We start from the raw sequence: 57145 nt of genomic DNA on the forward strand, positions 1-57145 counted from the left end.
TGCCCTACTTCTGTGGCGAGGGAGCTTGCTCCCGCTGGGCTGCGAAGCGGCCCTATAACCTGCCACCACGTATCATCAGTTTCACCGCATCAGGCAGGTTGACGACTGCTGCGCAGCCGAGCGGGAGCAAGCTCCCTCACCACAACATCTTCAGGGCGTCAGCTATTGAGTTTGGCCATCTGCCAGACCCGGGCAATGTCAGCCGCGCGCTCACGCAACAAACGCGGAGCCTCGGCGCAGGCCTGTTCGAGGGTCATCGGGCCGCTGGTCACGGCGAAGGCCGCATCGATGCCGTGCTCGTAGAGTTCCTGATAACCCTCGCCCAGGGTGCCGGCGATGACAATCACCGGGACATCGTGTTGCTTGGCAATCCGCGCCACGCCGAACGGGGTCTTGCCGCGCAGGGTTTGCGCGTCGAACCGCCCTTCGCCGGTGATCACCAGATCGGCGCCGTTGACCGCTTCGGCCAGCCCGACCAACTCGGCCACCACTTCAACGCCGGCCTGAAATTGCGCACCGAGAAACGCCTTCGCCGCAAAACCCAGTCCACCCGCTGCACCGCTGCCCGGCTCATCGCGAACGTCCTTGCCCAACGCCTGCGCGCAGAGTTCGGCGAAGTGGCCCAGCGCCTGATCCAGTTGCTGCACCTGTGCCGGTGACGCGCCCTTTTGCGGGCCGAAAATCGCCGAGGCGCCGTGCGGGCCGCACAGCGGATTGTTGACGTCCGCGGCGATGTCGAAGCGCACTTGGGCCAGACGCGAATCCAGATCACTCAGATCCAGATGGGCCAATTGCGCCAAGGCAAGACCACCCGGCACCAGTGGCTGGCCTTGCGCATCGAACAATTTCAAACCGAGCGCCTGCATCGCGCCGGCGCCGCCGTCGTTGGTGGCGCTGCCGCCAATCGCCAGAATCACCCGTTGCGCACCGGCATCCAGCGCGGCGCGAATCAGTTCACCGGTGCCGAAGGTGCTGGTGATGCAGGCATCGCGCTGCCCTGTGGGTACCAATTGCAAACCACTGGCCTCGGCCATTTCGATGATCGCGGTGTGGTTGTGTGGCAGCCAGCCCCACGCGGCATCGACCGGTGTGCCCAACGGCCCGCGTACGCGGGTGCGGCGCAGCTCGCCTTCACACGCGGCAAGAATCGACTCCACCGTGCCCTCGCCACCGTCGGCCATCGGGCACTTGACCAATGTCGCCTGCGGCCAGACTTGCGCCAGCCCCAGGGCAATGGCCTCGGCAACGCCTTGGGCACTCAGGCTGTCCTTGAACGAATCGGGGGCGATGACGATCTTCATGCGAATTCTCCAGTTCCAATGCCCCTCATGCTGCCAGTCGGCATGCGCATTGACGCCTGTCCGCTGCACAAGGGCGGTAGGCGTTTATTGTTCATTTCTACAAAGACCTTGGGCTTGATGCCGAATGTTCTGGCCTCATCGCTGGCAAGCCAGCTCCCACAAGGATCTTCAGTGGCTACAAAACTTGTAATCACCTTGTAAACCTGTGGGAGCTGGCTTGCCAGCGATGGCGGCCGCAAGAACAACTCATACAGCTAGATCAGTCTGCGGCAGCAATTGCACCCCAAGGTACAACGCCAACATCCCGTCCAGCCGCAGCGGATCCACCCCGCTGATCTCGGCAATCCGCTCCATCCGGTAACGCAGGCTGTTGCGATGAATGCCCAATGCATCGGCACACGCCTGACTCTGCCCATCGTGTTCACACCAACTGCGCAGGGTCGCGAGCAACTGGCCGTTGCCATCCTTGGTGATGACCTTGCGCAACGGTTTGAGCAATTCATCCAGCGCATCATCGTTGCGATGGCGCCAGAGCATCACCGGCAAGCGATAGCGGTTGAGGGTCAGCAAACGCGAGTGCGGCAGCACATCCCGGCCATAGGCAAGCAAATCGCCGACCCGCCGATAGCAACGGCGTAACCCGGCCAGCCCATCCGCCTGCCCACCCACAGCGATGCGCAGAATGTTCCAGCCGAGGCCATCAAGCTTTTCCAGCAGACGATCATGTTCAACCGTCTGACTTGCGGGCCGGCACCACAGCAGCGATGACTTGGCCGAACTCACGCACCAACTGTCCGGGTAGCGCGAGGTCAGCCAGGCGCTCAAGGCCTCGACGGTCTGCCCCGGCCCGTGCTCCAGACCCAGCTCGAACAGATACGGCACCCGGGTCAATTGCGGCTTGAGCCCCAGTTGCTGCGCCTCATCGACCAGCCGCGGCGAGTCGCCGGCGTCGCTCAACAGCAACGCCAACAGGTCATCGCAACGCTGGCGTCGCCATTGCTGCTCGGCCTGCTGGTTGCGCTGGCCGACGAGCATTTCGGCGGTCATGCGCACCAGTTCGGCGTAGGTGCGCAGTTGCTCCGGTTCGCCGGTGATGCCAAGTACGCCGATCAACCGCTGATCGAGCAGCAGCGGCAGGTTGATCCCCGGCTGCACGCCCTTCAAATGCACGGCGGTTTGCGCGTCGATCTCCACCACCCGCCCGTTGGCCAGCACCAGTTGCGCACCTTCGTGACGGGTGTTGATGCGCTCCGGCTCGCCGCTGCCGAGGATCAGCCCCTGGCTGTCCATGACGTTGACGTTGTAGGGCAAAATGGCCATGGCCCGGTCGACGATATCCTGAGCGAGGTCGTGATCGAGTTCGAACATGATCGGCAAAATCCTTAAGCAGCGGCGGCGGACGGTTGTTCACCCGCACAGGGTCTGGCGGCAAACCCTGTGCTCAGGCACAAAGACAATCCGGCCACAGGTGGCCGAGACTCTCGGGGCGATCAACGTTAACCTGTGCATCGCAAAAAATCATAATAAAGAGAGAGCCGCTATGTCGCAGAGCGCCGCAGCTACCCAGACCATCGATGACGGTAAAAACGCCGTCTACAAACGCATCACCCTGCGTTTGATCCCCTTCATCTTCATCTGCTACCTGTTCAACTACCTCGACCGGGTCAACGTTGGCTTCGCCAAACTGCAGATGCTCGACGCACTGAAGTTCAGCGAAACCGTGTACGGCCTCGGTGCCGGGATCTTCTTCATCGGCTACGTGCTGTGCGGCGTGCCGAGCAATCTGGCCTTGACCCGATTCGGCCCGCGCCGCTGGATCGCGCTGATGATGATCACTTGGGGCACGCTGTCGACCTGTCTGTTGTTCGTCACCACCCCGACCCAGTTCTACACCCTGCGCCTGTTCACTGGCGCCGCCGAAGCCGGGTTCTTCCCCGGTGTGGTGCTGTACCTCTCGCAGTGGTTCCCGACGTTCCGCCGTGGGCGGATCATGGCACTGTTCATGTCGGCGATCCCGGTGTCCGGTTTGCTCGGCAGTCCGTTTTCCGGCTGGATTCTCAATCACTTCGCCGCAGGCCAGGGCGGTCTGGCCGGCTGGCAGTGGATGTTTCTGCTGCAAGGCATTCCAACGGTCATCCTCGGCGCCCTCGCCTATTTCCTGCTGAGCGACAGCTTTGCCAACGCCAAGTGGCTGAGCCCGCATGAGCGCGCGGTGCTCGAGGCGGATCAGGCCGAAGACCTGGCGAACAAGCCGAAAACCACTTCCGACTCGCTGCTCGCGGTGTTCAAGAACCCGGCGATCTGGGCATTCGGCCTGATCTACTTCTGCATCCAGAGCGGCGTGTACGCGATCAACTTCTGGCTGCCGTCGATCATCAAGAACCTCGGCTTCAGTGACAACCTGGTGATCGGCTGGCTGAGCGCGATCCCCTATCTGCTGGCGGCGGTGTTCATGTTGCTGGTCGGGCGTTCGGCAGACTTGCGCAAAGAACGGCGCTGGCACTTGGTGGTGCCGATGTTGATGGGCGCGCTCGGTCTGCTGATTGCGGTGAACTTCGCCGCCAACCCGGCCATCGCCATTCTCGGCCTGACCATCGCGACCATGGGCGCGCTGACCGGACTGCCGATGTTCTGGCCGGTGCCGACCGCCCTGTTGAGCGCGGGCGCGGCGGCCGGTGGTCTGGCGTTGATCAACTCGATGGGGCAAATGGCCGGTTTCCTCAGCCCGTACCTGGTGGGTTGGGTCAAGGACAGCACCGGTTCGACCGATGCGGCGTTGTATTTGCTGGCGGGTGTGATCGTTGGCGGCAGCTTGCTGGCGTTGCGCATGACGCGGACGTTGCGCGCGTAATCACGCTTCAAGAGCAAAAGATCGCAGCCTGCGGCAGCTCCTACATGGAAATACGCGTTTTCCTGTAGGAGCTGCCGCAGGCTGCGATCTTTTTACGATGCCCGAGCAAACTCAGGTACTGCAGGCAGGTCGCTCAGCCGATAATTCACTTTGCCCCGTGGGATGCTTCTGGTATTTGATTGGAGCTTTCCCACCCGATAAAAGGATTTCGGCATGAGCTATCGCACACTGGGGCACTCAGGGTTGCAGGTGTCCACCCTCACCCTCGGCACGATGATGTTTGGCGAGCAGACCAGCGCTGAAGATTCGCTGCGCATCATCGACAAGGCCTGGGATCAGGGCATCAATTTCATCGACACCGCCGACGTCTATACCAACGGCCGCTCGGAAGAAATCGTCGGCGAGGCGATTGCCCGCCATCGGCACGAATGGGTGTTGGCGACCAAGGTCGGGTTCGGCCCGGTGGATGGTGTGCCGAACCGCAGCGGCTTGAGCCGCAAGCACATCTTCAATGGTCTGGAGGCCAGCCTGACGCGCCTCGGCACCGACTATCTCGACATCTATTACCTGCACCGCGAAGACCACAACACGCCGCTGGAAGTCACTGTGTCGGCGATTGGCGATCTGATTCGCCAGGGCAAGATTCGTTACTGGGGCTTGTCGAATTATCGAGGCTGGCGCATTGCCGAGGTGATCCGTATCGCCGACAACCTCGGCGTTGATCGCCCGGTCATCAGCCAGCCGCTGTACAACATCGTCAACCGTCAGGCCGAGACCGAACAGATCACCGCCGCGCAGACCTATGGCCTCGGCGTGGTGCCTTACAGTCCGCTGGCTCGCGGCGTGCTCAGCGGCAAATACGCGCCCGACGTAACCCCGGACGCCAACAGCCGCGCCGGGCGTCAGGACAAGCGCATTCTGGAAACCGAATGGCGGGTGGAATCGCTGCGCATCGCCCAGCAGATTCAGCAGTACACGCAAGGCCGTGGGGTCGGGATTGTCGAATTCGCGATTGCCTGGGTGCTGAACAACAGCGCGGTGACTTCGGCGATTGTCGGACCGCGCACCGAACAGCAGTGGGATGCCTACACCAAGGCGCAGGCGGTGCAGATCACGGCAGAGGATGAAGCGTTTATCGACTCGCTGGTAACACCGGGGCACGCGTCGACGCCGGGGTTCAACGATGTGAGCCATTTTGTGTCGGGCCGTAGACCGCGTTCGGCGTGAGATCGCTGCCCTCACCCTAGCCCTCTCCCGGGGGAGAGGGAACCGATCGGGGAATATTGAAGCTACGCTTTTGCCTGAAGCTGTTGTGTTGAATCCATAATCGACTCGGACTTTCACATCGCTGAATGTCGCGAGACCCTGCGGTCAGTCCCCTCTCCCTCTGGGAGAGGGTTAGGGTGAGGGGCTTTTGGGTTCATGTAGGAAATATTGGCCACCCCGACCAATATTCAGCACAAAAACCACGTATCCTGCGCGCCCTGTTTGATCACCCATCCGCGAGGACAGTTTGTCTAAAGGTATCGCTCTATCGGTTTCAGCCTCGGTGCTGTTTGCCGTCATGTATTACTACACTTCGCTGCTCACCCCATTGAGCGGCGTGGAAATCTTTGGCTGGCGGATGCTGCTGACCGTGCCGTGCATGACCGTGTTCATGCTGGTGTCGGGGGAATGGCGGCGGGTGCTGGAACTGTTGCGCAAGGTGGCGGGCTATCCAAAGCTGATCGGCGGTCTGATCGTTTCGTCGGGCTTGCTCGGCGTGCAGTTGTGGTTGTTCATGTGGGCGCCGCTCAATGGCTACAGCCTCGACGTGTCGCTGGGTTATTTCCTGTTGCCGCTGGCGATGGTACTGACCGGGCGCATCGTGTACGGCGACAGCCTGTCGTACCTGCAGAAAATCGCGGTGTTCTTTGCCATTCTCGGCGTGGCCAACGAGCTGTATCAGGTCGGCGGATTCTCCTGGGCGACGCTGGTGGTCGTGGTCGGGTATCCGCTGTATTTCGTCCTGCGCAAACGCCTGAAGACCGACCACCTCGGTGGTCTGTGGGTCGACATGACCTTGATGCTGCCGGTGGCGTATTGGTTCGTGCGCGGCGGTGAGCAAGGCTTTGCCGTGTTCGATCAGTACCCGGGCCTGCTCTGGCTGATTCCGCTGCTCGGGCTGATCAGTGCTTCGGCGCTGGTGGTGTACATCATTGCCAGCCGCTTGTTGCCGTTCAGTCTGTTTGGCTTGCTCAGTTATGTGGAGCCGGTGTTGCTGCTCGGCGTGGCGTTGTTGCTGGGGGAAAGTATCAAGGCGGGTGAGTGGCTGACGTATATTCCGATCTGGCTGGCGGTGGTGGTGCTGGTGTTTGAAGGATTCAAGCACTTGATGCGGCAACGCCGCTCTTGAAAGCAAAAGATCGCAGCCTGCGGCAGCTCCTACAGGGAATGCATTCCAAGGTAGGAGCTGCCGGAGGCTCGGGCCGCGATCGGACGATCTTTTGATCTTGAAAAAGCCTGGCACAAGCCAGGCTTTTTCATGGCTTACTCGGTGGTCAGCACACCACGACGCACCTGGTCACGCTCGATCGATTCGAACAGTGCCTTGAAGTTACCCTCGCCGAAACCATCATCGCCCTTACGCTGGATGAATTCGAAGAACACCGGGCCCATCAGGGTTTCCGAGAAGATCTGCAGCAGCAGGCGCTTGTCGTCCGGGTTCGACGAGCCGTCGAGCAGGATGCCGCGCGATTGCAGTTGATCCACCGGCTCGCCGTGGTTCGGCAGGCGGCCTTCGAGCATTTCGTAGTAGGTGTCCGGCGGTGCGGTCATGAAGCGCATGCCGATCTTCTTCAACTGATCCCAGGTCTTGACCAGGTCGTCAGTGAGGAACGCCACGTGCTGGATGCCCTCGCCGTTGAACTGCATCAGGAACTCTTCGATCTGCCCGGCGCCCTTGGACGACTCTTCGTTCAGCGGGATGCGGATCATGCCGTCCGGAGCGGTCATCGCTTTCGAGGTCAGGCCGGTGTATTCGCCCTTGATGTCGAAGTAGCGGATCTCGCGGAAGTTGAACAGCTTCTCGTAGAAGTTGGCCCAGTAAGCCATGCGGCCACGGTACACGTTGTGGGTCAGGTGATCGATGATCTTCAGGCCGGCACCGACCGGGTTGCGGTCAACACCCTCGATGAACACGAAGTCGATGTCGTAGATCGAGCTGCCTTCGCCAAAGCGGTCGATCAGGTACAGCGGCGCACCGCCGATGCCTTTGATCGCTGGCAGGTTCAGCTCCATCGGACCGGTTTCGATGTGGATCGGCTGGGCGCCGAGTTCCAGGGCGCGGTTGTAGGCTTTCTGTGAATCCTTGACGCGAAACGCCATGCCGCACACCGACGGGCCATGTTCGGCGGCGAAGTACGAGGCGACGCTGTGCGGTTCGTTATTGAGGATCAGGTTGATCGCGCCCTGACGGTACAGGTGTACGTTCTTGGAGCGGTGGGTCGCGACTTTGGTGAAGCCCATGATCTCGAAGATCGGCTCCAGGGTGCCAGGAGTCGGCGATGCGAACTCGATGAATTCAAAGCCCATCAGGCCCATTGGGTTTTCGTATAGATCGGTCATGGTGACGCCTCATCATTCTTATCAATTAACCAGAGTTATTTGTCAGTAATGCTGAGACCGGCGGGAGGTGCGCAGGAGATGCCTCGCACGCTGCGGGCGAGGAAGTCACCGTAGATCAGTTGAAACCCGAATATCTTCATTGTCGACCCAAGGCTCTTGCGGGCGAGGCTTCTGCTGCCAGAAGACGATTATTATTGTATGCGTAACCCGATTCTACACAGCGTAAATAGGGTTGTCTGCCCTCTCTATAAAATCCGCCTTTTTCGCATCGGTGCAAGAGGTTTGTTGCACAGGTAAATCCCCACCAGCACCAATCCGCCGCCCAGGCACATGCTCATCGTCAGTTGCTCGCCGAGCAGCAGTGCGCCGAGCACCACCGCAGTCAGCGGATTCAGGGCAATGAACACGCCGGAGCGGGTTGCGCCGATTTTGCGGATGCCGTCGTAGTAGCCGATGTAGGCCAGCGCCGAGCCGAGTACGCCAAGGTAAATCAGGCTCAGCCATTGTGCCGCGCCGAGGTTGATCAAGGCCGCCCCGCTGACCTCGCCACGCAGCATTGCCAGCGTCCACAGCATCCCGCTGCCGATCAACACGGAAAACGTCACGGTCTGCAGCGGGCCAATGGATTGGTTCAGCCCCCGGGAAAACAGCGAGTAAACGCCCCAGCTCAACACGCAGCCAAAAATCAACAGATCACCGATCCATGTATCGGGTGTCACGACAAGTAATTGCGGGTTGCGGCTGACAATCACCAGAGCGGCGCCGGCGATGCAGGTCGCGATACCGGCGACTTTCACCCGGCCCAGGTGCTCCTTGAACAGCAGCCATGAGGCCAGACCGATCACGGCCGGGTTCAACGCGACAATCAACGAGGCCCGTGAAGCATTGATGTACTGCAGGCCATAAAAGAAGCACAGGTTGTAGAAGAAAATCCCGAAGAACCCGAGCAGAGTCAGTTGCAGCCATTGCCGGAACGTCGGTCGCGCCAGCGGGATACGCGCTATCCACAGAAACCCGAGCAGCGCCATGCTGGCGAGCAGGAAGCGCAGGCTGGCGGCGAACAGCGGGCTGAGGCTGCCCGCCAGAAAACGCCCGGCGACGAATGTTCCGCCCCAAATCATGGTTACCGCCGCCAGGGTCAGATAAACCGGGCGGTCGGAAGTTGTTGCGTGGATTTGTTCGACGTTGCGCATGACACTCCAGACCAAAGCAGGCAAAGGATGGCGTATCATTCACCTCATTTCCTCTCATCGTAAAATGAGCAAACACTCATGACCCTCACGCAACTGGAGATCTTCTCGCTGGTCGCTGAACTGCGCGGTTTCACCCTCGCCGCCCATCGTCTGGGGATTTCGCAGTCGGCGATATCCCACGCGATGAAGTCGCTGGAGCAGGAGTTGGGCGTGGAGTTGTTGCGGCGGCATCAGTCGCAGGTGGAACTTACCGATATTGGCGAGCAGTTGCTCCAGCGCGCACGGGCCATGCTCGGCCTGGCCAACACCTTGCGCCAGGAAGCCGCCGATGCGCGCGGCATGAAAAGCGGTACGCTGCGGATCGGCTCGTTCGGCCCGACATCATCAATCAAGTTGCTGCCGAAGATTCTGCAGCGCTATCGCGAAGTGCATCCGGGCATCGAAGTGCACATTGATGAGGGGCCGGACCGGCAGGTGCTGCAGTGGCTGGAGGAGCGGCGAATCGACGTCGGTTTTGTGGTGTTGCCCGAGGAACGCTTCGACACTTTTGCTCTGGTCGAAGACCAGATGGTTGCCCTGCTCCCGCTCGATCACCCACTGGCCGCACGTGCGGCGCTGAGCCTCCAGGATCTGTGTGCCGACCCATTTGTGCTGACCGAGGCCGGGTCATCGGAGCTGGTTTCACGTTTGTTCACCGCCGCGCGCCTGCAACCGAACATTCGCTATCGCTGTTCGCAATTGCTCAGTACGCTGGACGTCGTCAGCCGGGGCGATGCAATCACCGTCGTCGCTGAAGGCTCGTTGCCGGACGATCCTGCCCCGCGTTACGTGAAGAAGCCGCTGTTGCCGGCGGTGCAACGCCTGATCGGCCTGGCTGTCCTCGATCAGCGTCAGGCTTCGCCCGCCACGCGAGCGTTTATCGAACTCGCTGCACAGATCAACCCGCCGTGAGCGGCACAAGCGCCAACGGCCATCTATCATCCCTTTTGACTTCGCTGTTACTCACAGGCGCGCCGTTGCCAGGCCTGCGTTCGAGAGTTCCACTCCATCGCAACAGGATGCGTCCATGCCCTTGACCGTCAAACCCCGCCGCAAACGTAGCGTACGCATTTGTGTGAGCCTGCTTTGTGGTGTTTTACCCGTTCTGCTGGGCGGCGGGATTCTGTATCTGCAAGCCGAGCGCACCTTGCAACAGAGCACGCAAAATACCGCCGAGGAGGCGCTGCGCCAGTTTGAACTGATGCTCGACAACACCGCCCAGGCCGCCAGTGAATTGTTGCCATTGGCCGGTCAACCCTGCGACAGCGTCAAACTGGCGTTGCGTGAGCAGGTGACGCGTCGCCCCTTCGTGCGCTCGACCAATCTGGTGTGGGACAACAACCTCTATTGTAGTTCGCTGTTCGGGGAGTTCCAGGAGGCCGTAAACCCGGGCGACTACACCCAGGGCAAACTGTGGTTGATGAATGGCAACCCCGTGACGCCCAACACCGCGCTGCTGGTGTATCGGCTCAGCGAAGGTCGCGGTGGCGCGCTGACCACCCTCGATGGTTATCACCTGAGCAACATCCTGCGCCTGATCGGCCGGCAGACGCTGCTGTTGCTGCAAGTCGGCGACAATTGGCTGTCCGCCGATGGCAAAGTGCATCAGGGCGCCCTGCCGCCGTTGCCGGTGGCGCAGAGTATGCTCGCGTCTTCGCGCTATGCCTTCAGTGTCAGTGCAGGCTTCCCGCAGGGACAAACCTGGCGCTACATGGGCAGCGAATACCCGCCGCTGTTCAGTCTGCTGATATTTTTCGGGGTGATCGCGGGCGCTATCGCCCACGTCCTGCAGCGACGCGCCACCTCCCCCAGCCATGAAATGCTGCGCGCACTGGAGGCCGGCGAGTTCATCCCCTACTTCCAGCCAGTGGTGCATGGCGACAGTAAAAAATGGTCCGGTGCTGAAGTGCTGATGCGCTGGAATCACCCCAGAGAAGGTCTGGTGCGGCCGGACCTGTTCATCCCGTTTGCCGAACATTCGGGCCTGATCGTGCCCATGACCCGCACCCTGATGCAGCAGACTGCCGCCCTGCTCGGTCCGTTGTCGGCGGACTTCGACAAACCGTTCCACATCGGCATCAACATCACCGCCAGCCACTGCCAGGATCTGCAACTGGTCGAAGACTGTCGCGAATTTCTCGCTGCATTTGCCCCCGGCAGCATCAACCTGGTGCTGGAGCTGACCGAGCGCGAGCTGATCGAGCCAACCGATGTCACGCACCAGTTGTTCGAGCAGTTGCACACGCTGGGGGTGATGATCGCCATCGACGACTTCGGCACCGGCCATTCAAGCCTGGGTTATCTGCGCAAATTCAACGTCGACTTCCTGAAGATCGACCAGAGTTTCGTCGCGATGATCGGCATTGACGCGCTGTCGCGGCATATTCTGGACACAATTATCGAACTCTCGGCCAAGCTCGATCTGGGTATTGTTGCCGAAGGTGTAGAAACTCCGGCACAGGCTGACTATCTGACCGCACACCACGTCAACTTCCTGCAGGGCTATCTGTTCGGAAAACCCATGCCAGGCGCCGACTTCATCGATGCATTAAGTCACCATTAACTAAAAATAAATTAAGCCCGGTGCTGCCACCCGACGCACCAAATTGATACAAAACACCACTGTTGTTACATGACGACAAGATCAGGATTTACTCTTGGCGCATTAACTACTACAATTTTTTCAGCCTGTGAGAGATTGGCAGGTGAGCCATTATCACCGAGTCGCTTCAAGGCTCTTGGCTTATAGCTTTGTTTGCGGTTGGTATCAGCCAAACACACTATTGGAGTAAAGATATTGTCCAGACTCGCTGAATTTCGTGCAGCTGAAAAGGCCCTTCAGGAACAGCTCAAGCAGTTGGAATCGCTGAAGAACGATGCCGGGCTCAAGAAAGAAATCGAATTCGAAGAAAAGCTCCAGGGGCTGATGAAAACCTACGGCAAAGGCCTGAAAGACATCATCGCCATCCTCGATCCGAACCCGTCCAAGTCCGGCTTGCAAGTGTCCACCGCACCAAAAACCCGCCGTGCGCGCGTGGTCAAGGTTTACCACAACCCGCACACCGGTGAACTGATCGAAACCAAGGGCGGTAACCACCGTGGCCTGAAAGCCTGGAAGGAACAGTACGGTGCTGCCACCGTTGATTCCTGGTTGCGCGGTTAATCTTGCGTCAACAAACAAGCCCTGCATTATGCAGGGCTTTTTTTTCGACAATATCTAACAAAAGCAACGATTTCCCCCACGCTAGTTATCAATCCGCTTTAACACCCACAAGCCGTGAGGCTAAACATTTTGCGCCGGGATGTTGCAGCCGCAACGATCACTAAACTTTGTGCTTAATTCCTTCGGGTATCTAAACCCGTCGCGGTGCAAACAGACGCTTAAAGTTTCAAGCTGTTTCTCATTGCGACTATTTCCTCGGTGCTCGCCTTATAAACCTCGGCCTGACCCGCGTAAGAAAGTACATAGGCCTTATCCGCCGTAGCCGCAGCAACCAATGTTTGCGACAACACATGTCGACCGTTTTCGGTGATCGTGCAGGTGGTTTCCAGCGCATCCAAAGAGCCGAGCGTCGTCGGGTGCACCTTGTTGCAAACACTTTGATAGCCGCCCTGGAAGAAGTCTTTCTGAATCGACTTGCGCATCTCCAGCAAAACGCCCGGCACGTTGACCTGATGACCCGCTTCCACCTGGCTCATGGTCAGCTCCATTACCATCACTTGATTGCCGTCAGCGTCGTTTTTCACGGCGCGCTGGCGCGAAACCTGAGCGGCTTGTTCGGGCAGCGCCTCCACTTCCCAGCCTGCCGGCCAGGTGATGCTCGGCTGATCCGCCAGCGCCGAAACGGCAAGCAGCGATGAGAAAAGGCAAACGAACAGCGCTTTGAACGGTCGGATCATTACCAGAGGCACTCGCAGATTGAGCAGCAAAGTCTGAGGCCCGGCCGCCCACAGAGCAAGCCGCGCATTCGGTTTGGCGATGCCGCCCCGCATGCGTATCATTGCGCCCATTCACTCGCCCCATTGTTACGGAGGGCCTATGAGCCTGCACGAACTGAACACTTTCCCCGGCGTCACCGCCACTCCAGACAGCGCAACCCGCAACTTCGTCTTCAACCACACCATGCTGCGTGTGAAGGACATCACCAAGTCTCTGGACTTCTACACTCGCGTACTGGGCTTCTCGCTGGTTGAAAAGCGTGATTTCCCGGAAGCCGAATTCAGCCTGTACTTCCTCGCCCTGGTCGACAAGGCGCAGATCCCGGCGGACGCCGCTGCCCGCACCGAGTGGATGAAGTCGATTCCCGGCATCCTCGAGCTGACCCACAACCACGGCACTGAAAACGACGCCGATTTTGCCTATCACAACGGCAACACCGACCCACGCGGTTTCGGCCACATCTGCATCTCGGTGCCGGACATCGTTGCCGCGTGCGCACGTTTCGAAGAACTGGGTTGTGATTTCCAGAAGCGCCTGACTGATGGCCGCATGAAAAGTCTGGCGTTCATCAAGGACCCGGATGGCTACTGGGTAGAAATCATTCAGCCTGCGCCACTGTAACTGACTGCAAATTTCTCCTGTAGGAGTGAGCCTGCTCGCGATAGCGGTGTGTCAGGCCATGATGTTTTGAATGTGCAGCCGCCATCGCGAGCAGGCTCACTCCTACAATTGGATTGTGTCAGGCATAAAAAAACCCATGATCACTCATGGGTTTTTTGTTTCAGCGACTGACGTTTACGCCGGCGCCGAAGTACGGATCAAGTGATCGAACGCGCTGAGGGAAGCCTTGGCGCCCTCGCCCACCGCAATCACGATCTGCTTGTACGGCACGGTGGTCACGTCGCCGGCCGCGAAGACGCCCGGGATCGACGTCTCGCCACGGTTGTCGACGATGATTTCACCACGCGGCGACAGCTCGAGGGTGCCTTTGAGCCAGTCGGTGTTCGGCAGCAGACCGATCTGCACGAAGATCCCTTCCAGCTCGACACTGCGCAGCTCGTCAGTTTTGCGATCCTTGTAACGCAGACCGTTGACCTTCTCGCCGTTACCGGTGACTTCAGTGGTTTGCGCACTGGTGATCACGGTGACGTTCGGCAGACTGTGCAGTTTGCGTTGCAGTACCGCGTCGGCACGCAGTTGCACGTCGAACTCCAGCAGCGTCACGTGGGCAACGATACCGGCCAGGTCGATGGCCGCTTCAACGCCGGAGTTACCGCCGCCGATCACCGCCACGCGCTTGCCTTTGAACAGTGGGCCGTCGCAGTGCGGGCAGTACGCCACGCCCTTGTTGCGGTATTCCTGCTCACCCGGCACGTTCATTTCCCGCCAGCGTGCGCCGGTCGCCAGGATCACGCTCTTGGCTTTCAGGGTCGCACCGCTGGCGAAGTGGACTTCGTGCAGCTCGCCGTTCTTGCCGGGAATCAGCTTGTCGGCGCGTTGCAGGTTCATGATGTCGACGTCGTACTGCTTGACGTGTTCTTCCAGCGCCGTCGCCAGTTTCGGGCCTTCGGTTTCCTGCACGGAAATGAAGTTCTCGATGGCCATGGTGTCGAGCACCTGACCGCCGAAGCGCTCAGCCGCCACACCGGTGCGGATGCCTTTACGGGCGGCATAGATAGCGGCCGAAGCACCGGCCGGGCCACCACCAACTACCAGCACATCGAAGGCTTCTTTCGCGCTGATTTTCTCGGCCTGACGCTCGATGGCGCCGGTGTCGAGTTTGGCGAGGATTTCTTCCAGGCCCATGCGGCCCTGGCCAAAATTTTCACCGTTGAGGTAGATGCTCGGCACGGCCATGATCTTGCGATCGTTGACTTCGTCCTGGAACAACGCGCCGTCGATGGCGACGTGACGGATGTTCGGGTTCAGCACGGCCATCAGGTTCAGCGCCTGGACCACGTCCGGGCAGTTCTGGCACGACAGCGAGAAGTAGGTTTCGAAGCTGAACTCCCCCTTGAGCGAGCGGATCTGTTCGATCACGTCGGCACTGGCTTTCGATGGGTGGCCGCCGACTTGCAACAGGGCCAGCACCAGCGATGTGAATTCATGGCCCATCGGGATGCCGGCGAAACGCAGGCTGATCTCGGCACCCGGGCGATTGATCGAGAACGACGGCTTGCGGGCATCGGTGCCGCTGTCGATCAGAGTAATCTGGCTCGAAAGACTGGCAACGTCTTTCAGCAGGTCAAGCATTTCCCGGGATTTCGCACCGTCGTCGAGGGAAGCAACGATCTCGATCGGCTGGGTGACCCGTTCCAGGTACGATTTCAACTGGGCTTTAAGATTGGCGTCCAACATACGGGCGATCTCCTGTGTCTTTATTCGAGGCGAAAAAAAGCCCGAGCGAATCTCGCCCGGGCTTTTTCAATGGGCGGTGCAGCTTACTGAAGTAGGTGCGGAGTCCCGCCCTGTGTTGCGTGTCTCACAGACTCAGATCTTGCCGACCAGGTCCAGGGACGGAGCCAGAGTGGCCTCGCCTTCTTTCCATTTGGCCGGGCAAACTTCGCCTGGGTGAGCAGCAACGTACTGAGCAGCCTTGATCTTGCGCAGCAGCTCGGAAGCGTCACGGCCAACGCCGCCATCGTTCAGTTCAACGATTTTGATCTGGCCTTCAGGGTTGATCACGAAGGTGCCACGGTCAGCCAGACCAGCTTCTTCGATCAGCACGTCGAAGTTACGGGAGATGACGTGGGTCGGGTCGCCGATCATGGTGTATTCGATTTTGCCGATGGCTGGCGAAGTGTTGTGCCAGGCAGCGTGGGCAAAGTGGGTGTCGGTCGAAACGCTGTAGATTTCCACGCCCAGTTTCTGGAACGCAGCGTAGTTGTCGGCCAGGTCTTCCAGCTCGGTTGGGCAAACAAAGGTGAAGTCGGCTGGGTAGAAGAACACTACGGACCATTTGCCTTTCAGGTCAGCGTCCGAGACTTGTACGAAGTCGCCGTTTTTGAACGCGGTAGCTTTGAACGGTTTTACTTGGCTGTTGATGATAGGCATTGATGACTCTCCGTCAGGGTTGTGAATTCGATGGGTGAATCCTACCCACTCACTCGACGGATGGCTCATTGGCAAACCTGATGCTGCTGATTTGTTTTCGCTATTAGCAGACTGTATTAATAGAAGAAAACCATATCTACGACGAAGCCGGCTTATCCGTAATCCGCGCCATCCCGTGAAAGGGGCTGGCTTCAACATAGCGCATGGCTGACTTCATATCCTTCCAGCCGACGTAACTCATCAGCGATTTCAGATCCCAACCGCTTTGATGCGCCCACGTAGCGAAGCCGCGGCGCAGGGAATGACTGGTGTAACGCTCGGCCGGGATGCCGGCGCGCTCCAGCGCCTGACGCAGCAGCGGAATGATGCTGTTGGCGTGCAAGCCCTCATCGCTCAGATGACCCCAGCGGTCAACGCCGCGAAATACCGGCCCGCGTACCAGCGCCGCCTCGGTGATCCAGTCGATATAAGCCTGCACCGGGCACAGCTTGAGCAACGCCGGCGCCTGATAAGTCTGCCCGAGGTTGTCGCGGTCGCCCTTGCTGCGCGGCAGGTACAGGGTGATGCCGCTGCCGGCGTGCGCCTGCACATGCTCGATCTGCAGGCGGCACAACTCATCACTGCGAAAGCCGCGCCAGAAGCCCAGCAGAATCAGCGCCCGATCGCGACAGGCCTTGAGCAACTGCGGACGATCCTGATTCTGCCTGGCGCTACTGGCTTCCTGTTCAAGCCAGTCGACCACTTGCTGCAGATCGTGCAGTTGCAATGGTTCGGCCTGTTTTTCCTGCGCCGGATGCAGTGCGCGAATGCCCTTGAACACTTTGCGCACCACCGGGGCCTTGGTCGGATCGGCAAAACCCTGACTGTTGTGCCATTGCGCCAGCGCTGACAGCCGCAGTTTCAGCGTATTGATCGACAGCACGCCAGCATGCTCGACCAGGTACCGCGCCACGCTGTCGGCGGTCGCCGGCAGGAAGCCGCCCCATTTCACTTCGAAATGTTCGATCGCCGAGCGATAGCTGCGGCGGGTGTTGTCACGGGTGGCGGCTTGCAGATAGCGATCGATCTCGCTCATGGGCAGTGTTCTCGCAGGCGTACTGATTGCTGGATGAAAAAACCGATTCAGGGGGCTGACATTGGGTAATACCAGTATATCCCGCCTGTGATTAATCAAGCATTTAACTTTATATTGAGCATGGTACACTGCGTACTTTGGTGGCATGTACCACAGTACGTAATGGTAGGAGTTCACATGGCCCGTGGTGGCGTAAACAAAGCAGTGGTGCAGATCGCGCGCACAGCGATTCTGGCCCGGGGCGAACACCCCAGCATCGATGCAGTACGCATCGAACTGGGCAACACCGGTTCGAAAACCACGATCCATCGCTATCTAAAAGAGCTGGATGACGGCAGCCAACCGGTCGAAACGTCCGCAGAGCCGATCAATGATGAGCTGACCGCACTGGTCTCGCGTCTCGCCCAGCGCCTGAAAGAGCAGGCGCAAGAGCCGATCGAACAGGCTCGCGAGCAGTTCGAAGAGCAGCGCGAAACCCTGGAGTCGGAGCTCAAACAGGTACGCCAGGCACTCGAGCAACTGGAGCAACAGCACGACATCCAAGGCGCGGCACTGGCCCGCGAGTCCGAGGCGTTGAAAGAAACCCGCTCGATGCTGCAGACCGAGCAAACCCGCAACGCCGGACTCAATCAGGCGCTGGCTGATTTCGAATTGCGCCTGCAGGACAAGGACGAGCAGATCCGCTCGCTGGAAGAAAAGCACCTGCACGCCCGCGATGCCCTTGAGCATTACCGCAACGCCAGCAAAGAGCAGCGCGAGCAGGAACAGGCCCGTCACGAAGGCCAGCTCCAGCAGTTGCAGATGGAGCTACGCCAGGCGCAACAAAGTGCGCTGGTACGTCAGGACGAAATCACTCAGTTGCACCGCGACAACGAACGCCTGCTCACGGAAAACCGTGGCACTCAGCGCGAGCTGAGCCTGCTGCAGGATCAGCTCAAGCACAGCAACCAGCGTCAGGATCAGTTGCTGGAGCAAGCGACTCGCGTCGACAGCGAACGCACCCTCCTCCAGGAACGCCTGCGCGTGGCCCTGCTGGAAAGTCAGACGCTGAAACAGGATGCCGACGAACAGCGGCAGCTCAATCAGTCACTGGAGAAAGAACTGACCAAGACTCAGGCCAGCCTCGAAGACAGCTTGCGTCTGGCGGCTACCGTTGCGGCAGCGCCAGACACAGCCAAAGCCAAAGCCAAGGACGCTTAAGCGCCGACCGGCGTTCGCATGGTGACGAATTCCTCGGCGGCCGTCGGGTGCACCCCGATCGTGTCGTCGAAGTCACGCTTGGTCGCACCAGCCTTCAGTGCAATTGCCAGACCCTGGACGATCTCCCCCGCGTCCGGGCCGACCATGTGGCAACCGAGGACTTTGTCGGTCTTGCCGTCGACCACCAGTTTCATCAGGGTTTTCTCCTGACATTCGGTCAGCGTCAGCTTCATCGGGCGGAAGCGACTCTCGTAAATCACCACCTCATGGCCCGCGTCCCGCGCCTCTTCTTCTGTCAGGCCGACAGTGCCGATGTTCGGCAGACTGAACACGGCGGTCGGGATCATCTTGTAATCCACCGGACGGTATTGCTCAGGCTTGAACAAGCGCCGCGCCACCGCCATGCCTTCGGCCAGTGCCACCGGCGTCAATTGCACCCGCCCGATCACATCGCCCAGCGCCAGAATCGACGGCTCGCTGGTCTGGTATTGCTCGTCGACCTTGATGAAACCTTTGTCAGTGAGCTGCACATCGGTGTTTTCCAGCCCCAGGTTGTCCAGCATCGGACGCCGGCCCGTGGCGTAGAACACGCAGTCGGCTTCCAGCACGCGGCCATCCTTGAGGGTCGCCTTGAGGCTGCCGTCTGGCTGTTTGTCGATGCGCGCGATGTCGGCGTTGAATTGCAGATCCATGCCGCGCTTGGTCAGTTCTTCCTGCAGATGCTTGCGCACCGAGCCATCGAAACCGCGCAGGAACAGATCACCGCGATACAGCAGCGTGGTGTTCGCGCCGAGGCCGTGGAAAATCCCGGCGAACTCGACCGCGATGTAACCACCACCGACTACCAGCACCCGCTTCGGCAGCTCTTTGAGGAAGAACGCCTGATTGGAACTGATCGCGTGTTCGTGCCCCGGAATTTCCGGGATCTGCGGCCAGCCACCGGTGGCAATCAGAATGTTTTTCGCGGTGAAGCGCTCACCGTTGACCTCGACCTCGTGCGGGCCGACGATCTTCGCGTGGGCTTCGTGCAGGGTCACGCCGCTGTTGACCAGCAGGTTGCGATAAATGCCGTTGAGGCGATTGATCTCGCGATCCTTGTTGGCGATCAGGGTCGCCCAGTCGAAATTCGCCTCACCCAGACTCCAGCCAAATCCGGACGACTGTTCGAAGTCTTCGGCAAAATGCGCGCCGTACACCAGCAGTTTCTTCGGCACGCAGCCGACGTTGACGCAGGTGCCGCCCAGATAACGGCTCTCGGCCACCGCCACTTTCGCACCGAAACCGGCGGCGAAGCGCGCCGCACGTACACCGCCGGAACCGGCACCAATCACATAAAGGTCAAAATCGTAGGCCATTGCTATCTCCTCGGCAGGCCAACAGCATACCCGCCGCCGTCCATTGGGCAAGCGCTGTGCGCAGCTTTTCGCGCGGACCGGTGATCTCGGGAAACATCTCCAAATAATAATATTTCTCGTTTGTTACTAAATCGCCGGGCTGCACCTCGTCTCTGAACCAACGGATTTTTTCCCTCGAAGACAAGGAGTCGGCTGCGATGTTCGCGCCCATTACCCGTTCCATGACCCTGACTGTCGGCTTGTTCAGCATGGCGTTGAGTCCCGATCTGCTGGCTGAAACCGACCCTGAAACGGCGCCACAGTCCGCCCTCCAGGCGCTGGAACTGGACGCCACCAGCGTCAGCGCTGAAGGCCTCGGCCTCAACACCGAAAACACCGAGTCCTACACCACTGGCGCGATGAGCACCGCGACGCGGCTGAACCTGTCGATCAAGGAAACCCCGCAATCGGTGTCCGTGGTCACGCGCCAGCAGATGGATGATTTCAAGCTCGGTACATTGTCCGAAGCCATGCGCCAGACCACCGGCATCGTCGTGCAGCACAACGACTCGGATCGGGTCAGCTATTCGGCGCGCGGTTACCCGATCAACAATTTCCAGATCGACGGAATGCTCAACACCTTCGGGCGCATGAAGTCAGACTCTGACACCATCATCTACGACCGCATCGAAGTAGTACGCGGCGCCACCGGCCTGACCACCGGCGCTGGTGATCCTTCAGCGACGATCAACATGGTGCGCAAGCGCCCGACTGCCCAGTGGCAGGCACTGGCCGGAGTCAGCGGCGGCAGTTACGACAATTACTACAGCTATGTCGATGTCGGCGGGCCGCTGGCCTTCGATGGTCGGCTGCGCGGGCGCACCGTGCTGGCCTATCGCGACAGCCAGTCGTTCCGTGACAAATACGCGCTGCAGCGCGAGGTCGGCTACGGCATTCTCGAAGCTGATCTGACCGACTCCACGGTGCTTGCCGTCGGTTACGACTATCAGGACAAGCAGGTTCAGGGCACCTCCTGGGGCACCGTGCCGTACTGGAACGCCGACGGCAGCAAGGCTGGCCTCGGCCGGTCGACCAACATGGCGACGTCCTGGAGTTCCTGGCCGCTGAAGGACAAGACCGCGTTCGTCACCCTTGACCAGCAACTGGGTGATGGCTGGAAGTTGAAAGCTGCCTACACCCACCGCGAAAGTGATACCGATGGCAAGGTCTATTACGGCGGCTCCGGTTTCCCCGAGGCCGACCGCAGCGGCATGACTGCCTACATGGGGCACATGCTCGGCACGCAGAAAATGAGCGTGTACGACTTCAACCTGTCAGGGCCGTACCAGCTGTTCGGCCGCGAACACGAGATGATGTTCGGCTACGGCGAGGCGGAAAACCGCTCGACTTCGCCCTACGCCTTCAACAGCCCCCAAGCCGCCGACTACGGCAAGATCCGCGACTGGAAATACATGGGTGACATCGGCAAATTCGCCGACACCGTTACCGGCCTGCCGGGCGCGCGAGGCATCACTCGGCAAAAGGCCGGTTACCTCGCGACCCGCCTGAGCCTGACCGATGAGCTGCATGCCGTCATCGGCAGCCGCTATGGCAGCTGGGACGAATCCAGCACCGATTACTACTATGATGCGCAGCAAAAACTGACCAGCACCGATGCCACCCATCAACGCCAGAATGATATCTGGACGCCCTACGCCGGCCTGCTCTACGACCTGACGCCGGAGTACACGGCTTACGTCAGCTACACCGACATTTTCAAGCCGCAGAGTAAGCGCGACAGCAACCGCAATTACCTCGATCCGGTGATTGGCAGCAACTACGAAGTCGGGCTCAAAGGCAGCCTGCTCGACGAACGCCTGAACCTGGCGACGGCAGTGTTCTGGAGCAAACAGGACAACGTCGCCGAGCGTGACAACTCGGTACCCCCGGACCCGGTGAGCGGCGAGGAGTTTTTCAAGTCCGGTGGCAAGGGCAGCAAGGTCAATGGCTTTGAGGCCGAAGTGTCCGGCGAAATTCTCGACGGCTGGAACATGACCGCCGGCTACACTTATACCCACTCCGTCGACGGCGAAAAACAGCGCAGCAACACCGCTCAACCACTGAACATGCTGCGGCTGTCCACGGCCTATCGCTTGCCGGGCAACTGGCACGCATTGACCGTCGGGGGCGCGGTGAACTGGCAGAGCGACGTCTATGGCGCAGCCAACCGCCCGGTCGGGCGCGGCGCCAACGGCCGGATCATCACCGAGCGGTCGCGGATCAATCAGGAGGCCTACACCGTGGTCAAGCTGATGTCGCGCTATGAGTTCGACAAGCATCTGTCGGCGTCGCTGAACGTCGACAACCTGTTCGACAAGAAGTATTACGACAACGTCGGCTTCTACAATGGCGTGTACTGGGGCGACCCGCGGACGGTAACCCTGAGCCTGGACTGGAAACTCTGATCAATCCACGCAAACAAAACCCCTGTGGTGAGGGGATTCAACCCCGATGGGTCGCGAAGCGGCCCCACTCTCTCGGTGACGCGCAACGCGTCACCAAATCCCCTCGCCACCGCTGTTAACCCCGAGTTAATTCCCCGCCGGGACACTGTGCCCCGAGATCTGCTTCATGGACGAACGGCTCCCACGTTTTTCAGTAGGAGGCACCATGAAAACCACCACCGCCATTCTTGCCGGGCTACTCGCCCTCGGTTCCGCCAGCGCCTTTGCCGAGGGCGGCGCCGAACGCATGCGGCATTACTACGACAACTTCCCGGTCCACCACGCGCCAAGCGAACAGCCGACCGATGCAAAAACCCCGGAACTGAAGGTTCCGGACGATCAGACCGCACAAGTCACCGAGTCTTATCGCGACTGATTCACCGAGCAACCGATGGACCTCCGATGGCTCCGCTCTGGCCTCGGAGACGACAGTTGGGCGCCCTGTTTGGGGCGCCTTTTTTTATGCCTGCAGATCCTTGATCCAGAACAGCATGCGGCCATGTTCCGGGTCGAACATGCCGGGGGCGAAGCCAAATTTGCGGTAGGAATTCTGTGCCACCTCGTTGCCTTCGAGCACTTCCAGGGTGATCTTGCAGCATCCGCGCTGACGGGAAATCTCCTCGACCTTACGCAGCATTTTCTGGCTCAGGCCGAGACCGCGAAATTTGCTCACGACCGCCACGTCATGCACATTGACCAGCGGCTTGCAGGCGAACGTCGAGAACCCTTCGAAGCAGTTCACCAGCCCTGCGGGCTCACCGCCGACAAACGCCAACACGCTAAAGGCGTGCGGCCTGCGCGCCAGTTCTCCAGGCAGGCGACGCAGCAGTTCAGGGGCAAGTGAATGGCCGCCGCCCATGGGGTCTTCTGCGTAATGATTGAGCACGATGCCGATGGCTTCGGCGTGCAGTGGATTGGTGTAACTGGCTTGCAGCACAAGCATTTCTGCGGAATCCATTTCCATCCCCGATCATGGCCCCGGCGGGCAAGGTGCGCACCTGAAAGGCTGCTCGACCTTAACGCGAGGATGTTGCGGGCCACAACCGGATCTTTTGATTTCCAGGCTTCAGCGCCCCCAGATCAGCTCTTCCGTCCACCCCAGCTCGGCAAAATCCTGAGCCCGCAACCCGCTCTCACCGGCGCAAAAAAACTCATCCAGCTGCGGCGGTTTGACCGAGGTCGCGCTGAGCATCGCATGCACCTGCCCACGATGATGAATCTGATGCTCGAACAGGTGCGAAAGCATGCGCAAGCGACTGTCATGCTGTGGCGTTTCACGGGCGATGGTGACGATCCGCCCCAGATCGGCATCGCGCAATTGCTCGCAATAGGCGATCAGCCGGCGGTCCACGTGCGCCTGTTCCTCGCGCAATGCTGCGGCCTCGGTAAATGGCTCGTCGTGGGTGAAAAACACGTAGCAGTCGGGATGCGGTTCGTCACCGCGCAACTCACGCTCCAGTGCATCGACGTAGAACCAGTCGCAGGTCAGGATGTGATTGAGCGTCAGGCTGATGCTCGGAAAGAAGCTCGTTCGCGGCGCTGCCAGCGCTTTAGGGTCGAGCTGTCGCCAGGCCTTGCCCAAGCGATGATTGGCCCACGCGTTCTGGTAAGCCATGGTCAGTAAATGATGCGACAGCGGTTGGCTCATGCTCGCGCCCTCTGCGCTCAGGATTCGGCAAAACGCTGCAGCTGCATCTCCTGCAAACGGCTGAGGGTGCGCCGGAACGGGAATTCCAGATAACCCTCGGTGTACAGCGCCTCCATCGGCACCTGAGCCTCAATGTATAGCGGGACTTTACGGTCGTAACACTCGTCGACCAAGGCAATGAAGCGGCGTACCCCGTCGTCATGTACCGACAATTGCGGCAACTCACGGTCGCCGGCCACCACCTGCGCCGAGCCATCCTCGGTGCCGCGAGCGATGCGCCCTTCGCGTTTCTGCGCACTGAGGTTCGGCACCTCGCTCAACAGAATAGACCGATAGCCGTCGCACAATGCGATGAAGTCCATCGCGGCGAACGGTTGCTCGCAGAGATCGGCGTAGCGGCACCATAAAACCGTAGCGCTGGCCTGCACCACATTCAACACGCGATGGCCGACAGTCACCGGTTCTGCGCTGGCGGGTTGCCCGGCGTTGAGTGCCTGGAAAACCTTGTCCAGCGCACTGCCCTGCCCTGGTTCAGCAACAAAATAACGCTGCTCGACCGCGCCCGGATGCAGGCGATGATCCTCGGCGCCGTTCACCGCGACAACCTGCATGTGCGCCTTGATCGCGGCAATCGCCGGGACAAAGCGATCACGGTTGAAGCCGTCGGCGTACAGCTCATCCGGCGGCAGGTTGGAGGTGCAGACGATCACCACGCCTTCGTCGAACATCACCTGAAACAGACGCCCGAGGATGATCGCATCGCCAATGTCATTGACGAACAGTTCGTCGAAGCACAGTACCCGCACCTCGGCTGCCAGCTCTTTGGCCAGCGCGCGCAGCGGATCAGCGATGCCGGTCAGCTGGAACGAGCGCTGGTGCACCCAGCCCATGAAATGATGAAAGTGCTGACGCCGGGCCGGCACTCGCAGGCTCTGATAGAACTGATCCATCAACCAGGTCTTGCCACGCCCGACCGGCCCCCACAAGTACACGCCGATGACCGAACGGGCACCGGTATGCAAGGCTTCATGGCATTTTTGCAAGGCCCAGACCGCGTGCTCCTGGGCTTCATCCTGGATGAAACCCTTGTGCTCGATCGCGTGTTGCCAGGCGCTTAACGGAGAGTCGAAAGTCATGCGCGGCAGTATATATCCCTGTAGGAGCTGTCGAGTGCAACGAGGCTGCGATCTTTTGATTTTGTTTTAAAGATCAAAAGATCGCAGCCTTCGGCAGCTCCTACACAGGGGATTGTGGGGTGTCAGAGGTCGACTTTGTGCCGGGCGGCGTAGAGGCAGAGCATTTCCATCGCCAGGGTTGCCGCCGCCAGTGAGGTGACTTCTGCATGGTCATAGGCCGGCGCCACTTCCACCACGTCCATGCCCACCAGATTGATCCCGCGCAAGCCGCCGAGGATTTCCAGCGCCTGCACTGTGCTCAACCCGCCACACACCGGAGTGCCGGTGCCCGGTGCAAAGGCCGGATCCAGGCAATCGATATCAAACGTCAGGTACACCGGGTGGTCGCCGACCCGCGCGCGAATCGCTTCGACAATCGCCTCGCAGCCGCGCCGATGCACCTGACGCGCATCAAGCACTTCAAAGCCCTGATGATCGTCATTGGTGGTGCGCAAACCGATCTGCACCGAGCGCGCCGGATCCACCAGCCCTTCTCTGGCCGCATGCCAGAACATGGTGCCGTGATCGACGCGCTTGCCGTCCTCGTCCGGCCAGGTGTCGCTGTGCGCATCGAAGTGGATGAGCGACAGCGCGCCATGCTTACGTGCATGGGCCTTGAGCAACGGATAAGTAATGAAGTGATCGCCACCAAAGGTCAGCATCGCACTGCCGGCATCAAGAATGCGCTCGGCGTGGGCCTCGATGCTTTCCGGGATGGTGTGCGGCGAGCCGTAATCGAAATCGCAGTCGCCGTAATCGATCACCGCCAGATGATCGAACGGATCGAACGTCCACGGCCAGTGCCGTTCCCAGGCGATCCCGGTGGAAGCGGCGCGAATCCCCCGAGGCCCGAAACGCGCGCCCGGGCGGTTGCTGGTGGCGGTGTCGAACGGCACGCCGCTGACCGCCACGTCGACGCCGCGCAAATCACGGCTGTAGCGCCGGCGCATGAAACTGGTGATCCCGGCGTAGGTGCTTTCGGCAGAGGTGCCGTACAGGCTGTCGCGGGTCATGGCTTGGTCGTTGAGCATCGGCACGTCCATCGGTGTGCTCCTTTTATTATTGATGGCTACGGAAAGTGGTCCACAGACGCGTGCGCTGACGCATGTCCTTGAGGCTCATGCTGCGGTCGGCGTACAAGCGCTCGCGCATTTCGGCGGGCGGGTAAATGTCCGGGTCGTTGCGCACGGCCTCATCCACCAGCGGCGTCGCGGCCGTGTTGGCGGTGGCGAAAAACAGCGTGTTGGTCAGTTCGGCCACGGATTCGGGGCGCAGCATGAATTCGATGAACGCCCGCGCCGCTTGCGGGTTCGGCGCATCCTTGGGAATCGCCAGGTTGTCCTGCCAGATCAACGTGCCTTCGCGAGGGATCCGGTACGCGACCTCATAGGGTTTGTTGGCCTTGTGCGCCTGATCGGCAGCCATGCTCACATCGCCGTTGTAGGTCAGCGCCAGGCACACACTGCCATTGGCCAGATCGTTGATCTGCCGCCCGGTGGCGACATACAGCACCGACGGCTGGAGCTTCTGCAACAAGGCTTCGGCGGCGGCCAGATCATTTTTGTCGGTGCTGTAGGGATCTTTACCGAGGTAGTGCAGCGCCAGACCGATGACTTCCTGGGGCGAGTCGAGCACGGCAATCCCGCAGTCCTTGAGCTTGCTGGCGTACTCGGGCTTGAACAGCAGATCAAGGCTGTTCAGCGGCACATCCGGCAAGCGCTTTTTCACCGCCTCGACATTCAGGCCCAACCCGAGTGTGCCCCAGGTATAAGGCACGGCGTAGCGATTGCCCGGATCGACGGCCGCCAGTTTTTCCAGCAGATCAGGATCGAGGTTGGCGTAGCCCTTGAGCCCTTCGTGGGGAATTTCCTTCAAGGCGCCGGCGGCCAGACCTCGGGCCAGAACGCTGGAGGACGGCACCACCACGTCATAACCGCTGCCACCGGTCAGCAGCTTGGTTTCCAAAACCTCGGAAGTGTCGAAGGTGTCGTAGCGCACATGAATGCCCGTCTCCTGCTCGAAACGCTGCAGCGTCTGCGCCGGCACGTAATCGGCCCAGCTGTAGAGATTGAGGGTTCTGTCCTCGGCCTGGGCATTGAGGGCCACGGACAATAACAGCGCGGGAAAACACAGCTTGAACACGGGAGCCATGACGAACACCTGACCGGAGGAAGTGGCGGCAGGATGCGCCGTCGGATACATTGCAGAAATATCAAGTTAATTAACCTGACTTTACCCGGGAGTAATGTGATGCTCGGTCAGCTTCACGACGTCGATTTGCAGTTGCTGCGCCTGTTCGTACGGGTGGTGGAGTGCGGCGGCTTCAGCGCGGCGCAAGGTGAACTGGGTCTGAGCCAGTCGAGCATCAGCCAGCAAATGGCCAAGCTCGAAACCCGCCTCGGCTATCGCCTGTGCAGCCGTGGCAAGGGCGGTTTCAGCGTCACGCCCAAGGGTGAGCAACTGCTGATCGCCATTCGCACACTGTTTCAGTCCATCGAGACTTTCCGGCATCAGTCCAATGGCGTCGCCGGACGGCTGATCGGTGAGGTGCGGCTGGGCTTGTCCGAGGCGCTTGATCAGTCGGTGCTGCTGCGAGTGGCGGAGGCGATCCGGCGCTTTCGCGAGCGCGATGAGTCGGTGCGCATCGAGTTGATCAGCGCCATGCCCGGAGAGATGGAGCGCCTGCTGCTGCAACAGCGTCTGGACCTGGCCATCGGTTATTTCTCGCAGGTGCAGAGCGCGTTCGATTACCGCGAACTGTTCCGGGAAACCCAGCATTTGTATTGCGCGCAGGGGCATCCACTGTTCAGCGTCGATGAGCCGGATGATGCGGCATTGCAGGCCTGCGACCGGGTGGATCATCCATATCGGTTCATGCGCACGGGCGAGCCGTTTCCGGACAAGCGTTTTTCCGCGCGTTCGGAACAGGTCGAGGGCACCCTCGCCTTCATTCTCTCCGGCAAGCATGTCGACTATCTGCCGGATCACTATGCGCGGGTCTGGGAGGACAAAGGCATGCTGCGCGCGTTGCGGCCTGGGGAATTGAGTTTCGAAGTGGCGTTTCATCTGGCCCGGCATCGCGCTCAGGTGCCGGGGGACGCGCAGAAGGCGTTTGAGGAGGATTTGCTCAGCGCGTTTACATGACCTCTAAGCTTTTGTGGCGAGGGAGCTTGCTCCCGTGCGGCTGCGTAGCAGTCGTAAAAAACCGTTGACTGGATAATGCAGAGGGCTGCTTCGCAACCCAGCGGGAGCAAGCTCCCTCGCCACAACAATGTGTGTCAGTGCGCGCGGGTGCCGCCAACACCAATAAAACCTGACCTTTCAGGCAATTTTTGCTCGTTGCCCTCGCCGCCCTCTTCCGGCATCCTGCGCCTCCATTTTCTGACCCGGCCCCGCCTCACGGCGCGCAAAACACCATGACCGCCTCTGAAAAAGTCCCGCGCAACAACGATCTGCTCTACGGCCTCAACGACCGTCCGCACCTCACCGCCACCGTCTTCGCCGCGCTGCAACACGTGCTGGCCAGCTTCGTCGGCATCATCACCCCAACCCTGATCATGGGCGGTGCCCTCGGCCTGCAAAGTGAAATTCCGTACCTGATCAGCATGGCGCTGTTCGTCTCGGGCCTCGGCACGTTCGTTCAAGCCAAGCGTTTCGGCCCGGTCGGTTCCGGTCTGCTGTGCCTGCAAGGCACCAGTTTTTCCTTTATCAGCGTGATTCTCAGCGCCGGGTTCATGGTCAAGGCCCGGGGCGGCGGCACCGATGAAATTCTCTCGACGATATTCGGCGTGTGCTTTTTCGCCGCGTTCATCGAAGTGGTGCTGAGCCAGTTCATCGGCAAACTGCGGATGCTGATCACTCCGGTAGTCACCGGCACCATCATCACCCTGATGGGCCTGTCGCTGATCAAAGTGGCGATGACCGACATTGCCGGTGGCTTCGGCGCGCCCGATCTGGGCGCCGCCAGCCATGTGTTTCTGGCCGCGCTGGTGATCGGCACTATCGTTGTGCTGAACCGGGTCGACGTGCCGTTTCTGCGCCTGGGCGCAATCGTCATCGGCCTGACCCTCGGCTACGTAGTCGCGTGGCTGATGGGCACGGTAGATTTCGCCTCGATGCCCGAAGTGCCGCTGGTCAGCGTGCCGGTGCCGTTCAAGTACGGTTTCAATTTCGACTGGGTGGCGTTCGTGCCAGTGGCGGTGATTTTCCTGGTTTCGCCGCTGGAAGCAGCGGGTGACCTGACGGCCAACTCGATGATCTCGCGGCAACCGGTCAAGGGGCCGCTGTACATCCGCCGGATCAAATCCGGCCTGCTCGCCGATGGCCTCAACTCGGCGATGGCGGCAGTGTTCAACAGCATGCCGATGGTCACGTTCGCGCAGAACAACGGCGTGATCCAGTTGACCGGTGTGGCCAGCCGCTACGTGGCGTTCTTCATCGCCGGCCTGCTGGTGCTGCTGGGGCTGTTCCCGATGATCGGCGCGGTGCTGCAACTGATGCCCAAACCGGTGCTCGGCGGTGCCGAACTGGTGATGTTCGGCACCGTGGCCGTGGCCGGGATCAAGATCCTCGCCGAGGCCGGCCTGCATCGGCGCAACATGCTGATCGTGGCAATCTCCCTGGGCATGGGCCTGGGCATCGCCGCCGTGCCGGAAGTGCTGCGCGAGTTGCCGCAAGCGCTGCGTAACATCTTCGAATCGCCGATCACCGTCGGTGCGTTGTGCGCTATCGTGCTGAATATCTTCCTGCCGGAAGAATTCATTGAGCTGGAAGAAGACGATTTCGATCCGGAAGCGTCGATTCTGCAGGTCATGGAAAACCCCGATCTGCCGGCCAAAGCTGAACCTGCATCTGCAGCGGCGGTCGCACAGTTGAACCGTTGATCGCTGCGCCATGAAAAAAGGGCTGAGCCGGCAACGGTTCAGCCCTTTTTTGTTGAGAGACTGTTTATGCGCCGCGTCCACGCCGTCATCCTGTCCCTGCTGCTGTTGTCCCTGAGCGCCTGCGCGCTGTTTCCCAATCGAGATCCAGTGAACATCAACGTGGTCGGCCTCGAACCGTTGCCGAGCCAGGATCTGGAAGTGCGCTTCGCGATCAAGTTGCGGGTGCAGAATCCCAACGAAACCGCCATCGACTACAACGGCATCGCCCTGGATCTGGAGGTCAATGGCCGTCCCTTGGCATCGGGCGTCAGTGATCAGAGCGGCTCGATCCCGCGCTTCTCGGAAACCGTGGTCAGCGTGCCGGTCAGCGTTTCTGCATTTTCTGTCCTGCGCCAGACCCTCGGCCTGAGCCAGACACAAACCCTCGACAACCTGCCCTACGTGCTGCGCGGCAAACTCGCGGGCGGCGTGTTCGGCACCATGCGATTTGTCGACAGCGGTAAGCTGAGTTTGCCGAAAGCTACTGCTGCGACGTGGTAAATACACAATTTTGCAACCGCTCATAAATACCTGTGGGAGCTGGCTTGCCAGCGATAGGGCCGCATCAGCCAACATCGTCGTTGCTGACAGTCCGCCATCGCTGGCAAGCCAGCTCCCACAGGTTTTTCAATCAGCCCGAAGTTATGCGGTGAAACGCACGCCCGGTTTAGCCCGTTCATCAACCGACAGCTCAAACACATCCGGCCGCGCATAGTGGCCAACCACGTCATAGTCATACCGCGCCCGCACCAGCTCGTCAGTATCGATCTCAGCCGTGAGTAACCCCGCCTCCCCGCGCAACGGACCGGCCAGCACATCGCCCATAGGCCCGACAATCACGCTGCCACCGGCAATCAACGGACGGTCCGCCGGCCAATTGGCAATCTCCACGCCCAACTCGTTCGGCGAGGCCTGTACCTGACAGGCGCTGACCACAAAGCAACGGCCCTCGTGGGCGATGTGACGCATGCTGACCTGCCACATCTCGCGCTCATCCACGGTCGGCGCGCACCAGACTTCAATGCCCTTGGCGTACATCGCCGTGCGCAGCAGCGGCATCATGTTTTCCCAGCACACCACCGCACCGAGTTTACCGACCTGAGTGTCGAGTACCGGCAGCGTCGAGCCATCGCCCTTGCCCCAGATCAACCGTTCGGTGCCGGTCGGCATCAGTTTGCGATGCTTGGCCACCAGCCCCGCCTGCGGATCAAAATACAGCGCCGTGCAATACAACGTGCTGCCGGCACGCTCGATCACGCCGATCACCAGATTGGCCCCGGTGCGCGCCGACAAACCGGCCAGTGCCTCGGTTTCTGCTCCCGGCACATCGATGGCGTTGGCGAAGTAGCGGGCGTAGGCCTCGCGGCCTTCGGGCAGGCGATAACCCAACTGCGTGCCGAAGCCCTCACCTTTCGGATAACCGCCGAGCAACGCTTCAGGCATCACCACCAGTGCCGCGCCGGACTCGCTGATCGCGGCTTCCCAGCTGAGGATCTGTTCCAGGGTTTCAGCCTTGCCACCGGGCAAGGCGCCGATCTGCAGGGCGGCGACGATTGATTTGGGCATTGCGGTCACTCCATCGGGTTCAAGTGTTGCCGATTCTGCGGTGGCGCGGGATCATGAATAAAGACCGATTCACTGCTGAATGATATGAGCCAAATGAATATCGCAACCGTCGACCTTAACCTGCTGAAAGTCTTCGAAGCCCTGCATGAAGAGTCCAGCGCCAGCCGCGCCGCGCTGCGTCTGGGCGTGACGCAATCGGCGGTCAGCGCGGCGTTGCGCCGGTTACGCGAGGTGTATGGCGATCAGTTGTTCGTGCGCACCGGCCGTGGCTTGGCGCCGACGCTCAAGGCCAATCAACTGAAACCGGTGGTCAGCGAGGCGCTGAACAAATGTCGGCAGAGCCTGGCGATGGTCGATCCGGCGGCCCACCACTATGACGGCCGATCAGTCACCGTGGGCCTGTCGGATGATTTCGAAATCGCTTATGGCCGGCGCCTGATCGAAGCCATCGCTCGCAGCGCGCCAAAGCTGCGGCTGATCTTCCGCCAGACCCACAGCCAGATCGTCGCCCGCGCTTTGATGGAGCGCAGCATCGACCTGGCGATCACCGCCGGTGGTTTTGCCGAGCGCCTGCTCAGCCGTCAGGTACTGGGTGAAGGGGATTATGCGTGTCTGGTCGATCCGGGCAGTCTGGCACCCGGCCAACAGAACATCGATTTGCCGGAGTTCGTCACCCGCGAGCACATTCTGGTGTCCTCGGGCGGTTTTATCGGCATCACCGATGAGGGGCTGGCGGCGCTGGGCCTGAGCCGGCGGGTCTGCGCCTCGACCACGCACTTTGCGGCGCTGCCGCATTTGCTCAGGGGCAGCGGCGCGGTGGCAACCATCCCCCGCCATGCCGCCCAGGCCATTGCCGAGCTCAGCGGGCTGGTGCTGCTGCCCTGCCCGCTGGCGTTGCCGCGCTATCCGATCGAACTGGGCTGGCGCACCAGCACGCAGATCGATCCGGTGGTGATCAAGGTGCGTGAGGCGATTGTCGGGTGCTTCAACACCGACTGAGCCGCTATTACTTGTTGGCCGCCATCAGTCGATTGACCTCACTGCGCACCATGTTGGCGAATTCCGGCGGGGACATGCCATCCAGCTCGGCGCGCACCCACTCGGCCCATTTGCCCTTGCGCTTGGAGCGTTCGCCGAACAACCGCGCGGCCTCGCCTTTGGCTTTGCCCAGATTGTTCTGCCAGAGTTCGAACAGACGGGATTTCTCGTCTTCCAGCGCAGCGCGCTCGGCGAGGGATTTGTCGGCCAGATTGAAACTCATGGGGAAATACCTGCTGCGTAAAATGGCGACATCTTACACGCTCGAGGGAAATCTCCGGCGCAGGTTTTTCTTTCGCACCTAAAATCAGTGCAACTTTTCAGTCAGCGCCACACTCCATTGATCACTGTTCATCCATCTGCAAGGAGTCACCCAATGGCCCGCAAATCCCGCGTGCAAGCCGTCGAAGACCAAATCAAGGATCAGGCATTCAGCGAACTTCAGGCTTTGATCGAAGAGTCCGACAAACTGCTCAAGAGCAGCGCCTCACTGGTGGGCGAAGAAGCCGAGACCCTGCGCGGACAAATCGCCCTGAAACTGCAACAGGCGCTGGATTCTGTTTCGAGCGTGCGTGAGCGCACCAAACCGGCGGTCGAGGCCACCGAGAGCTACATTGGCGGCCATCCATGGCAGACCGTAGCGATTTCCGCCGGTTTCGGTCTGGTGGTGGGCTTGTTGCTCGGTCGTCGTTGATCGACGTCTGACAAAAAACCTGTGGCGAGGGAGCTTGCTCCCGCTGGACTGCGCAGCAGTCCCCCTGTTCTCAAACAGACAAAGGGGGGCCGCTTCGCGACCCGGCGGGAGCAAGCTCCCTCGCCACATTTGTTCTGTGCCGATTATTCTCCGGCCAATTCGCGCAACTGCACCAGCGTCTGCTCCTCCAGCACAATCCCCTCGGCCAGCGATCTGGCCCGCTGCAAATGCCGGCGATCACCCGGCAAGCGCTTCAACCCAACTCCATGCATCTGCCGCACCAGTTCTTCGCTGCGCTCGGCAAAGCTCTGCCCGGCAGCTTTGCTTGGGTCGATGACGATCAACAGCTGCCCGGTCCACGGGGTCTTGGCCCCGGGATGGTTCGACCAATCGAACTCGAAGGAGAAATTGCCCCCGGTCAACGCCGCCGCCAGCAGCTCGACCATCATCGACAGCGCCGATCCCTTATGCCCGCCAAACGGCAACAGCGCGCCACCCTCAAGAATGGCTTTCGGATCCTGCGTCGCCTGCCCAAGACCGTCCACACCCATTCCGGCAGGCAGACGTTCACCCTTGCGCGCGGCAATCTGCACGTCGCCGTGAGCAATGGCGCTGGTCGCCAGATCAAACACAATCGGCGCACCACCGGCGCGCGGCGCGGCAAAGGCAATCGGGTTGGTGCCGAACAGCGGCCGATCGGCGCCATGCGGCACCACGCAGGTCATGCTGTTGACCACACTGAGCGCCACCAGACCTTCCTCGGCGAACGGCTCGACGTCCGGCCACAACGCCGCAAAGTGATGGGAGTTGCGAATCGCCAACACCGCGATCCCGGCGTTGCGCGCCTTTTCCACCAGCAACGAGCGGGCTGCGGCCAACGCGGGCTGGGCGAAACCGTTGCCGGCATCGACTCGCACGAAACCCGAGGCTACGTCCTCGACTTGCGGCACAGCCTGACCATTGACCCAACCGCTATTGAGGGTCGAAACATAACCGGGGATACGGAACACGCCATGACTGTGCGCCCCGTCACGTTCGGCACCGGCGCAGTTGGCAGCCAAGGTGCGGGCGACGGACGCCGACGTACCGTGGCGCAGGAAAACCTTTTCAAGCAATTGCGTCAGCGCTTCGAGCGAGAGTGTGGACGCAACGGGGGAAGACACGGAATCGTGTGGCGCAGACATCTGAAGCTCCAGACTAATTATTGGAGGGAACAACAGCGTACGAACAGCTTACCCAGCGATTAACCACGCCCGGTATGGGTGCTGTCAACCGTTGTGGTGCCGGCATGTCGCTGCCAGCACATTGCGCTGCCGCTTGTGCGGTAACTATGTACCACCCGTGCTATCTGCCCGGTCTTTAGTCTCGTGTCTCAATTTACCGGTGCACCGGCCGGTGCCCTGAACGAGACCCGATGATGCCTGCACCCACTCCTCCCCTGCTGCTCCAGCCCATGCTCAACTCCCCCGGATCATGGCGCGAACTCGGCCACCTCCATCACATGTCCAGCGCTGACTTCCGATGGCTGAGTCACGTGCAACTGGGGACTCATGCCCTGCGCAGTCAGCAGACCCCGCCCATGCTTGCCCAGCGCATCCTGCTCAACACCGAAGGCGCACCAGCGGTGCCGTTGGCGGGCAGCTTCATCCTCAGCGCCACCCCGGATGATCGCGGCATTCTGTTGTACACGCCTTTTGCCGGGCTGAAAAAACATGCCAGCCTCGCCAGCCTGACTGCGCATCTGGAACAGCATCTGAACAGCGCCCGTGAGGACGATCGGCTGCTCGCGCTTCTCGCCCTTTCCCATCGCAAACGACTGGCAGAACGGCACGGTATCAGCGTGACCTATCAGCTTGTCGAGGGCGATATATTCGAGGATCAACGCGCCGCCATCGAGCACTGCCAGCAGCTTAACGCGCAGGCGATGCTCGATGAGCTGATGCAACTGCCCGAGCTTGGCAGCCTGCTCCAGACCATCGTCGACGAACTGCTGACGCCAACGATGCGCGACGTCGACCAGACCCGCACGCGCGTGAATCTGTACGCGACCGCAACCGCAACCGCAACCGGCCCGGCATCGACCGACCTTCCTTCACGACGCAAGCTCGAAACACTGTCGCTTGGCGACGCGTTGCTATTGCACTATCGCCACTCCGGATGGCCGGTTGGCCAGACCCATGAGTTTTCGCACCCCGGCCGAACTTTTCTGGCCAGTGATCAGCAACACTGGGAGACAGCCGTCACCACGGCTTCAGGCAAACTGCTTGTGTTGCTGTACCAGCACATGGAGCGCTACTGGAATGGCCCCGGCGCTGACGGGGCCTCGCGGCGCGACGTTTTTGCGCAGATTATTCGGCAGCAGGCGCTGGCGGACTTTTTGCTCAAGCGCGAGGCTGGCATCATCGATCAGCGTCAATTCGACAGCCTGCTGACGTCGTTGGGTTTCAATGAAAGTCTGGCACCTCGCGCGGCCGTGGAAACCGTGCGTCTATGGGAGCACCAGGCAAACTTCGTGGAACTGGCCGGTGCGCTGATGATCGGCCATTCCGACAGCTGCCTGTATACCCCGACTCACGGTTTGCAGGTGCTCAGGGACTACGCAGATCTCAAAGCCATGTTGCTCGGCAAGTTCGCCAGCCCCGGGCATGAAGACGAACTCTATGGTCTGTTGAGTCTCGACGAGCGCCAACGCTTTCTCGGTTTCGACCGGCCGCAGGTTTCCGGCCAATCGATTGCCGGAGACGTGTTCAGCGTCCTGCTCGAGTTGATCATCACCAAGCAACGACAGAACATCGACTATGCCTTGCAGTTGTACCGGCACAGCGACGGCGTCGTGGATATCCGCGCGCTGTTCGACAAGGCCCTGGACATCCGTTCGATGCTCCACGAGCGCCTTGTGCCACTGGATGCCCGCGGGCGCTGGAGCACCCGGCCGATGCTCACCGGTAACCCATTGCCTTCCAGGGTGCTGGCAGACACTGCCGCAGCCGAAGTGCGCAAGTTCGCCAGCATCATGCCGACCATCGCCGCAGACTTCGCCGCCCAGCCACTGAGCGTCACGGCGCTGCAGCGCACCTATCTGCTGGGCATCGCCGCGAAACTGGCACACGCCCTGTCTGTCGGCATCAATGGCGAAGCACGGTTGAGAGTCCTGAACGGAACGCTGAGCCGTCATCAGCAAGCCCTGGTCGACACCGTGTTCAATCCGGATTACCCGGATCGCAGCCGCCGCAAGGCACTCAACGGGTTTCGGCCGGACGCCTGGGCATTGACGTTACAGCTCGCCGGGCAAAGCGACATGCTGCCGCTGGCCAACTGCGTCCTGCTCACGGAACGCGGTGGACCCGATACGCAGCACTCGGGACGCGCGATTTTGTGGACACCCGCCCTGGGCCTGGAAGTCTTCCGCTCGATCGAGCAGGCCAGACAGGTTTTGAACCAGCGGCTGCTGGATCCGCAAAAACGCCTGGTGCTGCTGGAAAACCTTTCACCCCTGCACCAGAGGTTCCATCAACACTACACGCTGGGACGGTTACAGCTGATCAGCGGCAATGTCCTGCAGGATCGTATCGAATCAGCGATCGAACACTTTCTCCAGCGCTGTGATCAGGTGCGGGGCCGCCAATGGCCAACGCCGCGCGAAACCCGGATCCTCAACACGTTGAGTGAGCAAGTCGTCGAGACCAATCTGCAACGTGCCACCGCTCTGGCGCAGGCACTCGGCAAGCAGCATTCACTGCCTGCCTGGCTGGGAATGGCCACGCTTGAAGAGCAGCAGTTGCACCTGGAACTGCTGGAACAGTGGCGCCTCAGTGTCATTGACGACGCGGATTATCTCCACGCGCTGCCAACCTTGCGTGATTACATCAGGCAGACGCTTCAAACACTGTTGAGCACCCGCTTGCAGAGGCAGGCTCTCGACCCCGAGCAGATCATCGTCACTCCGGCGCTGAGCCTGATCGGGTCGGCGATGAGCCTGACCGATTTCGCCTTGAACCATGCGCATATTGCACAGGACACTGCATTCACCCTCAGTTCGAGCACCGACCAGGCGCTGCCGACGGGACTCGACCAGCAAGCGGTCAGAAGTCTTCTGTTGTCCTTGAACGTAGCGACAACATTTGCCGACAAAATCACCAAGGCGTTGTCTGTGGATGGCGTCGATGCCGAACAACGCAAGCAGCGTTTCCTCCGGCAACTACCCTGGCAACTGCTGCAGCATGCCCATCAGCTGCAACTGCAACAACGCTTGTCGCCGAAGGCCTTCAGCTTGATTTCACAGGTGCTCGACATGCCCGATGCCGTCGCTCGTGCGACCGTGCAAGGGGCCGATGCCATTGTCCGGCCGTTGGCGCTGATCAAGACTGCCGGAGCCTCAGCGATCAAGGCGCTGGGACTGTACTTGATCGGCCCTGCGGGACAACCCGGCCCTCAAGTGCTTTATGCGCCGTACCATGGAGAGCACGCATTCAGTGAGTTCGAGGACGAGGCGGCAGTGATCGCCGCGCTGAACACGCCGGGTTCACTGCAGGACTTGCTGCTGCGCCGCTTGCCGGAAAGTCAACGTTCGATCTTCAGCGCGTTGTTCAAGGCGAGCAGCGGCCGGACGAGCGAAATGACCCTGGCCGCCAATCCGGTCGACGGCAACTTGCTGCTGCAGTTGTTCGACGACAATCTGGCGTTGTTACCCCACTTGCTGAGCAGCCATTCGCTGCCATCGGCGCAGGCGGATTGGGACGCCGCGAAGAATCTGTTCAGTACAGGCATCCAGCAGATCCGGGGCCTGCTGCCGGGCAAACTTGCCTATGTGCAGTTTCTCTGGCAAAGCTTCAAGGATTTCATGGGCTCGGCCGAAGCGTTGCAGGATCACCACTGGAAACGTGCGCTGCAAACCTTTGTCGCTGGCGCAGCGCAGATGATCACCCTCGGGCGACTGGCACTGGAGTCACGTCTGGAATCTCGAGCTGTGGCAGCGCCGCAAGCACCGCAGCCAGCCACGCTGAGTGCTCCCGTCCTTGCGCAGACAGAGCCGACCGATCCGTTGCGCACCTCGCTGCAGACCTTTGAAGCTCCGACGATCGCGCTGAAGGATCTGACCCACAATGCAGCCGAAGGCACGTATCAGGACCTGAAAACCAAAGCGACCTACGCCCCCATTGCCGGCAAAGTCTATCCCGTGGAGCGGCCGGGAGCCGTCTGGCAAATCAAGGGCGCCGACCAGCCAGGTCCGGTGTTGCAACACACCGCTTCCCGGCAACTGGTGCTGGACCCGGATCGCCATACCGTGCATTTCGGCAAAGGCCTGTCGAAAATGTACAACCGCTTTGCGACTGATCGCGAAACCCGACACTGGCTGAATATCGAGGCGCAAGGCATGGACGAAATCCGCGCCAGACACCCGGAAAAGGCGCGCATGATCATCGAGGCGATTGATCTGGCCCGGCATTACGCGTTCAACAGCCTGCACAATCTTGCCCAGCTCAGAAACTACGCGCCCGGTACTCGCCTCGATACTTTTCTCAAAAGCTTTTTTGGCGTGCAACGCCTGGATGCCGACATTCTCGACAAATTGAAGCTGGCCATCGTGCCGATCTGTGATGCCTTGGTCGACCCCACGGAAGACCTGATGAATACCAGTCGCTTTGTCGTCGGCTCGAATAAGCACCGCAACTCGGGAGTCATTGCCTTTGTACTGGGCGAGGATTTGCTCCAACGAGTGCACTTCACCGAGAAGTTCTTCAATCAGGGGCTGGACTGGTACAAAAACGGTCTTACCCAGCCTTTCAATGTCGAAGGGCATGCACGGGCGGCAACGCTGATCCACGAGTTTTCTCACCAGTTCGGCAAGACCGTGGACATCGCGACCCTGGAAGCCCGCCGCCCGTTTACGGATCTGATTGCCACAGTCACCGGCTACGGCGCGGCCCAGAAACAGGCACAAACGCAATTCCAGCGCGAAGCCTTGTCACTGTCCACACCTCGTGAAGAACTGTTTTCGCGCTGGAGCGAAGAATTCAAGGAATGGCTCGATGTCGACGAGACGCCGGGCATGGGTCATGTGCGCAGGGAAATTCTCAGGACCACCCATACCGCGAATCTGGAAGAGGCGCGCACGGCATTTCTCAGCCCGACGAATGCGCACCCAAGGATCGACACGATATTGAGTAATGCCGATTCCATCGCTTTCCTGATTTGCGAAATGGGCCGCCAACTCGACCCGGTGGTCCAGCCTCACGGAGGGCTCAACTAAGCAAAAAAAATGCGCAGGCATTGGCCTGCGCATTGTTTATCGCGGGATGGAATCAGTCTTTCTGGTCACGCAATACATTGCCCGAGGCGCCGTCAATTCGGAATTCATACACCGAACCGTCGGCCTTGCGACCCTCACCTTTCCAGTAGCCGTCATTGTCGGCCTCGATTTCATAGACTTCAACGTAACCGGCCTTGGTTTTCACGATCTCGATTGCCTTTTCGATGGTGACCCAGCCTGCACCGGGGCGATCGGCCATGGCGGCACCGGCACTGAAAAGAGCGGCGGTGGCAATTGCAGCGGCTAAGGTTTTTTTGATCATTTTTTCACTCCATTTGTGGATGATGTTCCTCGGATGTCCTGTTTTTGGGCGTCTGACGGAAAAATAAGTTCCACTTTGATGGGCAATTGCCATGACGGATGTTCTCGGCGCAACGCCCGCAAGGTTAGAATGCAGCAAATCAGGACGAGTCAATGACCCAAGAATCCCTCTCGGAAGCCGAATACGATGCGATCACCGATGCCGCCGCGCACTGGTGCATGCGTCTGCACGCCGTAGACTGCTCCGCCGAGGAGCGACTGGCTTTCGAGCAATGGCGCGATGCGCATCCACTGCATGCATTCGAATATGAAGCGATGCTGGAAATCTGGGACGTTGCCGAACACTTGCCACGTCCGCAGACGCCGCCGAGTGTGCCGCTGAATAAACCTCTGCCTGCCTGGCGTCGCTATGCAATTGCCGCGAGTGTCTGTGCGCTGGCCTTGCCACTGGCGGCCTACAGCGGCTGGAACCTGGGCTGGTTGCCCAACAGCTATCAGCACTTCGAAGCCACCGACAATGTCCGTCAGGTCACCTTGAAGGACGGCAGTCAGGTCGAGCTCAACCTCAATACCGAGTTGACCTTCAGCAATTACAAGGACGAACGCCGAGTCACCCTGAAAAAAGGCGAGGCGTTTTTCGAAGTCAGCCATGACCTCTCCCACCCGTTCGTGGTCAGGGCTGGCGAAGGCAAGATCCGCGTGACCGGCACCCGCTTCAATGTCTGGCTCTACGAAGATCAGGTGCGGGTCAACCTGATCGAAGGCTCGGTGCTGGTAACCAGCAACGCCGCCCTGCCCGGCGACGGTCTGCGCCTGGGGCCGGCCATGCAGGCGCAGTACCGGCATGGCGACTACATGCCGCAGATCAGCCAGACCTACGCCAACGACAACGCCCTGGCCTGGCGCAACGGCAAACTGGTGCTCGACAACCTGGCACTCAACGACGCCTTGCCGCTGATCAATCGCTACCTGAGCAAACCGCTGAAACTGGCCGACGCCAACACCGGCACGATCCGCGTCGGCGGCGTCTACAACATCAAAGAACTCGGCGGCCTCGTCAACACCCTGCCCAAGGTGCTGCCGGTCTACCTGACGCGCAATACCGAGGGTGATCCGGTGATCAACTCGATGCCGCGGCAGCCACCGAAGAGTTGAGACACACAAGCAAAAAAAAGCCGCTGTCCCCGTTCAGGGAGCAGCGGCTTTTTCGTTCAGCCTGACTTACTGCGCAACCACCTCGGCGCTCTTGCCCGCCACCTCGCGAACGGTTTGCAGCTGATACTGCGGATCAGCGGCGATCTGCTGCTCAGTGAACGGCAGCACACTCCACTGTTTTTTCGAAAATGCCTCGGTCTGATCGCGAGAGTATTTCGACTCCGGGTCACTCGACAGCGAGAACGCCAGCAGCCCTTGAGCGTGCGGGCCTTTGTCGTCGAAGGTCACCACTTGCAGATAGCTGGTGCCGCTGACCACTTCGAGTTTGCCGTCTTCACGCGGCACACTCTGGATCGCGTTGTAGATCCCCAGCGTTCCCGGGCCGCCGTGAATCGCAGTTTGTCGAGCGCCGCTGCTCACCACCTGAATATCGCCCCAGCGGGTTTCAGGCTTGAGGCCCATTTTCTGTGCCGTGGCGGCCGACGCCAGCAGCGCTTCACGCAGTGCCTTGCTCACCGCCGGTTGCTCGATCGCCAGACCGCGTGGCGTGTGTTGCGGGTCTTTTGGATCGAACGGTACGCGCCAGACATCCGGCGCTTGTTGCAATGCCTGCATGATGTTCTGGAAATGCACCAGGCCAATGCCCGAATCCAGATTCGCCCGACCGTCCCAACCCTTGAGGCTGGCGCAAACCGGCTTCAGCGAGGCCGCGTCCGCACCCAGATCCCCTGCGCAAAACTTCAACAGATCGGGCAGCACCTGAGTCGCCAGATAAACGTTGTCGTCCATCACCATCTGTTGCAGATCCTTCATCGCCAGCGGGCCTTTTTTGCCCAGAGCACTCAGACGCTCCAGCGCAAAGCGCGCACGCAGGCCCAGCGGCTGGCCGTCCTGACTGATCAGCGGCGAGAATCCGGTCAGCGGTTGTGCCGGGTTTGCCAGCCACGCTGAATCGTTGGAGTGCTGGACGAAGTCCTTGCGCAACAGTTGCGGCAGCTGGCTGGCGGCATAGATGCCCTTCTGCGCAGCTTGCGGATCGATGTCCCAGGCGCACGCGCTGTTGGAACCGTCGAGCACGATCATCTGCAAGCCGATGCGCGGGTCGCTGCATTTGGCCAGTTTGTCGGCACTGACGTTCGGTACCACCGACAGGTTCATGTACAGCGTCTGTCCCTTGTCATCCACGGCCAGGGTGTTGACCCAAGGGATGCCCTGAATCTTGTGCACCGAATCCTGCAGATCCTTGAGGCTCGACGCCTGGTTCATCGCGTACCACTGCGTCAGCACGCGATCATTGTCCAGGTTGGCGTCGCGCAGGCTGTAGGCGTACTGATGATCCCAGTCGAGTTTGCCCGGCCATTGCACGATCGGGCCGAACTGCGAGCTGTAGACATCGCGCGAAACCGGCACCACTTGGCCATCCGCCTGTTTGACCTGCACAGTGACCGTCTGCTTGTTCAACGGCAGCGACTTGCCGTCGAGCAGGTAGCGGGTCGGGTCTTTCGGATCGAGTTGCAGGCGATACAGGGTGAAGTGCTTGGACGAGTCCACGGTGTGGGTCCAGGCCAGGTGCTGATTGAAACCGATGTTGATCATCGGCAACCCCGGCAAGGCTGCGCCCATGACGTCGAGTTTGCCCGGAATGGTCAGGTGCATCTGGTAAAAGCGCATGCCGCCGACCCATGGGAAATGCGGGTTGGCCAGCAACATGCCGCGCCCGTTGAACGAGCGTTCGCTGCCGACCGCCACGGCGTTGCTGCCGCGATCCAGGGCGAAGCGCTGCAGGCGTGCATCCGCCAACTGATAGGCCTGCGCATTGCTGCCGAGCTGTGCCGTGGCCTGGGGCGGCGTCGCGCCTGCCAGGGCTTCGGCGAACTGCCCGACACCGCCCTCGACCAGCAGGCGTCGAGTGAGTTTCACCAGATCCTCGGCGGCGATATCACGCACCCACTCCCCCTGGCACTGTTGCGGCAGCCCCTGCTGGCGGCGCTCTGCCAGATAGCGGTTGTAACCCGCTGCGTAACCTTCCACCAGATCGTGCACCTGCGCCGGTTGCGCGTCCCAGAAGGCTTTCACTGCTTCGGGGGTGTTGAGCCAGGTGAAGAACAGATCGCTGACGCGATTCTCGCGCTGTTCGACAGTGAACTGCTCCGGCCCGAAATAGCGCGAGCGCTGGCCATTGACCGTGACGATTTCGTTGGCCAGCAGGCACAGGTTGTCCTGCGCGTAGGCGTAACCGATGCCGAAACCCAGGCCGCGCTCGTTCTCGGCGCGGATGTGCGGTACGCCAAAGGAGGTGCGACGGATATCGGCGCTGGCCTGTGCTGCGGGACTGAAGGCATGGGCGGACAGACTGAGTCCGAGAAACGCACCGGCGAGGGCCAGTCCGGTTAACTGTCGGGAAATAATCACACTCGCTCCTGAACGACAAGACAAGGATCGGCGCTTGCGCCGGATCCGCTCTGAAATTGATTCATGCGCCTGGGCGCAAGACGGCTGTTCAGGAAACGAATGCGGGAAAAAAAATTTAGCCCGATTGACGAGGGTGCAATCCACTGATTACGGGAAAACAACGAATAACCGACAAAATTTCTACATATTTCCTTTCATGATTTGTCGTGCTGAAACGTCTTGTTTACTGAGAGCAGTCAAAACGTTTCCTGATCGGGCTCTGAAAAGGAGTAACCCCATGTACAACTCGCAACTACCAACGGACGGTAGCCAGGCGTCACAAGGAGCTGCCATGAGTTCCCGCGCGAGCAGTTTCGCCCCCAGCCCCGAACGCCTGGGTAATGAGCGCATTCGCCTGCTGCTGAAAAGCTTCGGTCTGCGCACCAGCCTGATTCGCCTGAAAGTCATCGACGCCCTGCTGGTCGCCGCGCAAAGCGATCGACGCCTGGGTGTGCGCGGTGTGCACAGCCAGTTGCTGGACCTGGATATTCCGTTGTCCTTTCTCAGCGTGCGCGAAGTGTTGAAGCGTCTGTGTGCCGAAGGTGTGGTCACCTTCAACCCGGACAAGAGTTACAGCCTGCATCCACAGGCTGCTGCCGTGCTCAATCACGATTGAAGCGTCCCGCGATCGCCGTCAGGGTTTGACCTTGCGGCGCATCACCCCGTTGATCACCACCACGACCACCGCCACACCCATGGCGATGTACTGGAACATCTTCTGACTGATCATCCCGGCATTTTGCAGCCAGGACAGGCCGAGCATGATCGCCAGCACCGACAGGGCGATCAGGATCGAGTATTTCAAACGTTGCTTCTGGGTCATTACGGGTTCCTGAAACTTTCAAATGTATCCGGTTTGTATCCGATTGCATGCCATGCACATACCGTGTTGCGGGGATGGGCGTGGCTGAACGCGGTCTCATGTTACAGCCGATGAAGAGTTTTGGCTTCATGCCGGCGTAACCATGAGGATCCTTGAAATGTTCCGTCGAATCACCTGGCTGATTCCTGTCCTTGCCGTTCTGACCTTGAGCGGCTGCATCATTTTCCCCCACGGCGGCTGGCATGACGACCACCATCGTTATCAGGAAGGCCCCGGTTATTACCATCGTTAGAACAGGATTGTTCGCCTTCCGGTGTGTCTGAAAGCACAGGAAGAGACGCTGTAAAAATCATCTCAGAGCAAACCATGCCCGCCCGCCAGCGGGCATTTTTTTGGCTGCGCGCGACCGTCGATCATGACTGTTCAATGCGCAGGTCGATTCACTTAAATACGCTGTAAGTATTTGAAATTTCATGTCGCAGCAAAGCATTGGATGCTGCAACAGCTCTGCCCCTAGTCTCTGTGAACTTTCTCGCTCACTGAAACAGGGATGTTTATGCAGAGAACCTTGATCGTAATGACGCCCGTGCAGACTATTGGATTCTGCCTGGCCATTACCGCTTTTGAACTGCTCACCTACATGGCCAGCGACATGATCATGCCGGCCATGTTGACGGTGACCGGCGAGTTCAACGCCGATGCGCGCCACGTTCCCAATGCCTTCAATCTGTATCTGCTGGGTGGCGTGTGCCTGCAATGGTTGATCGGCCCGCTCTCGGATCGCTACGGCAGACGCCGGCTGCTGTTGCTCGGCTGTGCGCTGTTTGGTCTGGCGTGCAGCGCGGCGGTGATGACGCAGCGCATTGAGGCCTTCAACGCAATGCGCCTGATTCAGGGCATGGGTCTGGGGTTCGTCGTTGCCGTCAGCTATCCGGCGTTGCAGGAAGTGTTCTGCGAGGCCGATGCGGTGCGGCTCATGGCGTTGCTCGGCAATGTCGCGCTGCTGTCGCCGCTGCTTGGACCGTTGCTCGGCAGCCTGCTGCTGGAATGGCTGAGCTGGCGGCAGATGTTTCTGGGTCTGGGGCTGGCCAGTGCCGTGGTCTGGCTCGGTCTGCTGGCCTGGATGCCGGAAACGATAGGCGTCACGCGCCGCGACGGCCAGCAGCAGGCCCCGGCGTCGTTTTCGCTCATGCAAGTCGGCCGGGGCTACCTCACACTGCTGCGCAATCGCCGATTCGTCGGCTGCAGCGTGGCGCTGGGCCTGATGAGCCTGCCACTGATTGCCTGGATCGGACTGGCGCCGGTATTGCTCATGCAGCGCCTGGAGCTGTCTGCACTGGCGTACGGCGTGTGGCAGATCCCGGTGTTCTCGGCGGTGATCGTCGGCAATTTGCTGCTGGATCGATTGCTCGCCAGTCACACACTGGTCCGGGTGATTGGCTTGGCTCTGTGGCCGTTCTGTCTCGGACTGCTGATGCTGATCGGCGCGGCCCTGAGTTCGGCGGCACTGGTAATGGCCGTCGGCGGACTGTCCCTCTATGCGCTGGGACTGGGCATGAGCAACGCTGCGCTGTACCGGCTGGCGCTGTTCTCCAGCCCCGATGGCAAAGGTCTGGTCTCGGCCATGATTGGCATGCTGTCGATTGCCGTGATGGGCCTCGGCGGCTCGCTCATCGCTACCGTTGGTGGCAGCGACAACCTGAAATCCTTCTGCCTGTTGGCAGCCCTCGGCGGCCTGCTGTGCCTGCCCCTGCTCTACCGCATTCTGCGCCACAACCCTGCGGCACCGCCGCGTCCAACGTACATCAATAAGGATATTCGATGAATTTATTTCCCCATGGCGATGCGCTCTGCGCATTGCCGCAACCCTATTGCCCGGACTCCGTACCCGCGGGGCTGTTCAATCAGGCCATGAGCGAAATCACCCGGTTCCACGCTCGCCATACGTCCGGTTACGGCCATTGGCTGAAGGCCCACTCGGTCGATGCCGATGATCTCGACACGCTGGACGACTGGTCGCAACTGCCACCGATTTTCGCCAATTTCTTCAAGCAACATTTGCTGCTCAGCCCGACGGGCGAGGACGCTCTGGAACTGACGTCCTCCGGCACCAGCGGGCAGAAGAGCCGCATGCGGTATGACGCGCGCAGCCTCGGCGCAGCGCAGTACATGGTCGAGCGGATATTCGCACAGTACGGCTGGATCACACCGCATACACCTTGCAACTATCTGCTGCTGAGCTACGAGCCTGAACCGTGCAATACCCTGGGCACGTCCTTTACCGATCAGTTCCTTTGCGGCTTTGCCCCCGCCAACCGGGTGGTTTACGCCTTGCGACGCAATGGAGACAGCCACCAGTTCGATCTGTTCGGGGTCATCGCGGCTCTGCAGGCGTTTGCCGAAGAAGGTCTGCCGGTGCGTATTTTCGGCTTCCCGGCGTTTCTCTGGGAAACCCTGCAACGCATGCGCGCCACGGCTGTGCAGGATGTGGCGCTGCCAGCAGGATCATTGGCATTTTTCGGCGGCGGCTGGAAAACCCGCACCTCCGAAGAAGTCCCCAGGCAACAGCTGTACGCGCGGATCCAGCAGCAACTGGGCATCAGTACCCGGGACTGTCGCGATGGTTATGGCGCCGTCGAGCACGCGGTGCCTTACATCGAGTGTGCCCACCACCGCTTTCATGTGCCGGTCTATTCGAAAGTCTACGTGCGCAGCGCCGTGGACTTTTCGGTCCTGCCCTATGGGCAATGCGGACTGCTGAATCTGGTTTCGCCCTACATTTCCTCCAGTCCGGCGCATGCGGTGGTCATGAGTGACCTCGCCACGCTGCATCCCGCCGCCAGTTGCGACTGCGGCCTGGCAAGCGACTGGTTCCAACTGCATGGCCGCGCCGGCACCGCCGCCGCGAGGAGCTGCGCCATGGCTGCCTCCGAACTGCTGGGGAGGCACTGATATGTACTTGATCAACGGACAACCGCACACCGAGTGCGACCTCGACAGCGCCTTGCAGCAACTTCACGTGGAGTTGCCACAACATCTGCAGACGCCACTTGAAACCGCCACGCTGCTTGCAGCCGCCGAAGCCTTCGCCACCCACCTGCAACAGCACGCATCGGGCCTGCCGCTTGATGCCGGGCAACGCCAGGCGCTGATCGATTTCTGCCAGCCTGCCGCGCTGCAAGCCAAGCTTGATCGCGAGCTCGGCCTGCAACCTGATTCGCTGCGGCGCATCGACTATCGCCAGTCACGCTTTGAGCGCTGGAGCCCATTGGGCCTGGTGGTACACATCACACCCGCGAACGCGCCACTGCTGGCGTTTTGTGCGGTGATCGAGAGTCTGCTGAGCGGCAACGTCAACTGGCTGCGCCCCAGCAGCAGCGACGGTGGCCTCACTGCGCGATTGCTCCAGGCATTGCTCGCATGCGATCCGAGCGGTCAACTCAAGGGTTATGTCGCAGTCCTGCCGGCGAGCACCGGACAAATCGGCCAACTGTGCAGACACGCCAACGGTGTCGCGGCGTGGGGTGGCGAAACCGCGCTGCACGCCATTCGCCAACACGTGCCGCCAGGATGTCGCTGGATCGACTGGGGGCATCGCATCAGCTTCGCCTATCTGACCCCGGACGCGGTCTGCCCCGCCGTGCTCGATGCCATCGTCGATGAAGTCTGCCGCCTCGATCAGCAAGCCTGCTCCAGCCCGCAATGGCTGCTGATGGACAGTGACGATGCCGCCGTGCTAAGCGAGATTGGCGCTCAACTGGCCACCGCATTCGAACGCCGCGCCGGGCGATGGCCGGCCCTCACACCCACGCTTGAAGAGGCTTCGCAAATCACCACCTGCACGGCGATGGCGCAGCTGGCCCAGAGTTTTTCCGGGAAGACCGGTCGGGTCTGGAGCGCGCCGGGCTGGCGTGTGATCTGGAGCCATGACCGCCAGCTCGAACCGTCGGCGCTGTTTCGCAGCCTGCTGCTCAAGCCCCTGCCCCGCGAGCTGCTCAGCGCTACGTTGCTGCCCTGGCGCAACGTCCTGCAAAGCTGTGCCTTGTTGTGCCCTGAGGCGCAGATCACCGAACTGACGCAAACCCTGATCGCCGCCGGTGTCACCCGTATTGCCCCGCTCGACGCCATTCACGATGGCTACGACGGCGAACCCCATGACGGCGTCTATGCCTTGCAGCGCCTGAGCCGTCGAGTATCGGTCAGCCTGACGCCGAATTCACTGGCGCGCCACGCCACGCTGGATCGCCAGCCATCGCCACCCGCGCTGGCCGGTGTGCCGATCATGGACAAGACAGCCTTCATCGATCGACCGCCGCACCCGCAGGCGCAGCTGTATTTTCGCTCCGGCGGCAGCAGCGGCACGCCGGCGCTTTCGGGTTTCAGTTACCACGATTTCCAGCGCCAGATGCAGGCGGCCGCCGATGGCTTGCTGGCGGCCGGCCTGGAACCGGCGCGGGATCGTGTGATGAACCTGTTCTTCAGTGGCGGGCTATACGGCGGCTTCTCCAGTTTTGCCAAGGTGCTGGAGCAACTGCAGGCCCGGCACTGGCCAATGGGCGCGCCGGCAGATGACGATTACCGGGAAATCGCGCAGATGATCGAGCAACAGCAGATCAGCGTGTTGATCGGGATGCCCGCCACCCTGCATCGGTTGTTTCTCAACGAACAGCAAACGCTGCGGCGCTACGGCGGCATCGAAAAAGTCTTTCTCGGCGGCGAACACCTCAGTCAACCCACCCGCGAGTTGCTGCACAGCTGCGGCGTGAGCCTGATCCGTTCGGCGATTTACGGCAGCGTCGACGCCGGTCCCATTGGTCATGCGTGCCATGCCACGCCTGATGGCGTCTTTCACCTGATGAGCGAGATCCAGCATTTGCAGATCGTCGATTTCGCTCAGGACACGCCGGTCAGTGACGGCGAGCCCGGTCGACTGCTGGTGACCACTCGAGCACGCCAGGGCCAGTCCGTGCAGCGCTATGACATCGGCGACAGCGGACGCTGGCTCCCCGGCCCGTGTGCCTGCGGCCTGACGTCGCCGCGCTTCGAACTGCTGCAACGCCACGGCAAGCTGCTGCGCATCGGCACCGATTTCATTTCACTGGCGACGCTGGCGCAGCACCTGCAAGCGCCGTTTCAGCTGGTCCTCGATCACGGCCCTGACGGCCTGGAACGCATGCGACTGCGCTGTCCTCTGGAACCGGCCGAAGCCCACCGACGACTGCAGAATTATTCGACGCTGATCACGCTGGTGCAGACCGGTTTGCTCACGCTGGATGTCGAGCATTGTGCCGTCGAGCAGTTCGCCCGAAACCGGCACAGCGGCAAGACGCCCCGACTGATTGATACGCGCCGCTGACAGCAGCTACCTGCACGCGGCCCATCGCCACTCATACAAGAAAAAATCATGAACACGCTCATTGAATTGAACGATTTGCTCGGTTACACCCGCCATCATTCGGCCTATTGCCGCGAACACTTCAAAAATGTCGCGGCCCCCATCACCGCTTTGACCGAACTGCCACTGATCGACCCTGAACAATACTGGCGTGACAGTCAGAATCCGCACCGATGGCCAGTGTTGTCAGGCCCGCTGGAAGACGCGATGGTCTTCAAGACCGGGGGCACCACCGGCTCAGGAAAACTCTCGCTGTTCACCCGCGCAGAATGGCACACCCTGGTGCGCGATTTCGGCAGCCACCTCACGGCGCAACTGAATCCCGGTGACCGGGTCGCCAATCTGTTCTTCGTCGGCGACCTGTATGCCAGCTTCATTTTTCTCCACGACGCGCTGGCACATGTCCAGACCCCCGTCAGCGAATTTCCCTTCACCGGGGCCGTCGACAGCGCCGTACTGGCCGAGTCGATCGTTGCGTATCGGATCAATGTGTTGGCCGGTCTGCCGGCGCAAATGCTCAAATTCGCCGCCTGGCTTGAGCGCCAGTCACGGATCCTGGAGGGCGTCGAAACCCTGCTCTACGGCGGCGAGAGCCTGTTTGCCGCCCAGCTGCAAACGCTCCAGCGGGTGTTCCCGAACGCACGCATTGCCTCTATCGGCTACGCCAGCGTCGATGCCGGACTGATCGGCGTCAGCACCCGCGATTGCGCCCTGGGCGAACACCGGATGCTGGAGCGGCACAGCGTGCTGGAGATCATCGATGAGGTGAGCGGTGAGATCATCGAAGAGTGCAACCGTAATGGCAGACTGGTTCTGACCAACCTCACCCGGCGCCTGATGCCGGTGATCCGCTACCCGGTCGGCGACCTCGCCTGCTGGCGTGAACCGCCGGGGACGCCGATGCGCAAGTTCGCCCTGATGGGCCGCAGCATGAACAGCCAGCGCGTGCGGGTGAGCGTATTGAGTCTGGATACCGGTGACATCGGCGAGCTGGTGCGCAAGATCGCCACCAGCGATGACTGGCAACTGCTCATCGAACACCGAGCAAGCAAAGATCTGCTGAGCCTCAAGTGGGTACCCTGCACGCGAACACCTGACATCAGCCAGGCAAGCTCGACCCTGCGCCGTGCGCTGATCGACCAATACCCGCTGATCGAGAAGCTGCAGCTCGATCAATTGCTGGAGCTGAACGTGATCGCCTGTGCGAACGATGAACTGACCTGTCATCCACGCTCCGGCAAACATCAGCGGGTCGTGGATCGACGGGTTTACGAGCATCCGCAGCAGGGACAAGCGTGATGGACACGACAATCATCCGCCGCTATCGCGTCGCCGATGCGCCGGCAGTCAGCCGCCTGTTCGAAGAAATCTACGGTGTTCATTATCCTCAACCCCACGTGTATCTGCCCTGGATGATCAGCCAGAACCACAGTGACGGTCGCTGGCACTCGCTGGTGGCAGTGGTAAACGAGCATATCTGCGGGCACGCCACGTTGTTTCGCCAATCTGGCCGAACCGCACTGGCGGAGCTGGCACTGACCGTGGTACACCCGGAAGCCCGCGGGCAAAACATCGCCACCCAGTTGGGCCAGCAGCTGCTGATTCATGCCCAGGCGCTGGATTGCCGAGGCGTGACGATCAAACAGGTCACGCACCACCCGTATACGCAGCGCATGGCCGCCGGTCTGGGGTTTCACAGCTGTGGTCTGTTGCCCGATTACGCGCCTTCGCCGTTCGATGGAACAGGGCGGGAGACGATTGTTGTGGGTCACTGCAGCATCGACGGTCATCAGCGCCCGCTGCCGGCACTCGCCTGGCCGCAGGATTGCCGCGAGCTGATGTCGCGTCTGGAGGCGGTGTTTGGTACCACCGACAATACCGTGCCATGGAAAGGCCCGAAGATCCGCTTCGATCACGTATCAGGGCGCTATGACCTGCTGCTCAAGGCCCTCGATGACAACCTGCTCAACCAGTTGGGACAACTGCCGGCGCACTGGCTGATTTCGATCAGACTCAGACTCGCCCAAGGGTTTTCCAGCGCGCTGCACAAACTTGCCGATGCCGGTTTCGCTTTCACCGGGGTTGTCCCCGATGACTACAGCAACGGCTGGCTGGCACTGTTTCATCGTGGCTACCAGACCTCCACGCTGAGCCTGCACTGTCCACACATGCAGCATCTGCAGGATCAGGCGCAGCAGGCCGGCGAACGGTATCAGGACTAAAAACGAAAACGGCCCACCCAATCAATGGGTGGGCCGTGGGTGACGGGCTCAGGCCTTGGCTTTGACGCCTTGGTCCACCGGCTTCGGCGCGTTGCCTTCACCGTAGGTTTTCAGGTTCTGCAGCACGTAGATCGCCTTTTTGTATTCAGGGATCAGGTTCTTGCCGTAGGCATTGCCATTGAGGCCATTGTTCTGGATCGCGTCGAGCTGGGTCGCGAAATACTCAAGCGCGTTGAATTTGGCATCAACATCTTTGGTGACGCCGAAGCGGTCGAACTTGTCGCCGGCATTGAGCAGAGTGAACGAGGTAATCTCGGAGATCAGTCCGCGGCTGCGCAGGAAAACGCTCAGATTGCCCAGTTGCTTTACCGAGGTGTTCGACGGATCGAAGCCCTTGATGTTCTTGCGCAGGCCCTGCTTGTCCATTTCCGCGGTGTTGATCGCGTTCGGATCATTGCCGACCATGGTCAGCATCTGCTGCACCTTGACGCTCTGACTCACCTGCTTTTTCGCGCCCGTATTACGAACCAGCACCCCTGCCTTGCTCTCCCAGCCGCCGACAATGCCGATCGTCATGAGAAGACTCCCTGTGAAATAACCATGAAATGTCCTTGCTGGACTACTCGAATGCCGCGAAGTATCTACCGGCCCAGTGATGGCACCAACCCTTTTAGTGCAGTCGCTTACAATTTCTGTACATTCTCGATACAAACCCTCAGAAGCTCACTGTCTCGCGGTTTCATGGCAGTTTGACGATGGCTGCCGATTGCCTTTTTACGCCGATTGATGTGCCGGTTAATTCATTTGTATCGAGGTCGATACGCCCCTTCTGTCAGCCCGACGTTTTCTTGCACGAAAGTACCTAAAGCTTCGCCGTTCACCGACGATACGCTGGTGTGACCCCGCCGTTTTTCCCTCGACCCCACAATAAGAATCGCAGCTCAAGGACCGGTATCCATGCCCGCATTCCGCACCATTCAGGCTCGCTACACGTTATTTCTGGTTCTGTTCATCCTGCTGCTGTCGGTACTGACCGTGGTCGGTATCAGCCAATTGGTCGCGCCCAAGCTGCGGCATACCGAAGAACAGGTGGTGCTCAACCGGATTGCCGAAGTCGCCGAACAGATCCAGGGCGAACTGAACAAAGTCCAGGCGCAGCAGCGCAGCATCACCCAGACCATTCCGCTGCTCGACAGCGCGGCCATCGACACAGTGTTGCCGGGCCTGGTGGATCAATACGGCGAGCTGAAAGTCTTCGGTGGCGGGATCTGGCCACTGCCGGGTCAGCGTGAGGCCGGGCGCAACAAGTTCAGCACCTTCTGGCATCGTGATGCCTCGGGCAAACTGGCGGTGAACACCTTCTGGAACAGCGACGCGGCGCCCAACTACTACGATCAGAGCTGGTACAAGGGGGGTATGCAGACCCCACGCGGCCAGTGCGCCTGGGCTGCCGCCTATAAAGACGACGCCAGTGCCGAGCCGCGCACCAACTGCGCCATGGCGATCCAGAAAAACGGTGCGGCCTGGGGCGTGTCGACCATCGACGTGACGCTGGGTTTCTTCAACGATCTGGTGGCGCGCAAGGAAAAAGACCTCAACGCCGAAATGCTGATCGTCGAGGCCGACGGCAAGATCATCAGCAACAGCTCGCGCATCAGCGGCCCGATCGTGCTGAAGAACATCAGCGAGCTGGCCGCCGGCTCGACCTTCGCCAGTCAGGTCAAGGCCGGCCTGCAGAACCGTGATCAGGCGCAACGCGTCGAGTTCGACAACAACGGCGAAGCCAGCACTTTCTTCATGCGCCCGATCGAAGGCACGCCGTGGTTTCTCGCCACCGCCCTGCCAACGAAAATGCTCACCGCCCAGCGTGACGACGTCCTCAGCAGCCTGAGCCTGTTGCAGATTCCGCTGGTGATCCTGCTGGTGTTGTTGCAGGTGTATGCGATTCGCCAACTGGTTTCGCGGATGAAAGCGCTGAAAGCCAACATCGACTTGCTGTCCAGCGGCGATGCCGATCTGACCCGGCGCATCACCATCCGCGCCGAAGACGAACTGGGTGCCATCGGCCACTCGGTCAACACCTTTATCGCCTACCTGCAGAACATGATCGGTGAAGTCACCCAGGCGACCGGCGCCATGGCTTCGAGCCTCGATGACTTGCAGCGCACGTCGGCCAACACCAGCCAGATTCTGCTGCGCCACGCTTCGGAAACCGATCAGACCGTTACCGCCATCACCGAAATGAGTTCAACGGCGGAAAGCGTTGCGCAGAACGCCGCTGAAACCGCAGCGTTCACCCAGCGCGCCAACGAAAACGCCGACCGCTCGCGGGTCGTGGTCGGTGAAGCGACCAACAGCGTGGTGGCCTTGATCGACGAAGTGGCCAGCGCCACCAAAAAAGTCGAGAACATGCAGCAGGACGCACAACGCATCACCGAGATTCTCGGGGTGATCGGTGCAATTGCCGGCCAGACCAACCTGCTGGCGCTCAATGCCGCCATCGAAGCCGCTCGGGCCGGTGAACAGGGTCGCGGCTTTGCCGTGGTCGCCGACGAAGTCCGCGCCCTCGCCGCCCGCACCCAGGCCAGTACTTCGGAAATCAACGAGATGCTCACGCGCCTGACGCAAGGCGTGAGTTCCTCGGTCAGCGCCATGGAAAACACCCAGGCCAGCTGCCAGTCCGCCGCCGACGCCACGGCGCGGGTCAACTCGGGTCTGGATGAAATGGCCGGTTCGGTCAGCCACATCAACAGCCTCAGCACGCAGATCGCCACCGCTGCCGAACAGCAGAGTGCAGTGACCGAAGAGATCAACCGCAGCATGGTGCAGATCCGCCACATGGTCGAAGAACTGGTGCACAGCGGCCAGGCCAGCGAACTCAACACCCGCCAACTGCTCGAAGCCAACAACCGGGTGAGCGCGATCATGGGGCGCTTCAAGGTCCGGTGATTCCCCTACCAGTCTATTGTGGCGAGGGAGCTTGCTCCCGCTGGGTCGCGAAGCGGCCCCAACTCTGACACCGCAATAAACAGGAAGCCGAAATTGGCCGATTGGCGACTGCTGCGCAGCCGAGCGGGAGCAAGCTTCCTCGCCACAGAGCGCATCTCCATTCTGCCTGACAGATTTGTAATCTCTCGCTCAGCAGGCTGTCAGGCTTGATCCATGATCATCCTGCCGGCCTGCCTTGTATCAACTTGAAACACTCCGTTGATGCCGGGCAGGATAATCCGGTCAAAATACTTTCCTTTATTGATCGTCATCCGAGCCGAGAATCCATTATGCGAACCTCCCTGAGACTGGCCGCCCTCAGCGCCCTGCTCCTGTCCTTCCTGGCCCAGGCCGCCGATCTGATCCCGATCGAAGTGCACCGCGACGCCAACTGTGGCTGCTGCAAGAAATGGATCAGCCATCTCGAAGCCAACGGTTTCAAAGTCGAAGACCACGTCGAAACCGACATGAGCAGCTTCAAGCAGCAACACGGCGTGCCTCCGCGCCTGGGCTCGTGCCACACCGCGCTGATCAACGGCAAGTTCGTCGAAGGCCATGTGCCGGCTGAACAAGTGCTGGCCCTGAGCAAACGCGACGATCTGCTGGGCGTGGCCGCACCGGGCATGCCCATGGGTTCGCCGGGCATGGAAATGGACGGCATGAGCGATGCCTATCAAGTGATCGGCCTGAAGAAGGACGGCACGGATGTAGTGGTGGCGGACTACCCGGCGCACTGATGGCTGCCGGTTACATCGGGCTGTTCGCCGCGGCGTTCGGCGCTGCAACGCTGTTGCCGCTGCAATCCGAAGCGCTGCTGGTCGGGCTGATCGCCAGCGACCGTTACTGGCTCTGGGGCCTGCTGGGTGTGGCGACGCTGGGCAACGTCCTCGGTTCGCTGGTCAACTGGTGGCTGGGGCGCGGCCTCGAACGCTTTCAGGATCGACGTTGGTTTCCCGTCAGCGCGAAACACATGGCCACCGCGCGCAAACACTACGAGCGCTATGGTCACTGGTCGCTGCTATTGAGTTGGCTGCCGGTGATCGGCGATCCGCTGACCCTGATCGCCGGCGTCATGCGCGAGCCGCTGGGGCGCTTTCTGCTGATCGTCACGCTGGCCAAAGCTGCGCGTTATGCCGTGGTGGCAATGCTGACCCTGGGCTGGCTCGGTTGAACATTCCGGCCATGGCGTTGCCTGTGGTTAACGTCGCCCTAATCCGGGCGTTCCAGCATCGGCCGATTTCCATGGAGTTTGCCCCTATGTCCGTCACGCTGTCCCGCTGGCTGCCCGGCCTGTTCCTGACTGCTGCGCTGCCACTATTCGCCCACGCTGCCGCGCCCACCGAAGCTGCACCCGCCGAAGGCCAGACCTATGGCCCGGAGCTGCAAGGTTTCCAATACCCCTACACGCTCAAGCACTTTGCCTTTCAGTCCCAAGGTAAATCCCTGCAGATGGGCTACATGGACGTCGCCGCCCACGGCAAGGCCAACGGGCGCACCGTGGTGCTGATGCACGGCAAAAACTTTTGCGCCGCCACCTGGGACAGTTCGATCAAAGCCTTGAGCGAGGCCGGTTACCGTGTCGTCGCGCCGGATCAGATCGGCTTCTGCACCTCCAGCAAACCCGATCATTACCAATACAGCTTCCAGCAACTGGCGACCAACACCCAACAGCTGCTCAAGGCCCTCGGCATTCAGAAAGCCACCCTGCTCGGCCACTCCACCGGCGGCATGCTTGCCACTCGCTACGCGCTGCTGTTCCCGGATCAGGTCGACCAACTGGCGCTGGTCAACCCGATCGGCCTGGAAGACTGGAAAGCCCTCGGCGTGCCGTATCGCACCGTGGATCAGTGGTATCAGCGCGAACTGAAAGTCACCGCCCAAGGCATTCGCGACTACGAGCGCAACACCTATTACGACGGGCGCTGGAAACCCGAATTCGACCGCTGGGTCGACATGCTCGCCGGCCTGAGCAACGGCCCGGGCAAAACCCAGGTGGCGTGGAACTCGGCGCTGATCTACGACATGATCTTCACCCAACCGGTGTACTACGAGTTCAAGGATCTGAAGATGCCGACCCTGCTGTTGATCGGCACGTCCGACACCACGGCCATCGGCAAGGATCTCGCGTCACCCGAGGTCAAGGCGAAAATCGGCCACTATGAGGTGCTCGGCAAGCAGGTCGCCAAGCTGATTCCACAGTCGACGCTGGTGGAATTCCCCGGCATGGGCCACGCGCCGCAGATGGAAGAACCGGCGAAATTTCACCAGGCCCTGCTCGGCTGGCTGAACAACACCAATCCCGTTCGTTGATGAGGTAAGGCTGATGGCGGTGCAGATTGCAGTGATCGATGACTGGCAGGACGTGGCGCGGGACGTGGTTGACTGGTCGGTGCTCGACAG

At 60.5% G+C, this 57145-nt stretch carries 51 protein-coding genes (1 of these 51 running past the window's edge); 29 read left to right on the top strand and 22 right to left on the bottom strand.

Annotation, left to right across the window (positions count from 1 at the left end):
* Positions 1-158 precede the first annotated feature (158 nt).
* Together ABV589_RS01545 and ABV589_RS01550 are read right to left on the bottom strand one after the other, a co-directional pair.
* Positions 159-1301: a glycerate kinase gene (locus ABV589_RS01545; RefSeq protein ID WP_367084591.1), complete on the bottom strand. Its 1143-nt coding sequence runs from the start codon at positions 1299-1301 to the stop codon at positions 159-161.
* A 246-nt stretch (positions 1302-1547) separates the two neighbouring features.
* On the bottom strand, positions 1548-2669 hold the full coding sequence (locus ABV589_RS01550) for a sugar diacid recognition domain-containing protein (protein ID WP_367084592.1): 1122 nt from the start codon (positions 2667-2669) through the stop codon (positions 1548-1550).
* A gap of 172 nt (positions 2670-2841) precedes the next feature.
* Between ABV589_RS01550 and ABV589_RS01555 the strand changes: the two genes are divergently transcribed.
* The 3 genes from ABV589_RS01555 to rarD all read left to right on the top strand — a co-directional run bounded on the left by ABV589_RS01555 (position 2842) and on the right by rarD (position 6547).
* Positions 2842-4152 (top strand): MFS transporter, encoded by a 1311-nt coding sequence (locus ABV589_RS01555; RefSeq protein WP_027611996.1) that lies wholly within the window; start codon positions 2842-2844, stop codon positions 4150-4152.
* A gap of 213 nt (positions 4153-4365) precedes the next feature.
* A complete protein-coding gene (locus tag ABV589_RS01560; protein ID WP_367084593.1) occupies positions 4366-5379 on the top strand; it encodes an aldo/keto reductase in 1014 nt (337 codons plus the stop codon).
* A gap of 286 nt (positions 5380-5665) precedes the next feature.
* On the top strand, positions 5666-6547 hold the full coding sequence (gene rarD, locus ABV589_RS01565; RefSeq protein WP_007963362.1) for an EamA family transporter RarD: 882 nt from the start codon (positions 5666-5668) through the stop codon (positions 6545-6547).
* 134 nt (positions 6548-6681) lie between these two features.
* Here rarD and hppD read toward each other — a convergent pair whose 3' ends face one another.
* Together hppD and ABV589_RS01575 are read right to left on the bottom strand one after the other, a co-directional pair.
* Positions 6682-7758, bottom strand: coding sequence for a 4-hydroxyphenylpyruvate dioxygenase (gene hppD, locus ABV589_RS01570; protein WP_007963361.1), 1077 nt, complete (start codon positions 7756-7758; stop codon positions 6682-6684).
* 245 nt (positions 7759-8003) lie between these two features.
* Positions 8004-8951 (bottom strand): EamA family transporter, encoded by a 948-nt coding sequence (locus ABV589_RS01575; protein WP_367084594.1) that lies wholly within the window; start codon positions 8949-8951, stop codon positions 8004-8006.
* A 78-nt stretch (positions 8952-9029) separates the two neighbouring features.
* On the opposite strand from ABV589_RS01575, the gene ABV589_RS01580 reads away from it, so the two are divergent.
* From ABV589_RS01580 to ABV589_RS01590, 3 genes are all read left to right on the top strand, one after another.
* On the top strand, positions 9030-9902 hold the full coding sequence (locus ABV589_RS01580) for a LysR family transcriptional regulator (protein WP_367084595.1): 873 nt from the start codon (positions 9030-9032) through the stop codon (positions 9900-9902).
* A gap of 115 nt (positions 9903-10017) precedes the next feature.
* On the top strand, positions 10018-11553 hold the full coding sequence (locus ABV589_RS01585; RefSeq protein ID WP_367084596.1) for an EAL domain-containing protein: 1536 nt from the start codon (positions 10018-10020) through the stop codon (positions 11551-11553).
* Between the two features lie 234 nt (positions 11554-11787).
* On the top strand, positions 11788-12153 hold the full coding sequence (locus ABV589_RS01590; RefSeq protein WP_007963346.1) for a histone-like nucleoid-structuring protein, MvaT/MvaU family: 366 nt from the start codon (positions 11788-11790) through the stop codon (positions 12151-12153).
* Between the two features lie 218 nt (positions 12154-12371).
* Here the strand turns inward: ABV589_RS01590 and ABV589_RS01595 are convergent, their stop codons facing one another.
* A complete protein-coding gene (locus tag ABV589_RS01595; RefSeq protein ID WP_367086241.1) occupies positions 12372-12890 on the bottom strand; it encodes a DUF4946 domain-containing protein in 519 nt (172 codons plus the stop codon).
* Positions 12891-13029: 139 nt separating this feature from the next.
* Between ABV589_RS01595 and gloA the strand changes: the two genes are divergently transcribed.
* The gene (gene gloA, locus ABV589_RS01600) at positions 13030-13551 is read left to right on the top strand and encodes a lactoylglutathione lyase (RefSeq protein WP_007963339.1); all 522 of its coding nucleotides are present in this window, start codon (positions 13030-13032) and stop codon (positions 13549-13551) included.
* Positions 13552-13725: 174 nt separating this feature from the next.
* On the opposite strand, the gene ahpF is transcribed toward gloA, so the two are convergent.
* From ahpF to ABV589_RS01615, 3 genes are all read right to left on the bottom strand, one after another.
* Positions 13726-15288, bottom strand: a complete 1563-nt coding sequence (gene ahpF, locus ABV589_RS01605) for an alkyl hydroperoxide reductase subunit F (RefSeq protein WP_367084597.1) — start codon at positions 15286-15288, stop codon at positions 13726-13728.
* 132 nt (positions 15289-15420) lie between these two features.
* Positions 15421-15984, bottom strand: a complete 564-nt coding sequence (gene ahpC / locus ABV589_RS01610) for an alkyl hydroperoxide reductase subunit C (RefSeq protein ID WP_003224621.1) — start codon at positions 15982-15984, stop codon at positions 15421-15423.
* A gap of 136 nt (positions 15985-16120) precedes the next feature.
* The gene (locus ABV589_RS01615; protein ID WP_367084598.1) at positions 16121-17059 is read right to left on the bottom strand and encodes a site-specific integrase; all 939 of its coding nucleotides are present in this window, start codon (positions 17057-17059) and stop codon (positions 16121-16123) included.
* A 177-nt stretch (positions 17060-17236) separates the two neighbouring features.
* Here ABV589_RS01615 and ABV589_RS01620 point away from each other — a divergent pair, with 177 nt between their 5' ends.
* Complete coding sequence (locus ABV589_RS01620) at positions 17237-18259, top strand: DNA-binding protein (RefSeq protein WP_367084599.1); 1023 nt, start codon at positions 17237-17239, stop codon at positions 18257-18259.
* Here the strand turns inward: ABV589_RS01620 and gorA are convergent.
* Together gorA and ABV589_RS01630 are read right to left on the bottom strand one after the other, a co-directional pair.
* Positions 18256-19614 carry a glutathione-disulfide reductase gene (gene gorA, locus ABV589_RS01625; protein ID WP_367084600.1) on the bottom strand — a complete coding sequence of 453 codons (1359 nt, stop codon included), beginning with the start codon at positions 19612-19614 and terminating at the stop codon, positions 18256-18258. The genes ABV589_RS01620 and gorA overlap by 4 nt on opposite strands.
* Entirely contained in the window at positions 19598-19825 is a 228-nt protein-coding gene (locus ABV589_RS01630) for a hypothetical protein (RefSeq protein ID WP_367084601.1), read from the bottom strand. The genes gorA and ABV589_RS01630 overlap by 17 nt, the downstream gene beginning before the upstream one ends.
* Here ABV589_RS01630 and ABV589_RS01635 point away from each other — a divergent pair.
* The gene (locus ABV589_RS01635) at positions 19812-22058 is read left to right on the top strand and encodes a TonB-dependent siderophore receptor (RefSeq protein ID WP_367084602.1); all 2247 of its coding nucleotides are present in this window, start codon (positions 19812-19814) and stop codon (positions 22056-22058) included. The genes ABV589_RS01630 and ABV589_RS01635 overlap by 14 nt on opposite strands.
* Positions 22059-22263: 205 nt before the next feature.
* Positions 22264-22473: a hypothetical protein gene (locus ABV589_RS01640; protein WP_367084603.1), complete on the top strand. Its 210-nt coding sequence runs from the start codon at positions 22264-22266 to the stop codon at positions 22471-22473.
* Between the two features lie 84 nt (positions 22474-22557).
* Here ABV589_RS01640 and ABV589_RS01645 read toward each other — a convergent pair whose 3' ends face one another.
* The 5 genes from ABV589_RS01645 to ABV589_RS01665 form a co-directional block, all read right to left on the bottom strand.
* On the bottom strand, positions 22558-23055 hold the full coding sequence (locus tag ABV589_RS01645) for a GNAT family N-acetyltransferase (protein WP_367086242.1): 498 nt from the start codon (positions 23053-23055) through the stop codon (positions 22558-22560).
* 108 nt (positions 23056-23163) lie between these two features.
* On the bottom strand, positions 23164-23745 hold the full coding sequence (locus ABV589_RS01650; RefSeq protein WP_367084604.1) for a DinB family protein: 582 nt from the start codon (positions 23743-23745) through the stop codon (positions 23164-23166).
* Between the two features lie 17 nt (positions 23746-23762).
* Entirely contained in the window at positions 23763-24881 is a 1119-nt protein-coding gene (zapE, locus tag ABV589_RS01655; protein WP_367084605.1) for a cell division protein ZapE, read from the bottom strand.
* Between the two features lie 122 nt (positions 24882-25003).
* Positions 25004-25963, bottom strand: a complete 960-nt coding sequence (speB, locus tag ABV589_RS01660) for an agmatinase (protein WP_367084606.1) — start codon at positions 25961-25963, stop codon at positions 25004-25006.
* Positions 25964-25979: 16 nt separating this feature from the next.
* On the bottom strand, positions 25980-27071 hold the full coding sequence (locus ABV589_RS01665) for a polyamine ABC transporter substrate-binding protein (RefSeq protein WP_367084607.1): 1092 nt from the start codon (positions 27069-27071) through the stop codon (positions 25980-25982).
* Between the two features lie 99 nt (positions 27072-27170).
* Here ABV589_RS01665 and ABV589_RS01670 point away from each other — a divergent pair, with 99 nt between their 5' ends.
* The 3 genes from ABV589_RS01670 to ABV589_RS01680 all read left to right on the top strand — a co-directional run bounded on the left by ABV589_RS01670 (position 27171) and on the right by ABV589_RS01680 (position 30343).
* Entirely contained in the window at positions 27171-28064 is an 894-nt protein-coding gene (locus tag ABV589_RS01670) for a LysR family transcriptional regulator (protein WP_367084608.1), read from the top strand.
* 272 nt (positions 28065-28336) lie between these two features.
* Positions 28337-29803, top strand: a complete 1467-nt coding sequence (locus tag ABV589_RS01675) for a nucleobase:cation symporter-2 family protein (protein ID WP_139055892.1) — start codon at positions 28337-28339, stop codon at positions 29801-29803.
* A 66-nt stretch (positions 29804-29869) separates the two neighbouring features.
* Complete coding sequence (locus ABV589_RS01680) at positions 29870-30343, top strand: LEA type 2 family protein (protein ID WP_367084609.1); 474 nt, start codon at positions 29870-29872, stop codon at positions 30341-30343.
* 141 nt (positions 30344-30484) lie between these two features.
* Here ABV589_RS01680 and ABV589_RS01685 read toward each other — a convergent pair whose 3' ends face one another.
* On the bottom strand, positions 30485-31408 hold the full coding sequence (locus ABV589_RS01685) for a carbon-nitrogen hydrolase family protein (RefSeq protein ID WP_367084610.1): 924 nt from the start codon (positions 31406-31408) through the stop codon (positions 30485-30487).
* An 84-nt stretch (positions 31409-31492) separates the two neighbouring features.
* Here ABV589_RS01685 and ABV589_RS01690 point away from each other — a divergent pair, with 84 nt between their 5' ends.
* Complete coding sequence (locus tag ABV589_RS01690) at positions 31493-32407, top strand: LysR family transcriptional regulator (RefSeq protein ID WP_367084611.1); 915 nt, start codon at positions 31493-31495, stop codon at positions 32405-32407.
* 7 nt (positions 32408-32414) lie between these two features.
* Here ABV589_RS01690 and ABV589_RS01695 read toward each other — a convergent pair whose 3' ends face one another.
* Positions 32415-32669, bottom strand: coding sequence for a hypothetical protein (locus ABV589_RS01695; RefSeq protein ID WP_003224595.1), 255 nt, complete (start codon positions 32667-32669; stop codon positions 32415-32417).
* A 153-nt stretch (positions 32670-32822) separates the two neighbouring features.
* On the opposite strand from ABV589_RS01695, the gene ABV589_RS01700 reads away from it, so the two are divergent.
* Entirely contained in the window at positions 32823-33140 is a 318-nt protein-coding gene (locus tag ABV589_RS01700; protein ID WP_007961870.1) for a YqjD family protein, read from the top strand.
* A gap of 143 nt (positions 33141-33283) precedes the next feature.
* On the opposite strand, the gene ABV589_RS01705 is transcribed toward ABV589_RS01700, so the two are convergent.
* The gene (locus ABV589_RS01705) at positions 33284-34324 is read right to left on the bottom strand and encodes an Ldh family oxidoreductase (protein WP_367084612.1); all 1041 of its coding nucleotides are present in this window, start codon (positions 34322-34324) and stop codon (positions 33284-33286) included.
* Between the two features lie 230 nt (positions 34325-34554).
* Between ABV589_RS01705 and ABV589_RS01710 the strand changes: the two genes are divergently transcribed.
* Positions 34555-39390 carry a hypothetical protein gene (locus tag ABV589_RS01710; protein WP_367084613.1) on the top strand — a complete coding sequence of 1612 codons (4836 nt, stop codon included), beginning with the start codon at positions 34555-34557 and terminating at the stop codon, positions 39388-39390.
* A 52-nt stretch (positions 39391-39442) separates the two neighbouring features.
* On the opposite strand, the gene ABV589_RS01715 is transcribed toward ABV589_RS01710, so the two are convergent.
* Positions 39443-39712 carry a PepSY domain-containing protein gene (locus ABV589_RS01715; RefSeq protein WP_007961867.1) on the bottom strand — a complete coding sequence of 90 codons (270 nt, stop codon included), beginning with the start codon at positions 39710-39712 and terminating at the stop codon, positions 39443-39445.
* A gap of 152 nt (positions 39713-39864) precedes the next feature.
* On the opposite strand from ABV589_RS01715, the gene ABV589_RS01720 reads away from it, so the two are divergent.
* Positions 39865-40866, top strand: coding sequence for a FecR family protein (locus tag ABV589_RS01720; protein ID WP_007961866.1), 1002 nt, complete (start codon positions 39865-39867; stop codon positions 40864-40866).
* A 66-nt stretch (positions 40867-40932) separates the two neighbouring features.
* Here ABV589_RS01720 and ABV589_RS01725 read toward each other — a convergent pair whose 3' ends face one another.
* Positions 40933-43278 (bottom strand): acylase, encoded by a 2346-nt coding sequence (locus tag ABV589_RS01725; protein WP_367084614.1) that lies wholly within the window; start codon positions 43276-43278, stop codon positions 40933-40935.
* Positions 43279-43555: 277 nt separating this feature from the next.
* On the opposite strand from ABV589_RS01725, the gene ABV589_RS01730 reads away from it, so the two are divergent.
* On the top strand, positions 43556-43933 hold the full coding sequence (locus ABV589_RS01730) for a fe2+ zn2+ uptake regulation protein (protein WP_045122207.1): 378 nt from the start codon (positions 43556-43558) through the stop codon (positions 43931-43933).
* 18 nt (positions 43934-43951) lie between these two features.
* On the opposite strand, the gene ABV589_RS01735 is transcribed toward ABV589_RS01730, so the two are convergent.
* A complete protein-coding gene (locus ABV589_RS01735) occupies positions 43952-44140 on the bottom strand; it encodes a hypothetical protein (RefSeq protein WP_007961862.1) in 189 nt (62 codons plus the stop codon).
* 157 nt (positions 44141-44297) lie between these two features.
* Between ABV589_RS01735 and ABV589_RS01740 the strand changes: the two genes are divergently transcribed.
* From ABV589_RS01740 to ABV589_RS01765, 6 genes are all read left to right on the top strand, one after another.
* A complete protein-coding gene (locus ABV589_RS01740) occupies positions 44298-44432 on the top strand; it encodes a hypothetical protein (RefSeq protein ID WP_007961861.1) in 135 nt (44 codons plus the stop codon).
* Between the two features lie 264 nt (positions 44433-44696).
* Positions 44697-45965, top strand: coding sequence for an MFS transporter (locus ABV589_RS01745; RefSeq protein WP_367084615.1), 1269 nt, complete (start codon positions 44697-44699; stop codon positions 45963-45965).
* Positions 45962-47092: an acyl-protein synthase gene (locus ABV589_RS01750; protein WP_367084616.1), complete on the top strand. Its 1131-nt coding sequence runs from the start codon at positions 45962-45964 to the stop codon at positions 47090-47092. The genes ABV589_RS01745 and ABV589_RS01750 overlap by 4 nt, the downstream gene beginning before the upstream one ends.
* A gap of 1 nt (position 47093) precedes the next feature.
* Positions 47094-49496 (top strand): aldehyde dehydrogenase family protein, encoded by a 2403-nt coding sequence (locus ABV589_RS01755; RefSeq protein WP_367084617.1) that lies wholly within the window; start codon positions 47094-47096, stop codon positions 49494-49496.
* Between the two features lie 48 nt (positions 49497-49544).
* Entirely contained in the window at positions 49545-50834 is a 1290-nt protein-coding gene (locus tag ABV589_RS01760) for an AMP-binding protein (RefSeq protein WP_367084618.1), read from the top strand.
* Entirely contained in the window at positions 50834-51757 is a 924-nt protein-coding gene (locus ABV589_RS01765; RefSeq protein WP_367084619.1) for a GNAT family N-acetyltransferase, read from the top strand. Before ABV589_RS01760 ends, ABV589_RS01765 begins: the two co-directional genes overlap by 1 nt.
* Positions 51758-51805: 48 nt before the next feature.
* Here ABV589_RS01765 and ABV589_RS01770 read toward each other — a convergent pair whose 3' ends face one another.
* On the bottom strand, positions 51806-52333 hold the full coding sequence (locus tag ABV589_RS01770) for a hypothetical protein (RefSeq protein WP_007966295.1): 528 nt from the start codon (positions 52331-52333) through the stop codon (positions 51806-51808).
* 381 nt (positions 52334-52714) lie between these two features.
* Here ABV589_RS01770 and ABV589_RS01775 point away from each other — a divergent pair, with 381 nt between their 5' ends.
* From ABV589_RS01775 to ABV589_RS01795, 5 genes are all read left to right on the top strand, one after another.
* Positions 52715-54706, top strand: a complete 1992-nt coding sequence (locus ABV589_RS01775) for a methyl-accepting chemotaxis protein (protein WP_047602253.1) — start codon at positions 52715-52717, stop codon at positions 54704-54706.
* Positions 54707-55035: 329 nt separating this feature from the next.
* Positions 55036-55482 carry a DUF411 domain-containing protein gene (locus ABV589_RS01780; RefSeq protein WP_367084620.1) on the top strand — a complete coding sequence of 149 codons (447 nt, stop codon included), beginning with the start codon at positions 55036-55038 and terminating at the stop codon, positions 55480-55482.
* Complete coding sequence (locus ABV589_RS01785; protein WP_007966288.1) at positions 55482-55916, top strand: VTT domain-containing protein; 435 nt, start codon at positions 55482-55484, stop codon at positions 55914-55916. The genes ABV589_RS01780 and ABV589_RS01785 overlap by 1 nt, the downstream gene beginning before the upstream one ends.
* Positions 55917-56002: 86 nt before the next feature.
* Complete coding sequence (locus ABV589_RS01790) at positions 56003-57055, top strand: alpha/beta hydrolase (RefSeq protein WP_367084621.1); 1053 nt, start codon at positions 56003-56005, stop codon at positions 57053-57055.
* A 13-nt stretch (positions 57056-57068) separates the two neighbouring features.
* Positions 57069-57145, top strand: the 5' end (the start) of a protein-coding gene (locus ABV589_RS01795) for a D-2-hydroxyacid dehydrogenase family protein (RefSeq protein WP_367084622.1). It continues 877 nt past the right edge of the window; only the first 77 of its 954 coding nucleotides appear in the window; it begins with the start codon at positions 57069-57071; its stop codon lies off the right edge, out of view.

Origin of the sequence: Pseudomonas sp. HOU2 (genome assembly GCF_040729435.1) — a bacterium.
Taxonomy (GTDB): domain Bacteria; phylum Pseudomonadota; class Gammaproteobacteria; order Pseudomonadales; family Pseudomonadaceae; genus Aquipseudomonas.

Bases quoted from the DNA above. Each gene is read 5' to 3' on its own strand.
- ABV589_RS01545 (WP_367084591.1), bottom strand. From the start codon at position 1,301: ATGAAGATCGTCATCGCCCCCGATTCGTTCAAGGACAGCCTGAGTGCC.
- ABV589_RS01550 (WP_367084592.1), bottom strand. From the start codon at position 2,669: ATGTTCGAACTCGATCACGACCTCGCTCAGGATATCGTCGACCGGGCC.
- ABV589_RS01555 (WP_027611996.1), top strand. From the start codon at position 2,842: ATGTCGCAGAGCGCCGCAGCTACCCAGACCATCGATGACGGTAAAAAC.
- ABV589_RS01560 (WP_367084593.1), top strand. From the start codon at position 4,366: ATGAGCTATCGCACACTGGGGCACTCAGGGTTGCAGGTGTCCACCCTC.
- hppD (WP_007963361.1), bottom strand. From the start codon at position 7,758: ATGACCGATCTATACGAAAACCCAATGGGCCTGATGGGCTTTGAATTC.
- ABV589_RS01575 (WP_367084594.1), bottom strand. From the start codon at position 8,951: ATGCGCAACGTCGAACAAATCCACGCAACAACTTCCGACCGCCCGGTT.
- ABV589_RS01580 (WP_367084595.1), top strand. From the start codon at position 9,030: ATGACCCTCACGCAACTGGAGATCTTCTCGCTGGTCGCTGAACTGCGC.
- ABV589_RS01585 (WP_367084596.1), top strand. From the start codon at position 10,018: ATGCCCTTGACCGTCAAACCCCGCCGCAAACGTAGCGTACGCATTTGT.
- ABV589_RS01595 (WP_367086241.1), bottom strand. From the start codon at position 12,890: ATGATCCGACCGTTCAAAGCGCTGTTCGTTTGCCTTTTCTCATCGCTG.
- gloA (WP_007963339.1), top strand. From the start codon at position 13,030: ATGAGCCTGCACGAACTGAACACTTTCCCCGGCGTCACCGCCACTCCA.
- ahpF (WP_367084597.1), bottom strand. From the start codon at position 15,288: ATGTTGGACGCCAATCTTAAAGCCCAGTTGAAATCGTACCTGGAACGG.
- ahpC (WP_003224621.1), bottom strand. From the start codon at position 15,984: ATGCCTATCATCAACAGCCAAGTAAAACCGTTCAAAGCTACCGCGTTC.
- ABV589_RS01615 (WP_367084598.1), bottom strand. From the start codon at position 17,059: ATGAGCGAGATCGATCGCTATCTGCAAGCCGCCACCCGTGACAACACC.
- ABV589_RS01620 (WP_367084599.1), top strand. From the start codon at position 17,237: ATGGCCCGTGGTGGCGTAAACAAAGCAGTGGTGCAGATCGCGCGCACA.
- gorA (WP_367084600.1), bottom strand. From the start codon at position 19,614: ATGGCCTACGATTTTGACCTTTATGTGATTGGTGCCGGTTCCGGCGGT.
- ABV589_RS01635 (WP_367084602.1), top strand. From the start codon at position 19,812: ATGTTCGCGCCCATTACCCGTTCCATGACCCTGACTGTCGGCTTGTTC.
- ABV589_RS01630 (WP_367084601.1), bottom strand. From the start codon at position 19,825: ATGGGCGCGAACATCGCAGCCGACTCCTTGTCTTCGAGGGAAAAAATC.
- ABV589_RS01640 (WP_367084603.1), top strand. From the start codon at position 22,264: ATGAAAACCACCACCGCCATTCTTGCCGGGCTACTCGCCCTCGGTTCC.
- ABV589_RS01645 (WP_367086242.1), bottom strand. From the start codon at position 23,055: ATGGATTCCGCAGAAATGCTTGTGCTGCAAGCCAGTTACACCAATCCA.
- ABV589_RS01650 (WP_367084604.1), bottom strand. From the start codon at position 23,745: ATGAGCCAACCGCTGTCGCATCATTTACTGACCATGGCTTACCAGAAC.
- zapE (WP_367084605.1), bottom strand. From the start codon at position 24,881: ATGACTTTCGACTCTCCGTTAAGCGCCTGGCAACACGCGATCGAGCAC.
- speB (WP_367084606.1), bottom strand. From the start codon at position 25,963: ATGGACGTGCCGATGCTCAACGACCAAGCCATGACCCGCGACAGCCTG.
- ABV589_RS01665 (WP_367084607.1), bottom strand. From the start codon at position 27,071: ATGGCTCCCGTGTTCAAGCTGTGTTTTCCCGCGCTGTTATTGTCCGTG.
- ABV589_RS01670 (WP_367084608.1), top strand. From the start codon at position 27,171: ATGCTCGGTCAGCTTCACGACGTCGATTTGCAGTTGCTGCGCCTGTTC.
- ABV589_RS01675 (WP_139055892.1), top strand. From the start codon at position 28,337: ATGACCGCCTCTGAAAAAGTCCCGCGCAACAACGATCTGCTCTACGGC.
- ABV589_RS01680 (WP_367084609.1), top strand. From the start codon at position 29,870: ATGCGCCGCGTCCACGCCGTCATCCTGTCCCTGCTGCTGTTGTCCCTG.
- ABV589_RS01685 (WP_367084610.1), bottom strand. From the start codon at position 31,408: ATGCCCAAATCAATCGTCGCCGCCCTGCAGATCGGCGCCTTGCCCGGT.
- ABV589_RS01690 (WP_367084611.1), top strand. From the start codon at position 31,493: ATGAGCCAAATGAATATCGCAACCGTCGACCTTAACCTGCTGAAAGTC.
- ABV589_RS01695 (WP_003224595.1), bottom strand. From the start codon at position 32,669: ATGAGTTTCAATCTGGCCGACAAATCCCTCGCCGAGCGCGCTGCGCTG.
- ABV589_RS01700 (WP_007961870.1), top strand. From the start codon at position 32,823: ATGGCCCGCAAATCCCGCGTGCAAGCCGTCGAAGACCAAATCAAGGAT.
- ABV589_RS01705 (WP_367084612.1), bottom strand. From the start codon at position 34,324: ATGTCTGCGCCACACGATTCCGTGTCTTCCCCCGTTGCGTCCACACTC.
- ABV589_RS01710 (WP_367084613.1), top strand. From the start codon at position 34,555: ATGATGCCTGCACCCACTCCTCCCCTGCTGCTCCAGCCCATGCTCAAC.
- ABV589_RS01715 (WP_007961867.1), bottom strand. From the start codon at position 39,712: ATGATCAAAAAAACCTTAGCCGCTGCAATTGCCACCGCCGCTCTTTTC.
- ABV589_RS01720 (WP_007961866.1), top strand. From the start codon at position 39,865: ATGACCCAAGAATCCCTCTCGGAAGCCGAATACGATGCGATCACCGAT.
- ABV589_RS01730 (WP_045122207.1), top strand. From the start codon at position 43,556: ATGTACAACTCGCAACTACCAACGGACGGTAGCCAGGCGTCACAAGGA.
- ABV589_RS01735 (WP_007961862.1), bottom strand. From the start codon at position 44,140: ATGACCCAGAAGCAACGTTTGAAATACTCGATCCTGATCGCCCTGTCG.
- ABV589_RS01740 (WP_007961861.1), top strand. From the start codon at position 44,298: ATGTTCCGTCGAATCACCTGGCTGATTCCTGTCCTTGCCGTTCTGACC.
- ABV589_RS01745 (WP_367084615.1), top strand. From the start codon at position 44,697: ATGCAGAGAACCTTGATCGTAATGACGCCCGTGCAGACTATTGGATTC.
- ABV589_RS01750 (WP_367084616.1), top strand. From the start codon at position 45,962: ATGAATTTATTTCCCCATGGCGATGCGCTCTGCGCATTGCCGCAACCC.
- ABV589_RS01755 (WP_367084617.1), top strand. From the start codon at position 47,094: ATGTACTTGATCAACGGACAACCGCACACCGAGTGCGACCTCGACAGC.
- ABV589_RS01760 (WP_367084618.1), top strand. From the start codon at position 49,545: ATGAACACGCTCATTGAATTGAACGATTTGCTCGGTTACACCCGCCAT.
- ABV589_RS01765 (WP_367084619.1), top strand. From the start codon at position 50,834: ATGGACACGACAATCATCCGCCGCTATCGCGTCGCCGATGCGCCGGCA.
- ABV589_RS01770 (WP_007966295.1), bottom strand. From the start codon at position 52,333: ATGACGATCGGCATTGTCGGCGGCTGGGAGAGCAAGGCAGGGGTGCTG.
- ABV589_RS01775 (WP_047602253.1), top strand. From the start codon at position 52,715: ATGCCCGCATTCCGCACCATTCAGGCTCGCTACACGTTATTTCTGGTT.
- ABV589_RS01780 (WP_367084620.1), top strand. From the start codon at position 55,036: ATGCGAACCTCCCTGAGACTGGCCGCCCTCAGCGCCCTGCTCCTGTCC.
- ABV589_RS01785 (WP_007966288.1), top strand. From the start codon at position 55,482: ATGGCTGCCGGTTACATCGGGCTGTTCGCCGCGGCGTTCGGCGCTGCA.
- ABV589_RS01790 (WP_367084621.1), top strand. From the start codon at position 56,003: ATGTCCGTCACGCTGTCCCGCTGGCTGCCCGGCCTGTTCCTGACTGCT.